This is a genomic window from Rhodoferax potami (assembly GCF_032193765.1).
In the GTDB taxonomy this organism is placed as follows: domain Bacteria; phylum Pseudomonadota; class Gammaproteobacteria; order Burkholderiales; family Burkholderiaceae_C; genus Allorhodoferax; species Allorhodoferax potami.
The window spans coordinates 2840556-2897534 of sequence record NZ_JAVBIJ010000001.1 but is presented as its reverse complement, the minus strand read 5'-3'; the positions used below and the strand labels follow the sequence as shown (position 1 = coordinate 2897534).

General features: G+C 56.6%; 52 protein-coding genes and 2 pseudogenes (2 of these 54 running past the window's edge). 38 read left to right on the top strand and 16 right to left on the bottom strand.

Features of this window, described 5'->3' with window-relative positions:
* The 10 genes from RAE21_RS13875 to RAE21_RS13830 form a co-directional block, all read left to right on the top strand.
* Window positions 1–251, top strand: partial view of a hypothetical protein gene (locus tag RAE21_RS13875; RefSeq protein ID WP_313881874.1) — the final stretch only. Its footprint begins 508 nt before the window's first position; only the last 251 of its 759 coding nucleotides appear in the window; its start codon lies off the left edge, out of view; its stop codon occupies window positions 249–251.
* Complete coding sequence (locus RAE21_RS13870) at window positions 248–988, top strand: 2OG-Fe(II) oxygenase family protein (RefSeq protein ID WP_313881873.1); 741 nt, start codon at window positions 248–250, stop codon at window positions 986–988. The genes RAE21_RS13875 and RAE21_RS13870 overlap by 4 nt, the downstream gene beginning before the upstream one ends.
* Window positions 985–1194, top strand: coding sequence for a hypothetical protein (locus tag RAE21_RS13865; RefSeq protein WP_313881872.1), 210 nt, complete (start codon window positions 985–987; stop codon window positions 1192–1194). Before RAE21_RS13870 ends, RAE21_RS13865 begins: the two co-directional genes overlap by 4 nt.
* On the top strand, window positions 1191–2612 hold the full coding sequence (locus tag RAE21_RS13860) for a radical SAM/SPASM domain-containing protein (protein WP_313881871.1): 1422 nt from the start codon (window positions 1191–1193) through the stop codon (window positions 2610–2612). The genes RAE21_RS13865 and RAE21_RS13860 overlap by 4 nt, the downstream gene beginning before the upstream one ends.
* Window positions 2605–3147 carry a DUF1833 family protein gene (locus RAE21_RS13855; protein WP_313881870.1) on the top strand — a complete coding sequence of 181 codons (543 nt, stop codon included), beginning with the start codon at window positions 2605–2607 and terminating at the stop codon, window positions 3145–3147. Before RAE21_RS13860 ends, RAE21_RS13855 begins: the two co-directional genes overlap by 8 nt.
* Window positions 3144–3566 (top strand): NlpC/P60 family protein, encoded by a 423-nt coding sequence (locus RAE21_RS13850; RefSeq protein ID WP_313881869.1) that lies wholly within the window; start codon window positions 3144–3146, stop codon window positions 3564–3566. Before RAE21_RS13855 ends, RAE21_RS13850 begins: the two co-directional genes overlap by 4 nt.
* Window positions 3563–5857: a host specificity factor TipJ family phage tail protein gene (locus RAE21_RS13845; RefSeq protein ID WP_313881868.1), complete on the top strand. Its 2295-nt coding sequence runs from the start codon at window positions 3563–3565 to the stop codon at window positions 5855–5857. The genes RAE21_RS13850 and RAE21_RS13845 overlap by 4 nt, the downstream gene beginning before the upstream one ends.
* Before the next feature lie 67 nt (window positions 5858–5924).
* Window positions 5925–6308: a hypothetical protein gene (locus RAE21_RS13840; protein WP_313881867.1), complete on the top strand. Its 384-nt coding sequence runs from the start codon at window positions 5925–5927 to the stop codon at window positions 6306–6308.
* Entirely contained in the window at window positions 6305–6769 is a 465-nt protein-coding gene (locus tag RAE21_RS13835; protein WP_313881866.1) for a glycoside hydrolase family 73 protein, read from the top strand. Before RAE21_RS13840 ends, RAE21_RS13835 begins: the two co-directional genes overlap by 4 nt.
* On the top strand, window positions 6766–7263 hold the full coding sequence (locus RAE21_RS13830) for a hypothetical protein (protein ID WP_313881865.1): 498 nt from the start codon (window positions 6766–6768) through the stop codon (window positions 7261–7263). The genes RAE21_RS13835 and RAE21_RS13830 overlap by 4 nt, the downstream gene beginning before the upstream one ends.
* A gap of 70 nt (window positions 7264–7333) precedes the next feature.
* Here RAE21_RS13830 and RAE21_RS13825 read toward each other — a convergent pair whose 3' ends face one another.
* The 11 genes from RAE21_RS13825 to RAE21_RS13775 are packed head-to-tail and all read right to left on the bottom strand — an operon-like array spanning window position 7334 to window position 24926.
* Complete coding sequence (locus tag RAE21_RS13825; protein ID WP_313881864.1) at window positions 7334–7921, bottom strand: hypothetical protein; 588 nt, start codon at window positions 7919–7921, stop codon at window positions 7334–7336.
* A gap of 23 nt (window positions 7922–7944) precedes the next feature.
* Complete coding sequence (locus RAE21_RS13820) at window positions 7945–8337, bottom strand: hypothetical protein (RefSeq protein ID WP_313881863.1); 393 nt, start codon at window positions 8335–8337, stop codon at window positions 7945–7947.
* A gap of 2 nt (window positions 8338–8339) precedes the next feature.
* On the bottom strand, window positions 8340–8690 hold the full coding sequence (locus RAE21_RS13815; RefSeq protein ID WP_313881862.1) for a hypothetical protein: 351 nt from the start codon (window positions 8688–8690) through the stop codon (window positions 8340–8342).
* Window positions 8683–9060, bottom strand: a complete 378-nt coding sequence (locus tag RAE21_RS13810; protein WP_313881861.1) for a hypothetical protein — start codon at window positions 9058–9060, stop codon at window positions 8683–8685. The genes RAE21_RS13815 and RAE21_RS13810 overlap by 8 nt, the downstream gene beginning before the upstream one ends.
* An 11-nt stretch (window positions 9061–9071) precedes the next feature.
* Window positions 9072–9950 carry a hypothetical protein gene (locus RAE21_RS13805; protein WP_313881860.1) on the bottom strand — a complete coding sequence of 293 codons (879 nt, stop codon included), beginning with the start codon at window positions 9948–9950 and terminating at the stop codon, window positions 9072–9074.
* A gap of 21 nt (window positions 9951–9971) precedes the next feature.
* Window positions 9972–13046: a type I restriction endonuclease subunit R gene (locus tag RAE21_RS13800; RefSeq protein ID WP_313881859.1), complete on the bottom strand. Its 3075-nt coding sequence runs from the start codon at window positions 13044–13046 to the stop codon at window positions 9972–9974.
* Window positions 13033–14397 carry a restriction endonuclease subunit S gene (locus RAE21_RS13795; protein WP_313881858.1) on the bottom strand — a complete coding sequence of 455 codons (1365 nt, stop codon included), beginning with the start codon at window positions 14395–14397 and terminating at the stop codon, window positions 13033–13035. The genes RAE21_RS13800 and RAE21_RS13795 overlap by 14 nt, the downstream gene beginning before the upstream one ends.
* 35 nt (window positions 14398–14432) lie before the next feature.
* On the bottom strand, window positions 14433–16838 hold the full coding sequence (locus tag RAE21_RS13790; RefSeq protein WP_313881857.1) for a type I restriction-modification system subunit M: 2406 nt from the start codon (window positions 16836–16838) through the stop codon (window positions 14433–14435).
* Between the two features lie 11 nt (window positions 16839–16849).
* On the bottom strand, window positions 16850–18568 hold the full coding sequence (locus RAE21_RS13785; protein ID WP_313881856.1) for a DUF262 domain-containing protein: 1719 nt from the start codon (window positions 18566–18568) through the stop codon (window positions 16850–16852).
* A 32-nt stretch (window positions 18569–18600) separates the two neighbouring features.
* Window positions 18601–24036 carry a DUF4011 domain-containing protein gene (locus RAE21_RS13780; RefSeq protein ID WP_313881855.1) on the bottom strand — a complete coding sequence of 1812 codons (5436 nt, stop codon included), beginning with the start codon at window positions 24034–24036 and terminating at the stop codon, window positions 18601–18603.
* Entirely contained in the window at window positions 24033–24926 is an 894-nt protein-coding gene (locus tag RAE21_RS13775) for a helix-turn-helix transcriptional regulator (protein WP_313881854.1), read from the bottom strand. Before RAE21_RS13775 ends, RAE21_RS13780 begins: the two co-directional genes overlap by 4 nt.
* A gap of 126 nt (window positions 24927–25052) precedes the next feature.
* Between RAE21_RS13775 and RAE21_RS13770 the strand changes: the two genes are divergently transcribed.
* From RAE21_RS13770 to RAE21_RS13715, 12 genes and pseudogenes are all read left to right on the top strand, one after another.
* On the top strand, window positions 25053–25814 hold the full coding sequence (locus RAE21_RS13770; protein ID WP_313881853.1) for a hypothetical protein: 762 nt from the start codon (window positions 25053–25055) through the stop codon (window positions 25812–25814).
* A gap of 5 nt (window positions 25815–25819) precedes the next feature.
* Window positions 25820–26143 carry a DUF4236 domain-containing protein gene (locus RAE21_RS19355; protein WP_428984031.1) on the top strand — a complete coding sequence of 108 codons (324 nt, stop codon included), beginning with the start codon at window positions 25820–25822 and terminating at the stop codon, window positions 26141–26143.
* 3 nt (window positions 26144–26146) lie between these two features.
* Window positions 26147–26464, top strand: coding sequence for a hypothetical protein (locus tag RAE21_RS13765; protein ID WP_313881852.1), 318 nt, complete (start codon window positions 26147–26149; stop codon window positions 26462–26464).
* A 12-nt stretch (window positions 26465–26476) separates the two neighbouring features.
* Window positions 26477–27985, top strand: coding sequence for a hypothetical protein (locus tag RAE21_RS13760; protein WP_313881851.1), 1509 nt, complete (start codon window positions 26477–26479; stop codon window positions 27983–27985).
* A gap of 11 nt (window positions 27986–27996) precedes the next feature.
* On the top strand, window positions 27997–28926 hold the full coding sequence (locus RAE21_RS13755; protein ID WP_313881850.1) for a hypothetical protein: 930 nt from the start codon (window positions 27997–27999) through the stop codon (window positions 28924–28926).
* Between the two features lie 13 nt (window positions 28927–28939).
* Window positions 28940–31461, top strand: a pseudogene (locus RAE21_RS13745) (Hsp70 family protein).
* Window positions 31462–31468: 7 nt separating this feature from the next.
* On the top strand, window positions 31469–33226 hold the full coding sequence (locus RAE21_RS13740) for a protein kinase domain-containing protein (RefSeq protein ID WP_313881847.1): 1758 nt from the start codon (window positions 31469–31471) through the stop codon (window positions 33224–33226).
* Window positions 33227–33237: 11 nt separating this feature from the next.
* Window positions 33238–34800 carry an RNA polymerase sigma factor region1.1 domain-containing protein gene (locus RAE21_RS13735; RefSeq protein ID WP_313881846.1) on the top strand — a complete coding sequence of 521 codons (1563 nt, stop codon included), beginning with the start codon at window positions 33238–33240 and terminating at the stop codon, window positions 34798–34800.
* A 10-nt stretch (window positions 34801–34810) separates the two neighbouring features.
* On the top strand, window positions 34811–35302 hold the full coding sequence (locus tag RAE21_RS13730) for a hypothetical protein (RefSeq protein WP_313881845.1): 492 nt from the start codon (window positions 34811–34813) through the stop codon (window positions 35300–35302).
* Window positions 35299–35880 carry a hypothetical protein gene (locus RAE21_RS13725; protein WP_313881844.1) on the top strand — a complete coding sequence of 194 codons (582 nt, stop codon included), beginning with the start codon at window positions 35299–35301 and terminating at the stop codon, window positions 35878–35880. Before RAE21_RS13730 ends, RAE21_RS13725 begins: the two co-directional genes overlap by 4 nt.
* 9 nt (window positions 35881–35889) lie before the next feature.
* Complete coding sequence (locus RAE21_RS13720; RefSeq protein WP_313881843.1) at window positions 35890–36405, top strand: thermonuclease family protein; 516 nt, start codon at window positions 35890–35892, stop codon at window positions 36403–36405.
* Entirely contained in the window at window positions 36402–36611 is a 210-nt protein-coding gene (locus RAE21_RS13715) for a hypothetical protein (protein ID WP_313881841.1), read from the top strand. The genes RAE21_RS13720 and RAE21_RS13715 overlap by 4 nt, the downstream gene beginning before the upstream one ends.
* An 85-nt stretch (window positions 36612–36696) precedes the next feature.
* Here RAE21_RS13715 and istB read toward each other — a convergent pair whose 3' ends face one another.
* The 3 genes from istB to RAE21_RS13700 form a co-directional block, all read right to left on the bottom strand.
* Window positions 36697–37524 carry an IS21-like element helper ATPase IstB gene (gene istB, locus RAE21_RS13710; protein WP_313879687.1) on the bottom strand — a complete coding sequence of 276 codons (828 nt, stop codon included), beginning with the start codon at window positions 37522–37524 and terminating at the stop codon, window positions 36697–36699.
* The gene (gene istA, locus RAE21_RS13705) at window positions 37521–38594 is read right to left on the bottom strand and encodes an IS21 family transposase (RefSeq protein WP_428984048.1); all 1074 of its coding nucleotides are present in this window, start codon (window positions 38592–38594) and stop codon (window positions 37521–37523) included. Before istA ends, istB begins: the two co-directional genes overlap by 4 nt.
* A 652-nt stretch (window positions 38595–39246) precedes the next feature.
* Window positions 39247–40224: a sodium-dependent bicarbonate transport family permease gene (locus tag RAE21_RS13700; protein ID WP_313881840.1), complete on the bottom strand. Its 978-nt coding sequence runs from the start codon at window positions 40222–40224 to the stop codon at window positions 39247–39249.
* Window positions 40225–40315: 91 nt separating this feature from the next.
* Here RAE21_RS13700 and RAE21_RS13695 point away from each other — a divergent pair, with 91 nt between their 5' ends.
* The 10 genes from RAE21_RS13695 (at window position 40316) to RAE21_RS13650 (ending at window position 49944) form a co-directional block, all read left to right on the top strand.
* Entirely contained in the window at window positions 40316–41209 is an 894-nt protein-coding gene (locus RAE21_RS13695; protein ID WP_313881839.1) for a LysR family transcriptional regulator, read from the top strand.
* Between the two features lie 48 nt (window positions 41210–41257).
* Window positions 41258–42106 (top strand): ParB N-terminal domain-containing protein, encoded by an 849-nt coding sequence (locus tag RAE21_RS13690; RefSeq protein ID WP_313881838.1) that lies wholly within the window; start codon window positions 41258–41260, stop codon window positions 42104–42106.
* Between the two features lie 154 nt (window positions 42107–42260).
* Complete coding sequence (locus RAE21_RS13685) at window positions 42261–43433, top strand: ABC transporter substrate-binding protein (RefSeq protein ID WP_313874957.1); 1173 nt, start codon at window positions 42261–42263, stop codon at window positions 43431–43433.
* Between the two features lie 137 nt (window positions 43434–43570).
* Window positions 43571–44446 carry a branched-chain amino acid ABC transporter permease gene (locus RAE21_RS13680; protein ID WP_313881837.1) on the top strand — a complete coding sequence of 292 codons (876 nt, stop codon included), beginning with the start codon at window positions 43571–43573 and terminating at the stop codon, window positions 44444–44446.
* Window positions 44443–45450 (top strand): branched-chain amino acid ABC transporter permease, encoded by a 1008-nt coding sequence (locus tag RAE21_RS13675; RefSeq protein ID WP_313881836.1) that lies wholly within the window; start codon window positions 44443–44445, stop codon window positions 45448–45450. The genes RAE21_RS13680 and RAE21_RS13675 overlap by 4 nt, the downstream gene beginning before the upstream one ends.
* Entirely contained in the window at window positions 45447–46238 is a 792-nt protein-coding gene (locus RAE21_RS13670) for an ABC transporter ATP-binding protein (RefSeq protein ID WP_313881835.1), read from the top strand. Before RAE21_RS13675 ends, RAE21_RS13670 begins: the two co-directional genes overlap by 4 nt.
* Window positions 46235–46960 (top strand): ABC transporter ATP-binding protein, encoded by a 726-nt coding sequence (locus tag RAE21_RS13665; RefSeq protein ID WP_313881834.1) that lies wholly within the window; start codon window positions 46235–46237, stop codon window positions 46958–46960. The genes RAE21_RS13670 and RAE21_RS13665 overlap by 4 nt, the downstream gene beginning before the upstream one ends.
* 83 nt (window positions 46961–47043) lie before the next feature.
* Entirely contained in the window at window positions 47044–48021 is a 978-nt protein-coding gene (locus tag RAE21_RS13660) for a tripartite tricarboxylate transporter substrate binding protein (RefSeq protein WP_313881832.1), read from the top strand.
* Window positions 48022–48102: 81 nt separating this feature from the next.
* Window positions 48103–48987: a DUF1932 domain-containing protein gene (locus RAE21_RS13655; protein WP_313881831.1), complete on the top strand. Its 885-nt coding sequence runs from the start codon at window positions 48103–48105 to the stop codon at window positions 48985–48987.
* A 9-nt stretch (window positions 48988–48996) separates the two neighbouring features.
* A complete protein-coding gene (locus RAE21_RS13650) occupies window positions 48997–49944 on the top strand; it encodes an AEC family transporter (RefSeq protein WP_313881830.1) in 948 nt (315 codons plus the stop codon).
* 157 nt (window positions 49945–50101) lie between these two features.
* On the opposite strand, the gene RAE21_RS13645 is transcribed toward RAE21_RS13650, so the two are convergent.
* Both RAE21_RS13645 and RAE21_RS13640 read right to left on the bottom strand, forming a co-directional pair.
* Window positions 50102–51100 (bottom strand): Bug family tripartite tricarboxylate transporter substrate binding protein, encoded by a 999-nt coding sequence (locus tag RAE21_RS13645; RefSeq protein ID WP_313881829.1) that lies wholly within the window; start codon window positions 51098–51100, stop codon window positions 50102–50104.
* A gap of 102 nt (window positions 51101–51202) precedes the next feature.
* On the bottom strand, window positions 51203–52117 hold the full coding sequence (locus RAE21_RS13640) for a LysR family transcriptional regulator (protein ID WP_313881828.1): 915 nt from the start codon (window positions 52115–52117) through the stop codon (window positions 51203–51205).
* 202 nt (window positions 52118–52319) lie between these two features.
* Here RAE21_RS13640 and RAE21_RS13635 point away from each other — a divergent pair.
* The 6 genes and pseudogenes from RAE21_RS13635 to RAE21_RS13610 all read left to right on the top strand — a co-directional run.
* Window positions 52320–52978: pseudogene (locus RAE21_RS13635) on the top strand (substrate-binding domain-containing protein).
* A gap of 33 nt (window positions 52979–53011) precedes the next feature.
* Window positions 53012–54040 carry an amidohydrolase family protein gene (locus RAE21_RS13630; RefSeq protein WP_313881827.1) on the top strand — a complete coding sequence of 343 codons (1029 nt, stop codon included), beginning with the start codon at window positions 53012–53014 and terminating at the stop codon, window positions 54038–54040.
* 319 nt (window positions 54041–54359) lie between these two features.
* The gene (gene ligK, locus RAE21_RS13625) at window positions 54360–55043 is read left to right on the top strand and encodes a 4-carboxy-4-hydroxy-2-oxoadipate aldolase/oxaloacetate decarboxylase (protein ID WP_313881826.1); all 684 of its coding nucleotides are present in this window, start codon (window positions 54360–54362) and stop codon (window positions 55041–55043) included.
* A gap of 9 nt (window positions 55044–55052) precedes the next feature.
* Window positions 55053–55979: an amidohydrolase family protein gene (locus RAE21_RS13620; protein ID WP_313881825.1), complete on the top strand. Its 927-nt coding sequence runs from the start codon at window positions 55053–55055 to the stop codon at window positions 55977–55979.
* Window positions 55980–56083: 104 nt separating this feature from the next.
* Window positions 56084–56533 (top strand): protocatechuate 4,5-dioxygenase subunit alpha, encoded by a 450-nt coding sequence (ligA, locus tag RAE21_RS13615; protein ID WP_313881824.1) that lies wholly within the window; start codon window positions 56084–56086, stop codon window positions 56531–56533.
* A 5-nt stretch (window positions 56534–56538) separates the two neighbouring features.
* Window positions 56539–56979 carry the 5' end (the start) of a class III extradiol dioxygenase subunit beta gene (locus RAE21_RS13610; protein ID WP_313881823.1) on the top strand. The gene runs 453 nt beyond the window's last position, so the window shows 441 of its 894 coding nt (coding positions 1–441); it begins with the start codon at window positions 56539–56541; its stop codon lies off the right edge, out of view.

Sequence of the window (56979 nt, the reverse complement as noted above, 5' to 3'; positions counted from 1 at the left end):
GTGTGGTTCTGTCTATTGATGGGCAGGATAACCTGAGCTTCAACCCGGGTGAGTGCCTGTGGATGAACTGTTCGGGCTACGAGCACACCTTGGTCAATCGGCATTCTTGGTTGGGAAGTCGTTGCAGCGTGCATTTCAGCGTCTGGCCATGGATCGAGTTCGACCATCCAACAAGGACGTATAGACCGAACCGCTTTTACGGCTGCAAGCACCCGATTCAGATGATTTTTGATGGAGATTTGACCCGATGACGCCAAGCAATTCATGTCAGCTGCTGAGCCTCTGGCCCAGTCATGTGCTGATCGATCAACTCTCAGAGTTGGATGACGTGCGGGAGACTCTGGCGCAGGAGGCTGCAACCTTCTACGAGCGCCACACCCAAACGTCAGCCAAGATGGCGCATCGAGCCGACACCGTGTCCATGATGCGTGAGCAACCCAGCCAGACGCTGTTGCGTTTGCTGGACGCCATCGAACTGAGGGTGGCCGCCTATGTGCGGCAAGCGTACCCATCGCTCGATCCTTGCGAGTTGTCCATCACCTACAACACGTTCGTGAATCGCCAGCGTGGACTGGGCAAGTGGGCCATCCCGCACCGGCATGTTGGCAATCAACTGGTGGCCACCTATTACCCCCGAGTCCATCTCGGGGCCAACGAAGGGCGAGATGCCGTTGGCTTGCCCGGGGCACTGTGTTTTCACGATCCCAGACCGGTGCAGGCCAACTGGATGCTCCGACATGAAAACAAGCTCTTCGCACAAACGCCCCTCCAAGGGGCGTTGTTCATTTTTCCGGGCTATCTGGAGCACTCCACGTTTCCGCTGTTCGACCCGCAGAGCGACAAGGTCGCCATCGTCACCAATGTGCGCTTCACGCACCGTGATGACCGGGGTGGTGACCAGACCTGGTCAGCCGAACAAATCCGTGCGCACGCCAAAGCCCAGATCCAGTACCCGCACCCAAACAATCCCATGGAGCCCATTCAATGAGTCTCGATCTTTCAGTCCGTCAGGGCTATGCCGTCGAAGTGGTCCAGGTCGATGAATCGAACCTGGTGATGACCGTCCTGGTCGCCAATCCCGACGGCAAGGCTTCTGGCCGTCACATCTTCAACCTCAAGACGCTACCCGGTGCCGATTTGGCCAAGGTGTGTCGCGAGGCCTATCCCATCGCGTTTGAGGACCTCATTCCATGAAATTCACCCTCACCCTCAATGGCCAGCATGGCTTTGTGCGACAGGCGCTCTACGACCCGGAGGATTCCAGTTTGGTCTGGGCTGACAACGAAGAGCGTTTGCCGCTGCCGCAGGCATTTCCAAAGCAAGAGGACATGCAGTGGCCACCGTTTTGGCATCTGCATCACCCCAGCAACCCGGCTGGCAAATCCAAAGCCATCAGGCACCTCAAGCTGCAATTGGGGCTCAAGTGCAACTACGCCTGCCAGTATTGCTCTCAGGCGCACCAGCCTCATGACATTGATGGACACCCGGACGACGTCGCCCCATTCATGCAGCAACTCGAAGGCTGGTTTGCTGGTGGCGACGATGGCCAGGGTGCTGGCGTCAAGATTGAATTTTGGGGCGGTGAGCCCTTTGTGTATTGGAAGCTCCTCAAACCGCTGGGCGAAGCGGTCAAGGCGCGCTACCCGAATGCGCAGTTGTCCATCGTCACCAATGGCTCCCTCTTTGATGACGAAAAGCTCGCCTGGGTCGAGGCGCTCGATGTGGGCATCGGTCTGTCGCATGACGGTCCTGCACAGTCTTACCGTGGTCCTGATCCACTAAACGACCTCGAGGGCCTGGCCCAGATTAAACGCTGGGTGTCTCGGCGCATGTCGATTGACCGCATGAGTTTCAACACGGTCTTGCATCGTCACAACCAATCGCTCAAGGCGGTGCGCCTGTACTTTGCTGAAAAGCTGGATCTTCCCGTGCAGGCCGTGGTGCTTGCGACTGAGGAAGTTATGCTTCCCTACGACCAGAGCGGACTGTCATTGGCGCTCCATGGGAATGATCACGCCCGCTATTTGCACCAGATGTTCTGGGAGCTGGTCACGGGCTCAGGGATGGCCGTTGGAACCATGCGCGACAAAGTGGATGAATTCATGCGCTCCCAAGCGCAGTCACGTCCATTGGCAGCATTGGGTCAAAAGTGCGGAATGGATCGCGATGACTCGATCGCAGTGGACATGAAAGGCAATGTGATGACTTGCCAGAACATGAGTGCCTCCACGAACCACAAGATCGGTCACGTCGATCAGTTTGAAGACATCAGCCTCAATACGGCTTACCACTTCAGCACGCGAAGTGAATGTCCGCGTTGCCCCGTGGCGCAGCTTTGCAAAGGCGCATGCCTGTTCCTGGAGGATGGTTACTGGGAGGCAGCGTGCGACAACTCTTTTAGTCACAACCTGGCTGTTCTGGCGGCGGCACTCTACTACCAGACACAGGGATTGATCCTCACGCGCATAGAAGGTGACGCCATCCGCCGTGACGCTGTCACTGTGATGGATGTCATTCATCTCGGCTTTGTGGAAAGCCATGGTGACATGAGCACGGTTGCACCGTCAGAGCGATCCATCAAACCATTTCCTGTTCGGGTGACGCATGCCTGATGCAGCACTTTCTGAGGCACTTCGGGAAGCCTATGCAAGCGCTCCGAGCAATGTGGTCATCCTGCATACCCTGGAGATCCGGCACCAGGACTTCAGAGATGAAGCAGGCAACACGACGGCGATCCGTGTGGTGCGTGATCAGCAAGACTTGCTGGCAAGGCTTGAGGCGTCAGCGCCAATCAATGCGGGGCAGCAGGTCCAGTTCGTGGCCATGGGCTTTGAGCTGGATTTGCCACCGGTGGATATCGCGCCGGTTCCCGAAATTGCGATCACCCTGGACAACGTCACCAGGGAGATCGTGAAGCACTTGGACGAGGCATCGGTTTCGGAGTCACCCATTGAGGTGACCTATCGCCCGTACCTCTCCAACGATTTGAGTGGTCCGCAGATGGATCCACCGATCACGCTCATCATCACCGAAGTGGAGGCTGACGTGCAGCGGGTCACGGCCAAGGCGAGGATGGCGGACATTGGCAACAAGACCTTTCCGTCACGCCTGTACACCGCAACCGAGTTTCCAGGGTTAGCCCGATGACAGATGAAGATTCACCGAGTTGGGCGATCCAGTACATCGGTCGCCCGTGGATTGCAGGAGAGAGAGGCCCCGAGTCATTTGACTGCTGGGGCCTTTTTCTTTGGGTCCAGAAGACCCACTTCGGTCGTGACTTGCCGGTGATCCCGGTGGACGCGCTGAATCTGCGAACGGTCCTTCATACGTTCAAAAACCACCCGGAAAGAAAGCGTTGGGCGGCGGTCGATTTGCCCAAGCAGGGCGATGCGGTGTTGATGCGTCAGTCACGACACCCCGTGCATGTTGGCGTTTGGGTTGATGCGGACGGCGGTGGAGTGTTGCACTGCGCCCAACAGATCGGGGTGGTGTTTCAGCAATTGAGCTCTCTGGCCAGTCACGGCTGGCAGGTGGAGGGGTATTACCGATGGAAGGAATTGCCATGACAAGCGCTTGCATGTCAGGCCTGCCCAGTCCTGGACTGGTTATCTGGATGCGAAATCCATTCGAGCCCAGTGACCGGCAGGTGAGCCATGTGTTTGGCTCGCCCACGATCGCACAGTGGATGAATCGTGATGGCATTGAGTTCGAGCAGCCTACCCTGATCCTGAAAAATGGTCAGCCGGTGCTGATGGCGCACAGGGCAGTGACACCGATCGATGCGGGTGATGTTGTGGCGTTGGTCACTCTGCCGCAAGGAGGTGGAGGTGGCGGCAAGAACCCGCTGCGAACCGTGCTCATGATCGCCGTTCTGGTCGTCGCCAATGCATATGGCGGCGCACTGGCTGCCTCAATGGGGTATTCGGGAACTCTGGCCACAGCAGTGGCATCCACTGCGATCGCAGTCACGGGCTCGGTGCTCGTGAATGCGCTGGTGCCATTGCCCAATCAGTCTTTGCCCTCGGCATCGGCTAACACGACATCCCCCAGCCCGACCTACTCCTTGCAGGCGCGCGGCAACTATGGACGTCTGTCGCAACCAGTCCCCGTGATTTATGGCCATCATTTGGTGTACCCGGATCTGGCCACCATGCCCTATACCGAGTACGAAAACAACGAGGAATATCTGCATCAGTTGCACGTCATTGGCGTGGGTCAGTTTCAGTTTGAGGAGCTGTCGATTGATGACAGCCCGATCAGCTCGTTTGCCGAGGTGCAGGCGCAGGTTATTGAGCCTGGCGGACAGAACACCTTGTTCAACCCCGATGTGGTCACGGCCCCAGAGGTGTCCGGTCAGGAATTGATTGCTGTCAGCGACTCCGGTGCCATCGTTGGTCCCTTCGCCCTGAATCCCGTGGGTACACAGATCAATCAGATCGGTGTCGATGTAGTGATGCTGCGCGGACTGTATTACGCCAATGACAGCGGTGCATTGGAGAGCCGGTCGGTGCAATGGCGCGTAGAAGTGCGAAGCATTAATGACGATGGCGATGCCACCTCAGGCTGGCTCCATGTGGCTGACGAAACCTACTCAGCCGCCACGAATACCGCGCAACGCTTGTCGTTCAAGTATTCGGTGTCGCCTGGGCGTTATGAGATTCGCCTGCAGCGCCTGGATGCGCGGGACACCAGCAACCGAGCTGGTCACGAGCTGCGTTGGGGTCAGGCCAAGGGCTATTTGGCGGGATCGAGTCTGCCCACGGACCTGACCTACTTGGCACTCAGGATGCGCGCGACCGACAACTTGTCGCAGCGCTCATCCCGACTGGTCAACTGTCTGGTGACGCGCAAGCTCTCCATCTGGAATCCGAACACTGGATGGTCTGCACTGCAACCCACTCGCTCGATTGCGTGGGCCTTCGCGGACGCGGTCAAGTCCAGCTATGGCGCAGGATTGCCAGACCGGCAATTGGACCTGGCGGCCTTGGCACGGTTGGATGCGGTGTGGTCGGCACGTGGGGATACCTTCAATGCCGTGTTCGATCAAAACCAGACGGTGTGGGACGCCTTGGGGCAGATTGCCCGGACGGGGCGTGCTGTGCCGTTCTTGCAGGGCGGGATTGTTCGCATCGTTCGTGATGAACCCAAGACCATCCCGGTGGCGCTTTTTTCTGCACGAAACATCGTGCGCAACAGCTTGAAGATTCAGTACCTGATGCCAGGCGATGCCACGGCGGATGCGGTCACGATCGAATACGTCAATCCCAAGAGCTGGAAGCCTGACGAGTTCACGGTAGCCTTGCCCGGATCGCAAGCAGCCAAGCCTGCGCGTGTGAGGTTATTTGGCTGCACCGATAAGGCGCAAGGCGTTCGTGAGGGGAAATACATCGCAGCGGCCAATCGGTATCGCCGAAGAATCGTCACCTTTCGCACTGAGCTGGAAGGTTTGATCCCGACCTATGGGGATCTGATTGCCCTGAGCCATGACATTCCCCGTTGGGGTGTGAGTGGTGAGGTCTTGAGCTGGGACAGCCAGTCGAGAACAGTGCGGTGCTCTGAGCCGCTGGGTTGGCAGTCAGGAGCCGTTCACTATCTCGTTCTACGAAAGCCAGATGGCTCGGTCTCCGATGCCATCGAGGTCACGCCGGGCGCAACTGCCACCCACGCCGTCCTGAAAACTCTGCCTGGCTTTGAGCCACAGGTCGGTGCTGACCGAGAGCGAACGCACTTTGCTTTTGGTGTGGGCCAGTCCTGGTCCCAGCTGGCGCGCGTCATGAGCGTCAAGCCCAGGGCTGAGCAAGTCGAGCTGACTTGCGTGGCCGAGAACGCGTTGGTGCATACCGCTGATCAATCCTGATCTGAACCTGATTTTTGTAACTACCCGCCGAGGAGCAATCCCGGCGGGTTTCTTTTTGGAGAAATGAATGCCAGAACCGACAAGTAGTGGGGTTGCCGGAGCAGCGGTGGCCTACAAGGCGCTGGGAGGGACAGCAGCTGCTGTCGCGAGTGGGGCCACTTTGGCAGCCGTGGTGGTCATGCTGATGACGCCACCTCGGAATAAGCGGGAGTGGGCCGTCGGCTTGATCAGCACGGTTGTGTCCAGCATCGGCGGCGGTGCAGTCACCGTCGAGCACTTTGATTTGCATCACTGGGCGTTTTCAACCATGGGACTGTGTGCCATGGGTGGATTGATCTTTGCCTGTGGTCTGCCGGGGTGGGCGATGGTGCGCTGGACCTTTGCTTTCATCGACAAGCGTCGGGATGACTCGCTAGATGCGGTGGCCAAGGATGTAAAGGAGCTGCTATGAAGCCGATTGAATTCATCTCAATGATCGGATCTTCTGCACAGGCCACCGCCAAGCGCACGGGCGTCTTCGCCAGCATCACGATCGCTCAGGCTGCATTGGAGTCCGGCTGGGGTGAGTCGGGCCTGGCCAAGGTGGGCAAGAACCTCTTTGGCATCAAGGCCGACAGCCGCTGGCGAGGGGAGACTTTGATCCTGCAGACCAAGGAATTCATTCGTGGCCAGTGGGTTGTGGTGCCTGCCAAGTGGCGCAAGTACGCCAGCTGGCAGGAAAGCATCGATGACCATGCAGCTTTTCTGAAGCAAAACCCACGCTATCAGCCGTGCTTCCAATGCCTCAAAGCAGAGGCATTTGCACAGGCACTAGCCAAGGCCGGGTATGCCACTGATCCAGGCTATGCCGACAAGGTGATCAGCCTCATGAATCAGCACAAGCTGCAAGCTCTGGACGAAAGCGCGCCATGAACTGGTTCACTAGATTCATCTTCGCCAACTGGAATTACCTGATGGGCGGCCTCGTACTGCTGATGGTTCTCATCTGCGGAGTCCAAATCGGAGAGACACGCGTTCATCGTGAATGGAATGCCGAAAAGTTGCGAGCGGCGCTGGTCGTGGCCAAGCAAGAGCAACGCGCTGCTGATTTGCAGCAATCTCAAAGTCAAATCAATCAGGAAATTTCAAATGAATACGCGAAAAACTCGAGGCTGCTGGGCAGTCGCTTGCCTGGTATTCGCCCTGTCGGGGTGTGCAGCAGCACCCCAATCAGTGCCGGGAGTGTGCCCACCGTTTCCGAAGCTCCCGCAGGAGCTGCAAGCATCTCCGCCGACCCTCTATCTCTTACCGCTGGAGATGCGGGAGCGGTGAGTTGCGATCAGTTGAGCAAGGACGCTGCACAAACCACCCTGATGCTGATTGAGTTACAGCGGTGGTACCAAAAACAATCAGCAATTGAACCTTAAATAGAAGCCCGGCTTGTCTTAGGACAGGTCGGGCTTTTTTGCGTTTTCAGGCTTGGATCGATGCATGAATCTAGGTAATGAATTCCATGCGGTAAAACAAATTCTTTGACTTGCATTGTGGGCAGAAGATTGCTTTCTCACGATCGAATTTTCCACCACAGTCGCATATCAAGCTCTCTTTGTATTCATTGGCTTTACCACGTCCTCCCCCAGTAAGTGAGGTGATTTTTCCGCAAGATTGACACTGAAATCCTGAATGACTACTGTCGATTCCGTGAATAAATGAAGTCACCTTCTCGCTGTGTTGGCAATCTTGGCAATGAATTGATCCACAACCACCCATACGTTGGAACCAGAGACCAACCGACTTTTCAATGCGATCTCTTTCGATCTCGCTTTGCAATCTTCGTTCCTTGATAACACCCCATATCAGTATTGACCACAACAGAATCATTCCGAGCGTCAACAATATGCGTAAAAGCAGAATTTTCTTTTTAGAGGGAAGCTGTTGATCATTGGCTGCATACAAAAGCGGGTTGCTAACTCTCTTGATCTCATCGGAAATGACTTTGCCTGCTGGCCCAACAGTTGCCAGCAATACTCCAATTGCCAGATAGCTGGCAATTGAAATTCGAATGAAATCAATACTTTCTGTCATGAGTGTTTTATCAATCGGCTTGATTAATTCTTCTTCGAGAGATCGTTTCCAGCTTCATCCAGACTATCCAGAAAGCTTTTAAGTTTCCCTCGGTTGGCGCTTCTCGGGAGTCCGAGCGTGATTCGTTCTAAGCGGAAATCTGGGTCTCTGCGATTGGTTTCAGCTCGTTCACGGGATAGCTTGAAACGGGTGGACAAATCAGGATCTGAAAAGAACGCAATGCATTCACCTTGGCGTGCAAAAGCATCTAGCTCATCCTGGGTAATACAGAGGTGAACCGGTTTGTCGCAGGTTGAGCAATGCTTAATGCCTGCTTTGTCTGTCTCCGTGAGTTCGAACCAATTTCTCGGGCATTCGAACTCCATCTCGCAGTTGAGAAATTGATGTGGAGGCGTGCTTGGTGCAGGCGTCGACATGATTAAAGGCTCTTTCTGGATTTGTGAGAAACGTTCCCACTTCCGCGTTGCATGACGATGCTCCCTGTATAGATGGCATCAGCCTCGAAATATCGAGTTTGAGTCACACTGACGGAGTCATCATTGCCAATTGCAAGAAAGTAGTTACCTGGACAGAGGTTTCCGAAATTGACGGCACCGCCGTTACTTTTTCTGGATTGGACAACGCGTGAATTTCCCGGGCTGCCAGATCGCAGCTCCACAAGAACACCTTCTCCAAACGTTTGAAGCGTGATGTTGTACTCCGTGTTGCATGCCGCTGCACTTCCAGCCGTACCAAGTAAGAGCAGTGCAGAGATCAGATACTTATTCATGGCCATCCTCCAGGTTGTCGTCGAAATGTTTGGACTTGATCGATTGCAAAAAGGTGATCAGATCCTCTAAATCTGCCGCAGCAAACATTCCTGCCTGCGACAACTCGATGGCGGATTCGCCGATGTTTAGCATGTTCTCTTGAAGAATTTTTACGGCAAGCTCTTCAACAATGTCCCGTCCATCCAGCTTCATCGAGGAAATCCATTCGCCGCGCATGTATGCCGACTGGTTGATGTTTCCGATCAAGTCTTCGACGGTATGGAGATCGTCGCGGTATTCGCCGGGTTTGTTCTCGAAGGTCGAGACTTCGCCGTCGTCTAGGCCGCCAGCTTTCTCTGAGCGTCGAGTGCCATTGATGGTGAGAACCATTGTGTGATTGATCATCTCGACTCCTCGGATGCAACGTCTTTGATTTCATAGATGTCTTCAAACCAGACGGTGGGCTTCCAATAATCCCTGTCGGTTGGCTTGCTCCCGACTTTGTTCCAAACGGTTGTTCGAACATGCTTGCCCTTGAGAGCGGTTGCCTTGGCGAGCGTTTTGGGGATGTCCCACTTTTTGAGCAGCTTGAGTCCGTTGCTGAGCTCAATTTGCGTGTATTGGGTCGGGCCTCGTTGTCGATCTATCGTGACGACTCTTGCGTCTTCGAGAATCGCCCCATCGGTCACATCAATTACCTGGTTCTCGTAGTTGACCTTGGACATCTCCTGATCCTGGACGGCCTCTTTGGCTTCGAGTTCAGAGATGCGGGCAAGGAGCACTTTTCTGTCTTCGTTGGCCTCCTCGAGTGCAGAGACGAGGCCTTCAACTTCGCCCTTGTTCAAAAGATCGGAGAGGTCTTGCTGGTTGCGGAGTTGGCCACTCTTGTAAAGAGGGTGAAGGACATCCCGGATGAATTCCGGGGTGATCCGCGAGTCACCTGATTGGCGAGCGTCGGAGAGCGCCTTGGTCAGATTGGCTTCTGTGCGGATATCTGATTCAACAGGGAGAACGGTGAAAACAGGTGGAAGCTTCTGAGAGTCCTGGCTGTCTTTGACGACCAATCGCCACCGCCCCAGGTCCTTCCTGACAGGGTAGAGGGTGACAAGATTCGCGATGACGTGATATCGCTTGTCAGTCAGTTCGCGTCGGTTTTGTTGATCGGTCCCAGTTTCGTCATAGACCAGATTCTCAAGAAAGACTTTTCGATCCGAGAGAACAGCACCAATCCGCAGCGGGATCGTGTCGAGGATTGCGTGAGTGGTTAGGTGTGCTCTCATGTTTCTCTCATTCCTTTGCTCTTAATTTCTTGCCGACATTCCTTGTTGAAGGGAAGTCGAAGAATTCATCCCTGGGTAATAAGTCGAGTCGAAAACCATATCGGTTAGCCATCGCTTGAAATTGGGGTTGTCGCTGAATTGTTTGAACAGTTCAGTGTGGTCGGACAAGAGTTCCAAAACGACCCGGTTGAGCGCCTTGTCGTGCTCAAGCTTTGCGTTCTGCTTATCGGAGTTCGCCAGAGCGTTCTGGTACGCCTTGTCTTGAGCAACACGCGCGGGGATTTCTTCGGCGATGACCCTGCGAATCTTGTCCTCGTCCTTCCAGTCGATGTTGCCGAACAGATCGTTGAAAGTCTTGACAATCGCAGAGAGCCTATCGACTTCTGCCTCGCCTTTGCCACCTCCTGCGCCTGGTGGAACTGGTTCGACAGTGGCATCGGTGTCGTCCATTGCCATCTTCAGCGCCGCTTTGGCCTCAACCCGGTAGCTGTCCATGTCGATGGTTTCCAGCACCCCCTTGGAGAGGTCTTCCTCCTTGGGCGCGGGCAACTTGGGGATGAGGAAGTTCAGGAAGATCGACAGCTTCTCCCAAGTCGGGTGACCGTAGCTCAGGATCGCAGCGAGGAAACCGTAGCTGCGCACGAAGGCCTTCGCCTTCCCCTTGAACTTGACCTGATCGTCCTCGCCGAGCTTGTCTGTGTATTCGACCACGCACGCATCGAGGATCGGATCAAGTTTGTCCCGGTCAGCGCCGTTCAAGTACAGCGCCACCAAGTCTTCTACCTGCTGCCAGCTGTAAACCTGCTGCCCGTCGAGTTCGGCCTTCAGGTCATGCAGCTTGTTGGCGTCGGTTTCGCCGGTCTGTATGGTGGCGCGGTAGTAGTCCTGGAACGCCGCCTTCACCGCCTCGGCGTTGTCGGCGAAGTCGAGCACGAAGGTGTCGTACTTCTGTGGATGCGCCCGGTTCAGGCGAGACAGGGTCTGCACCGCCAGGACGCCCGCCAGCGGCTTATCCACATACATCGTGTGCAGCAATGGTTCATCAAAGCCGGTGACGAACTTGTTGGCGACGATCAGGAATCGATACGGATCTTGCTTGAGGTTGGCAGGAATGTCTTTGCTTGGAAACCCGTTGAGATCGGCTTCGGTCTTCTTCTGGCCACCAATCTCGAAGTCGCCCGAGTACGCCACGATGGCTTTGTAAGGGCTCTTGATCTGCGTGAGGTAGTCCGACACCTCACGGAAGTAATCAATGGCCCGCGCGATACCGCTGCACACGATCATCGCTCGCGCCTTGCCACCGATCTTCTGTTTGCCCGCCACCTGCGCGATGAAGTGATCGACCATGATCTCGGCCTTGCGGCGGATGGCCTTGTCGTGCGATTCGACGTAGTGTCGAATCTTCTTCAGAGCCTTCACCTTGTCGAATTCCGGGTCGTCCGCCACCGTCTTGGCCACTTGGTAGAAGCTGTCGTAGGTGGTGTAGTTCTCCACTACGTCGAGGATGAACTTCTCCTGGATGGCCTGCTTGGTGGTGTAGGTCAGTTCTTCGGGCGAGCGGAACTGCACCTTGTCGCCGACTAGGGTCTTCTCGCCGAACAACTCCAGCGTCTTGTTCTTGGGCGTGGCAGTGAACGCAAAGTAGCTGGCGTTGGCCAGAAGCTTGCGCGAGGCGATACGCTTCTCGATCTCCGCGTTGACAGCGTCCTGCGTGCTGTCCTCTTCGAACTCCTCCTCCGTCGCCTTGCCGCCCAGGGCTTCGTGCATCCGCGCAGTGGTCTTGCCCCCTTGACTGGAATGCGCCTCGTCTATCAACAGCGCGAACTTCCTGTCGCTTAGGTCACCCAGCTCATCGAGGATGAACGGAAATTTCTGCACCGTGGTGACGATGATTTTCTTGCCACGGCGCAAGTACTCACGCAGTTCCTGCGCATTGTCGGAGTGGCCGAAGATTGCCGCCACGTGGTCGTAACCCTTGATGGTTCGGGCAATCTGTGTGTCCAGCGCGCGCCGGTCGGTAATGACGATGATGGAGTCGAACTGTGCCGTCATCGGGTCGTCCTTGCGGCGCAGCTCCACCAATTGGTGCGCTAGCCAGGCAATCGTGTTGCTCTTTCCGCTGCCTGCGGAATGCTGGATCAGATAGCGCTTGCCCACCCCATCGGTATGGGCGCGGCTCAGCAGCGCACGCACCGTGCGCAACTGATGGAAGCGCGGGAAGATCTGCTTGCGCTTCTTGCGCTTCTTTCCGCTGGCGTCTGCTTCTTCCTCCTCAACCACCTGCGCATAACTCTCGATGATGTTGGCCAGCGACTCGCGGGTCAGCACCTGCTTCCACAGGTAATCGGTCTTCAAACCATCCGGGTTGGGTGGATTGCCCGCGCCGCTGTTCCAGCCCTGGTTGAATGGAAGAAACCACGAGGCTTTGCCCTTAAGCTCGGTGCAGAACGCGGCCTCCGTGTCATCTATGGCGATGTGCGCCACGCAACGCCCTAACTGGAACAGCAGCTCCTGTGGGCTGCGCGTGGTTTGATACTGGACGATGGCGTTGGCCAGGGTCTGCTTTGTTAACGAGTTCTTCAACTCGAACGTCAGCACCGGTAGCCCATTTATGAAGATCGCCAAGTCCAGCTCGTTGCCGGAATCGTTGCTATAGCGAACCTGCCGGGTGACGCTGAAGATGTTCTTGCCGAAAGCGTCAGCTGCGGCGGCGTTGCCAGGCGTGGGCAGTAGCTTGTATAGATCGACGTGTACTGGCCCGTGGCTCACGCCCTTGCGCAGCACGTCCACGACGCCGCGCTTGGTGATCTCGCCTTGCAGCCGGTGCAGGAACTGGGTGCGCTTGATACCGTCCGCTGCCAGTTCCAGCGTATCCACCGCCTTAGGCTGGCTGGCCTGCAAGAAGGCCAGCAACTGCGCCACATCCAACGCCACGTCGCGGTTGTAGTCGGTTGGCTTGCCCTGCACGTATCCGTTGTGGGTTGCGGCGAAGTCCGTGGGAGCAAGCTCATGGCTGTACTCAGGCTGCGGCACGCCGGTCAAGCCGCGCACCACGCGCGCCTCGAACCAGCGCTCACTTGTGTCAGTCTTCGCCATCGCCATCCTCCTCATCGGTCACAGCTTCTGAGTTGTCGTCGAGCGCAGCCAGCGCCGCGTCGTCCACCATGTCCTCCGGTCCGGGCTGCCAGCCGCGCACGTCTACTTGACCAGTGACCACATCGGCAATTAGGCGATCGCGGTATTCCCTGATCAGCTTGATTTCGTCTTCGTTGCGGGCAATGGCGTCGTCAAATATCCGGCATTCGCACTTGATCCAATCGCAAATGAGTCTCTGCTCCTCCAATGTTGGAAGAAAAACCGGAAGCGCCTTGACCTTGGCAGCATTCAAATTTGCTTGAGTGCTTGTGCTCGCAAGATTCCTGATGTGACGCTCCAAGCTACGAAGCCAAAAAAACAGGAATTCGGGTAACAGCACGTCGCACTTCGGCTCAAGTCCGAGGATCGCTTGATTTATTGCAGCGTCTATCTCAAGAACTGCAGCTTTGCCGATGCTGGCATACATCGTGTAGAGCACTGCTCCAGCAGGGACAACGGTCAATCGCTTCGACAGTAACCCGGCTTGAGTCAGTCGCTTGGTCGAGGTAACAACGCGATCTGCCCTTGTCACATCCCCGATCAATAGCCACGGTGTTCCATCGCTGCTGTCAGACCAAAAGCTATCAACTCCGGTGTCTGGCGTGCCGCCTGCGTGAATCCGGGAAACGCAATACTTCAAGCGAGACGTATCCCAATGCTCCGGCATCTCGCCTAGCCATTCAATGCCGGATGGCTTGAGTGGGACGGTAGGATCGAGGCCGCGCGTGACCCCGTGGTCGATGATGCGCAGCTTCTGTTCGGTCAAGAGCTCGATGAGTTCGCGTTTGGCCTTGATGAAGCGGGCGATGTGTGCGTCCTGCGCGCGAAGGTAGGCGACGATCTGGTCTTGCTCATGGCGCGGAGGGACAGGAATTGGAATTTGTCCAAACTGGTCGAAATATAACCGGAGGCGCATGTCCATTATGCCCCTCGACCTTATTTTGAACTGCTGGAGATATTTCTTTGTTCTGAATAGAAAATGATAATAGTCTGTGTTGCACGACTTGATTGGTCTCAAAATATCATAGGCGGGACTCGTAACGCCTTGATAGTGAGAGGCGCCAATCGCTCCCATCCAAGCGAGGAGCTTGTTGCAAATTATGTCTCCCTCCTTTACTACCCAATATCCATCGGTTGTAGAGGCTTTGTTGCCGCGTTGTTCAAGGCTTTTTCTCGGTCTTACGCCAATATGGGTGTAAACAGATAGCAACTCCATCTGGTTATTTGCCGGGGCCTTTTCAATGACCAGGCGGAACATTTGTTTGGTACGCAGAATAGCCCACGAATCAGGTAAATGTTCAAACCATTTCAAATCAGTTCGTCTGTAATCTGGGTAGGGGCAAAACATTATTTTTCTACCCCCACGATCTTGTGCAACAAACCTTCGCTTTGCTGCTCCAGCGCGAGGATGTCGGCGCGAATTTCGGCCAGTGTCCGCAACGGCACTGGCTTGTAGAAGTAGCGTGCGAACGAAATCTCGTAGCCGATCTGGGTCTTGTCCGCTGTGATCCAGGCGTCCGGAGCGTGAGGTATCACCTCGCGTGCGAAGAAGGCGTCGATGCCACCCGGTTCCTTCAACGGCACCAGCTCGGTGTCGCGCAGCTCGCTGTCGGGTTCGTACTCGACCATGAAGCGATCTTTGCCCACGGGCTCAAGGTACGCGCCATCGAAGCCGGGTTCGAAGTGTTCCCCTGCCTTGAGCTTGCTGCGTTTGGCAATAACCGGCGGGGCGGCTTCGTCGCGCCAGCTCACCGCCTTGTAGATGGCCTTCTTGTCGGACGCACCGAGCTTGTCACCCTGCGCCTTGATCGCCGCATCGAAGAGCGTGCGGAACTCGTTGTGGTTGTCGAACACGGCGCTGCCCAGAGCCTTTTGCGTCCGTTGCGCCACCTCCATCAGCCCCTTGTCGCGCAGCCATGTCGATGCGTCTAGCAGCTTCTTGCGCCGCTTGGCGGGCACGGCCTTACGGGCAGCGGGGGCTTCGCCGTCATCGCCGCTGTCGCTGTCTTCTCTGTTTTCGTCTTCGTTTTCGTCCTCGTCGTCGCCTTTCAGCCACGCCTCGATGATCGGCCTGCGCTTGGCAAACTCGCTGTAGAGCGCCTCGCCGTGAGTGGCGTAGATCTCTGCGCGCAGTGCCTCATCGCCGGAGGCAAAACGCAGGGACTCGATGCGTTCGTCAGATAGTTGGCTTTTCAGGCGCAGCGGACGCTCGACGGTGATCTTCCAGTAGCCGAAATCCTGGGTGTCGAACCATTTGCTGTGTTCGGTTTCTTTGGCAGATTCCTGCGCATCACCAAGGTAAAGGTCGATGATGTGTTGGATATCGGTACCCGAGAGTTCGCAGTTTTTCTTGCCGAGGTTGCGACGCAAAGGCTGGAACCACTGCGATGCGTCGATCAACTGCACCTTGCCGCGACGCGCTTGGGCCTTCTTGTTGGCCAGTACCCAGATGTAGGTGGCGATGCCAGTGTTATAGAAAATGTTGAGCGGCAGGGCGATGATGGCTTCGAGCCAGTCGTTTTCCAGCACCCAGCGGCGGATGTTGCTTTCGCCCTGGCCCGCGTCGCCGGTGAACAGTGCCGAGCCGTTATGAACTAGCGCGATGCGGCTGCCCAACTGCGTGGTGTGCTTCATTTTTTGCAGCTTGTTCACCAGGAACATAAGCTGCCCGTCGCTGGACCGGGTGATGAGCTTGAACTCGGCATCGCCATCGTGGCTGACGATGAAGCGCGAGTCGTTGAATTCCTTCTTTCCGCCCATGCGATCCAGATCGGTCTTCCAACTCTTGCCGTAGGGAGGGTTGGAGATCATGAAATCGAATTCGCGACTGCGGAACTGGTCGGCGGACAAGGTTGATTTATCTGCGCCGCCGACGATGTTCTCGGCTTCCGCGCCTTCGCCCTTCAAGAGAAGGTCGGCCTTGCAGATGGCGTACGTTTCGTCGCTGATCTCCTGACCGAACAGGTGGATAGACACTTCCTTGCCGTGCTGCTCTGCCAACTCGTGCAGCGCTTCCTCGGCCACGGTTAGCATGCCGCCGGTGCCGCATGAGCCGTCATAGAGCGAGTAGGTGCTGGACTCAATCCTGTCGGCCACTGGCAGGAACAGCAGTTTGGCCATGAGCTGCACCACGTCGCGTGGGGTGAAATGCTCACCAGCCTCTTCGTTGTTTTCCTCATTGAAGCGGCGGATCAGCTCCTCGAAAACCGTGCCCATGCCGTGGTTGTCCAGAGCGGGCAGCTTGATACGACCGTCGACATCTTTCACTGGGATCGGCGCGAGATTGACCTCAGGGTCGAGGAAGTCGTCGATCATGTAGCCAAGGACGTGCGAATCCACCAGCTTCTGGATCTGGTTGCGGAAGTTGAACTTGGTGAGGATTTCCTGAACGTTGGGCGAGAACCCGTCCAGATACGCAATGAAGTCATCACGCAGGCGCTGACCTGCCGCACTGGCTTTAAGCTTGGCCAGAGTGAACTCCGAGACGTTGTAGAAGGCTTGGCCTGCCGCCATACGCAGAGCGCCGTCCTGCTCAGCCACCTTGTGGGTGTCCAGGAACTTCTTGCGCTCCAGAACCGTGTCCTTGGTCGCTTCGAGGACGGCGTCGAGCCGCCGCAGCACGGTGAAGGGCAGAATCACGTCGCGGTACTTACCGCGCACATAGACGTCGCGCAGGCGGTCGTCAGCAATATTCCAGATGAAGTCGGAGATCCACTTGATCTGGCTTTGGTCATGTTGTTGTTTTTTTTGCATTGATATATTCCTCAGCTCGTTGTCTTGCCTGTGGAGACAGCGAGATTCCAATGGTCTTTGAGGACGTCCACAAGGCGTTTCTGGCGCTGAGCCAGAAGCGTGGGTGTCCACTCGTTTTCTGCTCTGACTTCCTGAGTCAACACGAAGGGCGACGCCTTGCCTTTGCCCTTGAAGTAGGCATCCTTCTTCTTAGCAAAGTCGTAGTTGCTCGCAGACGAGTTCTTGTTTCTGTCCAGCGGAACCAGATTGGCTAAACGGTGCGTCCAGCCATCGCGTTCGTCTTCTTCCGGGAACCACTTGATCCAGTCCGAACTGTCAGGCGGTGTTTGCGGCAGGACGTGCTCCAGCGAAACGGCATCTTGCAGCTGTACTCCGGGTGCGCGAACCAGGGATTCAAGGCGCAAGACGAGCGCCATTCGTGCCTTGGGCAGATCGTCGTAAACGTCGCCATCGAGTGCGGTGACGAACTTGCGCTTTTGCGTGTCAGTGAGATCCAGCGTGGTTAGCGCGGCCAGATCCCCCTTGAAGGATTCCGGCTCAATTTCTTTGGTGAGCGCAGCGTAAGTTTCAATTCTTTCGTTGATGCCAACTTTGGTGACCAGCAGGAAGTAGGTCAAGCGTTCCAGTGACTGAAAGAATTCGGCTAGCAGCTTGGGCTGCTGTCGGAAGCGCTTGAAATAAACAAGTGCTGGGGGCACCCAGTCCTTGAAGTCCACGCGATTGAGCCAAGACAAATGTTCGTTGATGGTCTCGGCGTGCTCGGTGGCCTCGAAGTCGGCATCGCGCACGAAGTCCCACACTTCGGCATAGGGTTTTATGACCTTGTCGACGAGATCGATGGGTGCCTTGTATTCGGTGACGTGCTCCTGGAACTCCTTGACCAGGATGTATTTCTGCTTCTTCTTGGCGTAGATGCTGCGGATGTGGCCAAACAAGTCCCCGAAAGCGTCGCGACCCAGCGAATTTTCAATCCGACTCCACTCTTTTGCGTAGGCACGACTTTTGACGTCGCCAGCCGTGGTACGGATCAGGCCAAGCACCTGCGCCTTAATGATGTCAATAGGCGCGAGGTCGAGCCCCCGGTTGTTGAGTACAGAGAAGATTCGGTATGCTGCTTCAAGGTCTGGCGTGGAGATGACAACCAGCGAGCAATCGTTTGCGAGGAACTTCCACAGAGCAATCAGTTCGGCAGGCGGCAGCGCCTTTGCCTTTTCGAACAGCAGAGTGGCGTTTTCGCGGTAACGCAGACGGCTGTCTTTCAGCTTGTCGGTACTGGCGACCAACTGTGCGATGCCACCAGGCTCCTGGATATTGGTGCGAAAGAAGTCTGCATCTTCCTCGCGGGCGGTCAGGCGGTACTCGTTTTTCTCGCCAAGACTTATCTTGCCCTTCTTATAGAGAAAGTCGGTGATGTCGTCTGCTGCATCCGGCATCACGGTGCGCAAAACGGCGAACAACATCGTGAGCGTAGACAGACGCTGCTGGCCGTCGACTACTGATGACTTCGGGTCCCGGTCGTTCTTGATCAAAACGATGCTGCCCAGGAAGTATTGGCTGCTGGCCCCCGACATGCGCGCATCCTGCATCGCCGAGTACAAATCATCAAATAGCTCTGTGGCCTGCTCGGTTGTCCAGGCGTAGGGGCGCTGGTAGTCAGGGATCTCGAACTGGTAGCTTCCTTCGAAGATCTCTCGTATCAGTTTGTCGTGGGCTTCAAGTGTCTTAGCCATTAGCTTTATCTCTTTATGTATGCTGGAAGGATTCAATTAATTTTGGGTAACGTTTCCGATCGAACAATTTCAACGATCTGAAAAGTCTTGGATGCGCTACCAGCAAGATGAAGAGCTACCTCGTCACCAACAACTGCCCCCAGAAGTGCTTGAGCTAGTGGTCGGCTTTCATTGACGATGCCGTTGGAGAAATCGTCCTTCCCGTTGGTGATCTGAACCGTCAACACATCGTTCGGCTTGGACAGATCCACGTAGCGAACCACATCCCCAACGTCGACCTCTAAATCATCCTCGGTGTCGATCAGAACGGAGTTGACTGCTGCTCGCTCGATTTCGGCTTGTGCGGCGTTCTCAACCGGTTCAATTACCTCAATCACGCGTGAGATCGTCTGTCCTGCACCTTGCCCCTCTTCGATCCAGGCTTCACCTGATGCGTGCTCAGGCTTCCAGCTCTCGCGCAGATCCTCAAGGAAGCTGATGACCTTCTCGGTTTCCTGTCGTGGCGTGCGGAACCAGTCCGTTGACCAGATACGCCAAATGCGACCCCGCCAACCCAGCGACTCGAGGATTTCTTGACGTATGCGATCACGGTCGCGAACAGACAGGGCCGAGTGGTAGGTTGCGCCGTCGCATTCGATCGCTGCCAGATACGAGCCTGGTGCGTCTGGGTGTTTGACGGCAATGTCAATGCGGTATCCCGCCACGCCCAGTTGAGGGGTGACTTCATAGCCACGCATCTTGAGCATGTCCATGACGGAGATTTCGAAATCACTGTCTGGCTCGCGGTCTGTCTCCTCAATGGTCGGCAGAGAACCAGTGCGGGCGTACTCGAGGTAGTTGCGCAGGGCCTTGGTGCCGTCCGGAGTAGTGCCATCCATCACGATGTCTTCAGGACGCAGGGACGTGTACAGGGCGATGGACTTCTTGGCGCGGGTGAACAGCACGTTCAATCGACGCCAGCCGCCTTGACGACTGATGGGGCCAAAGTTCTGACGGACAGCGCTGGATCCTGGTGGTTTACCGAAGGTCGTGGAGATGATGATGGCGTCGCGTTCATCACCTTGGACGTTTTCAAGGTTCTTGATGAACAAGGGCTGACCTTCTGTCGCCCAATGATCTCGGTAGGAATCAGCACCACGAACCGACTTCAGACGCTCTTCTAGCAGCTCAGCGATCAAGTCTCGCTGCTTGATGTTGAGAGTGACGATGCCAAGAGACTCGTTGGGGCGAGTAGCAATGTGCTCAACGACTGCGTCCACAACCCGCTTGGCTTCGCGCAGATTGGTCTGGTTTTCGTAGATGGCATTGGCTAGGTAAACGGCACGCACCCCGAGCTTTCCGCCCTGTCCATACGGCGAGGGGAAGATCACCAGGTTGCCACGGTAGAAGCTGTGGTTTGAAAAGGCGATCAGCGAATGGTGCTGCGAACGGTAATGCCAGCGCAGGGAGCGAGTAGGCCTGAAGTGCGATGAGCAGACATCCAGGATGCTCTCAGCATCAGTTGTGGTGAAGTGATCGTCACTACCGTCACCGTCCTGAGTCATCCGAGAGAAGAACGACGTCGGGGGCAGCTGTTTGGGATCACCAACCACCACCAATTGGCCACCACGCGCAACTGAGCCGATCGCCTCCTCGGGCTTCAACTGGGATGCTTCGTCCATGATGACGAGGTCAAACTTGATGACCCCTGGAGCCAGGTATTGCGCTACAGCTTGCGGTCCCATCATGAAGCAGGGCTTGAGCGCCTGAATCGACCCACCAGCGCGGGTGAGGATCTTCCTAACAGGCATGCGCGGGCGTTGCTGTGGCATGAGGTAGTTCAGGAGAACCATCTCAGTGCGATCGTCAACGCGTGCACCGTTTCTGCCGGGAGGCGGAGAGGCCTTGCGAGTGCATTCGTAGGCGATTGCCTTGCCACGCAGAGCAATGATCTCCTTGTCCAGTCGTTTGAACTCGTCGCGGATCTGGTTGTGTTTGAGGCCCGTGAAGCGCCCAAGCTGGGGGATGTTGCGGAAGGCCTCCCGAGTGATTGTGCTGTAGGTGCAGTAGGCGTAGGCGTCGGACAACTCGTCTGGTTTGATGCGCTTTCTCTCAAGGAGCTCCACGAACTCAGACAAGGTCAGCTCGTTGGCCTCCTTGCGTCGGGTCAGGTACAACGACCAAGGAATCAGAAGGTCCCTGTCCTCGACAGCCTTTTGAACTGCGCCATGCAAGGCGCTGACAAACAGCTCCAAGTCCTCGTCTGCAGGTGCGCCAGTCCATGTGTCCAGCTCGAACTTCCCGAACTGGGACAGAGCATTGCTCAAGCCCTCAATCTGCTTCAATCCCGTGTGGACAGATTCCAGAGCAGCAACAAGAGTTCTACAGGCTTCAATCGGATGCCCGGTGCGCAGCTTGTATTTGACCTGTGGCGACAAATTGAGACCGTCGATGCTTTGACCGAAGGACAGCGCCTCGATGGCGGTCGAACAGTCCGTGTCCACCCCCAGGTAGAGATCGCCGAGGAGCGATTTGACGCGGACATTGGCTTGAATCTGTGACTTCAATGACGAGCGCTCCAAGGCCGCGTCACATCCGGTGATCACTTGGCTGAATGTTGCTTGGCTGCGCGCCTCCAACTCAAGCCATTCGAATCGGTCTTCGAGGGCTTCTGTGAATTCACCGGTCTTCTCCAACACCTTGTCGAGGAGATTGCTGCCACTGAATTCAGAGAGGCGTTTGAGCTTTGCGTTGATGTCCTTGACGGCTGCGATTGCGGTCGTGATCTCCAACTTGACCGTCGAGAATTCGCGGCGCAGGGCGCGGGCTTGGTCAGCGGTGAAGCTAATGGGGTCGATCAGGACAGCTTGGATATCTTCTGAGGCGACTTTGATGCCACGATTCCACTTCGCCAGTGCAAGGTATCCCTCCAGAGGGGTGGGAGTGGCTGGCGTGGGGAAACCGAGGAACTGCGTCCAGGTCGGCGATGACTTCCACTGTTCTTTGAGGCCCAGCAGTTTGACGATTTGTTCGAGCTGCTCCAGCCGCTTGTGGCCAGGCATTTTGAGCTTGGTGCGTTGGAGTGCCTTGTGCAGCCCGACCGCTTTGCGCCAGCGACCTTGGAAGATGCGGTACCACGCATCGCCTTCTCGCAGGGTCAGGATGGCTTGCTTGATATCTCCTTCATGTGGCAAGGTGTCCACATAGAGAGAGTCCCCGAGTTCTTTCTCAAGACCGGTCCACTCTCCTTGAAGAGCATGCAACTGATCAAGGGCCTGGACTGCGCCATCGCGAGTCAGGCCAGGGGTCTGGAGATGGAAGTGTTCCTCTGGGGCATCCAGCACGAGATCGGTAAAGCCGAGCAACTGCTCTAGCTTTTGCGTCGATCCGTTGTAAGGGATCTTCTTCTCGCCCAGGAACATCACCAAGTTGGCGTTGGCCGTCGAAAGTTTGCCCGACGTCTCAACCAGTTGTTGATGCAGGATGCGAATCTCGTTGAGCGTGCCCAGATCTACGCCCAAGCTGCCCGCGATTCGCTGCAAGCCCTTGAGGTCATCTGTCCCAGACTTAGTGACGCTGGATTCAAGCTTCAGAGCTGTTTTGACGGCCCCTTCGAGGCTGTGGAACTGTTCGACTTGTTTGGCGAAGGCGTCCAGTGCTTGAGCGGCTTTGGCCCCTGTCTCGTCATCCTCAAAGAATCCTGGGATGAGGTGCAGTGGCAGTTGCTGATTGGCGGTCTCAAGCAGGTTCTTCAGTACGGCCAATTGCTCACCGCTGAACTCCAGTGAGAGGTTGTGGACGCGGCCTCCGAGCACCTGCGAGTAGTGCTTCGAAGCATCTACCAAGGCCTGGCCCCACTCATCAGCTGCTTCAAATAGTTGGGTGAGTTTGACCTCATCGCCGGGGATGAGGCGCTCAGGGTAGAAGCCCCAGAAGGTGCAGCTTGCGTCAAAGCCTCCGACCGACTTGTATTGGGAGCCAAGGTAACCCAGGCAGTCCATGCGTCGACCGAACTCGAATTCAGAAATTTGAGTTGCGTCGCCGATGCTGATCTGGCTGAGCATGCTCTCTTCGTTGCTCAAACCTTGACGGTGCTTCTCGGCCCGCCACATGATCTGATGCAGCGTCAAACCAAACGCGTTGTGCGCGATGGAGTTGATCAGGTCTGTGTAGGCTTTGAGATCCTGGCGGTGCGCTTCCAACTGCTGCTGCAGGCGAGGAAGGTCATTGGGATGGTTGGGCCTGAAGGTGGTGCGCTTGGCTATTTCCTCCAGGACCCGCTTCTTGTTAGTCTTGTTACTGTGCAGCTCAAGAACAAACGGATCGAGGCCAGCCAGTGACAGGCGGTTCTTCACGACTTCAAGAGCTGCCAGCTTCTCAGCGACAAACAACACCTTCTTGCCTTCAGCCAGGCATGCCGCAATCAAGTTCGTGATGGTCTGAGACTTGCCCGTGCCCGGCGGTCCTTCGATCACCAGATTCTTCTTGAGTGACAAGACATCGATGAGGGCGCTGTGCTGAGAGCTGTCAGCGTCGTAGACCAGTGGGATGCTGGCCCCTGGGCCTTCTTCCACCAGATGTTCTTCGGCCAGGCTCAGGCCCGCTCCTCCGTCATCAGCTCTGCCCTCGAACACCTCACGAACGATTGGGTGATCAATGAGGGAGTTCTCATCTCCGTTTGAAGGCCATTTGGTTGGATCTAAATCTCGAACCAGCAGCATGTTGCTGAAGCTGAGCAAGCACAAAGAGACTCGATGCTTGAGTGCGAAGCCGGGTTGCTTTTTGATGATCGCTTGAATCTCGGCAAAGTAACCGTTGACGTCGATCTGTTCTTCACCAAGTTCAGGCAAGACCAGCCCGAAGTCGTTGCGCAGCTTCTCTCGCAGTGAGAGGTTTTCTGAGATGTCGTCGCCCGTGTACTGGAGGGAGAACTGCTGGATTCCCGCGACCTCCTTCTTTTGCAGCGACACAGGTACGCTAATCAACGGGGCGGTGAAGGTCTTGTCGCTATCTCGCTGGTCGGGAAACTCCAAGAACCCGAGCACCAGGAACAGCATGTTCGCGCCGGTCTCCTCAATCGCCAGCGTGGCCTCGCGCTCGATCTTGCGGCAGTGCTTGGCCAAGTCGTCCGGGTACATCAGTGCGCGAACATTGGACTCGTCCGATTCTTCCCCTGCACCTGAAATGTCATACCCCGTGGAGACGCCCACGGATTTGGCCCAGTCTCGGGGTTCAGGCCGCTGCAGGCGTCCATTGCGCTCGACCCAGTCTCTTCGGGCCGGTTCAGGTAGTCCTAGGACGCTGATGTTGGCTTTGTTGTTCGCCTCAACCAGTTTTTGATAGATGGCGGCAGGATGGCCCTCGACAAACTGCAGTGATTTGCCTGCGGTGTGCTTGAAGTTGATGAGGCGGTTTCGCCCTGTCAGATCGAGCAGTTTCAGGCGTAACTGCTCGAGAGCGGAGGTGAGTGGAGATGCACTGTCGCTCATGCCTGTCCTTTTGTTCTTTTGTAGCCCGGGGCTAAGTCAGCGCTCTCGGCGTTGGCCAGAGATTCGATATTTTGGAGCGCGAGGTGGTACTCCTCAGGATTAAGGGAGCTGTCTGCGGAGCAGTCGACTCCCCAGCGCCTCAACATGTATCCGGCAACAGCTGCTCGACAAGATACTTCGATGCGGCGTCCCTTCATTCGGTAATCGGCTTCGATGGCCGCCTGATGGGTGATCTTGGGATGAGGGATCAGGGACAGATGGACAACCTGCGACCACTGGTCATCGGCGGCGGCACCTTCACGGTCAGCGATGTCTTCATCAAGTGCGTGTGCGAACTGGATTCGGTTGATCACAAAGTCAGAGAACCTGTTGTTCTCACGATCGAAGGCTCGGACATGCCACCTCTTGCCGTTATCGACCAGTGCATGAGGTGCGATTTGTCGGGCTTTGTATCCGCTGGACAGGGATAGGTACTTAATCTCTAGGACTTTGCGTCGGTAAATAGCCCTGGTTACCTGTGCCAACATTTCCGCATCGGGAATGCAAAGAGTATTTACTGACTCAGTCGGCAGTCCAGGCGGATTAGGTAAGCCATCGCCCAAGCCTGACTTAAGCCACCAAAGGACGTTTTCCGTTGACAGCTCAAATATTCGCTTGAATTTGTCAGATGGCTGATAAGTTCGTGCCCGATAGTCGTAGTCCAGATTCTTTGGGGCTAACTGCTTGTAAAGCGAAAGGTCACGACTTGCCTGAACCGACGCAACAGAAAACCTTTGAGCTACATCTTGGCGTTGCAACTCGCCGAGAAAGTACAGCCTCGCCTCAATGAAGGCGAGCCGCTCCACTTGGGAACGGGGCGCTTGGGCCAGCTCTTTCTCGATTCGGGTCATGTTTTGAGCATGTTTCTAAAAAATATTGTCATTGGCACGATACCACTGTATCGTAATGATAACAACTCTGATACCATCTTATAAGATTAAAAAGAGTTTCTTTGTCAAATGATTTGAGGAGTACCGATGCATGACATCCCCATGTCCGAAGTGACACCAGAGTTTGCCCGCTGCTGGCAAGCCGCTGGTATGCACATCGAGCGCGCGGCGGGTGGTCAGCTCAACGCTTGGTTGAGGGCGCATTTGAACCCTCCCTTCCTCGAACATTTGTCGTTTCGACTGGGAAACCAGCTGTTCTTCTTGAGGGTCGAGGACGCAGAGGGTCAGATAGACGGGCCTGGCAGTCTGCAGGGTCTACTGAGCGTTGCCGACGGGTGCAAAGGACACGCCTGCCTAATGCCTATGCGCAAGCATGGTGGCAAGTGGGAGGCCGCCCTCCCTGGTTGGGGCTTGCAAGACGCGAGAACCAAGAAGCTCATCGATCCACCGGCTGAAATCAGCGACCAGAAGATCGAGATGACAGACTGGGAGTTGCAGGACTTTGCAGTCCAGGTAGTCCGTGAGCAAATCGAAAAAGAAGGTCATGAGCTGATGTCATGGCAGGCGAACCCGGGCGTGGATCCCTCGCTTTGGTTTGTTGGCAACGATGGCCCGGAGTGGGTCATTGTGAGAACCGCACGCTATCCCCAGAAAGACGCCGAGCTGCCGGGCAACTGGCGCACTGTCGCTGATAGCTGCTCGCATATGAGTAAGCGGGGCAACTTCGCCTCCGTCTCTGTGGCTTGCATGCAGACCATCTCCGAAGGCGGCAAACTTTATCGAGGCTATCCGCTGGTGACGAACTATGCGGGGCTGCAGCCCATACACAAGATGGGGCGCGCAGCGTAAAGACGATGGGATTTCGATTTCAAAAGCGAATCAGCTTGCTTCCCGGGATTCGGCTCAATTTGAGCAAGTCCGGGGCAAGCGTCACCGTCGGCAAGAACGGCCTGTCTGTGAATCTCGGTAAGGATGGAGCAACTGGCAACGTTGGCATACCCGGAACGGGGCTCTCTTACCGACAAAAGATCACGGGCAATCAAACACCCGTCTCCGAGCAAGTTGCGACCCAGCCCGAATCGATCATCCAAGCCGACGCAAGTGGGGCGAGGATTTGGAAGTGGCTGTTCTTTGCAGCTGTCGTGGTGATTGTTGTTTTGCTGGCTGCGAGGGGATAGAAGATGACTCAAGCGGTATGTTTCAAGTGCGGCGAGATGAAGCATGGAGCCTTCACTGACTGTCCTCATTGCGGGGGAAGACCAGTCACCGATGATGAATTGGTTCTCTCGTTGGCAATGACCGATCACTACTTTGACCTGGCTACCATGAAGCAAATGGGAGCTTCGGTCGCAGAGGGTAAGCCTCCGCACCTAGATGAGAAATCTCGACAAGACCTGTTGAAGCAACTGGAAAACGTCAGGAAAACACCTGTTGGGCGGTTGCTGGGCGGTGGAGCACCAGCTCCCGAGAAGAAAAAAAGCAAGTGGTGGCCGTTTTAAGAGGGTTGATGCGTGGAGCTCGTTTTAAATAATCCGTTCCGAGTGTTGGGTTTGCCTGCAACAGCAAGCACGCGGGACATCACCAAACGAATTTCAGATCTAGAGACATTTGCCGAACTGGGTAAGGCGAAGACGTATCCGCACGATTTCCCAGGTCTTGGCGCACTCGATCGAAGCATTGAAGCGATCAAGGACGCAGCCAGAAAAATCGAACAGACCGAGGGGCGACTCTTCCACTCCTTCTTCTGGTTCCGTGCGGGTGACAGCGTTGACGAGCTGGCACTTGAAAGCCTGGCAGCTGGCAACGTCGATGAGGCAGTTGAACTGTGGGACAAGCAGCTTGGCAAGAAAGGCACCAAGAAATACACATGGCGACTCAATCGCGGCGTACTTCGTCTTGTTAGAGCCAACGGTGGGACGCTGGACAAAGACGAAATGGATGAAGCCTTGGAAGACTTGGGCTTCGTCATTGATGATGATCTAGATGAATCAATCCAGGACGTCCTGTCGGGCAATGAGTCTGGTCTGGACCGAGAGAGTCTCTGGAGGCGTGTTGTCGACGAGGTGGTTGGTCTGGTGCAGTCTTCTGCAGGCACCCCCTACGGGAATAATGCATTAAAAATTGTTGAATCTTTCTGGTCGTTCCCCTCCGAGGCGCGCGACTACGTCTCATCCAAGATCGTCAACCCATTGATTGAAGAGGTTAAAGACGCGATCAAGGTAAGTGAGGAACTTCGTGCCGATGAGGACCTCGAGGCACTCAAAGCCAAGAACCAGCTGGGCAAGGTTGAAAAGATCATCAAAGATCTCAAGGAAGTCTTGGGTGAAGAAGACATTCGCTTCCAAACAATCGCGAATGCTTATGCCGACGAGGTGTGCGCATGCGCAGTCAAGGCACTCAACAAATTCAAAGACCCGAAGTTAGCCATGTCCCTCATTCAATGGGCGGACAGTCTTCCCTCGTTCTCTCGTGTGAAGTCTCGCATTGAAGAGAACCTCGAAATTATTCAGGGCTGGGTTGAGGAAGACGAAGAAGACGAGCTCTTTGGGGAGCTTGTCAAGAAGCTCAAGGTGGACGTGTACACCATGACCCAGGCCAGCAACATGTTGGAAGACATGAAGCGTGAGCTGACGAAGATCAAGGCAAAGGTCGGCTCAACGGACAAGCGATACATCACGATTTCGTCCGCATGTGCGCACCGAATCCTTGGCTTCCTGATTGATACGGTCAACGAGGCGCAAGACTCGTTCAGCTCAAGGAAAAATCTGACGGATCTTCAGTCGACTATTGGACAGGCGACCGGACTGACCAGGAAGCTCCTGCTTTTAGATCTTGATGGAGAAACTCGAGTTCGAGTGAACAAAAACCTTGAAACGATCGAAGGCATTAATACCAGCGTGACCGCCGCTGTAACAGTGAGAGCAAATCGCGCATCTAGTTCAGGCAACATCTTCGAGCAGATCCCGGTCTGGGTGTGGATCGTCGGAGTCATCTTTCTGTTGTCCATGTGCAGCGGATAAAAAGGAGCGATATGAATAAAAAAATGACCATAGCCCTGGTGCTTGCCGCTGCAAGTAGCTTGATTTGGGCCGATGAGACAACTGACCAGCTAAAAGCTCAAATTCAAAAGGTTGAGAAGCGTGTTGACGGTCTCGAAAAAGGTTCGAAGCAAACTCAAGATGCAACGATCGAACTCAAGAAGCAACTGGGCGATCTCGCGGCAAGCGGCAAGGTACAGCAGCAAAAGCTGACAGAGATGAGTTCAAAGATTGCAGCGCTTGAGGGCAAGCAGACAGCGTTGGGTGGATCGTTGGATCAGTTGAGTCGGGACACCGAGCAAAAGACCCAGACCATCGACGAAACCATAACGACGCGTTCGAAGTGGTATGGCGCTGCCATTGCTTTCCTTTTGCTATTGCTAGGCGGGTGCTACTGGTATCTCCGTCGTCGGAATGACGCTAGCGAACAATCGTTGTCCGCTCAAGTAAAGAGTGCCATGGATACCGTTCGCTCTACGGAAGAAAAGATCGCAAAGTCCGACACTGCCCTGGCGGACTCGTTGTTTGAAATCCTGAACAAGTTGAAGGTGCAGGAGATGAGCGCGGTGGCCAATGGCCAGGCCAAACCAGCAGAGGCAGATCATCACTTGCCTTTGAAGCTTGCCGATGAAATTCATCGGATGCGAAAACGTCTCGCTTCACTGCCCGAAGACACCAAGGGACTGACGCCGTTGCAGAAGTCTTTGGAGCGTCTGGAGTCTGAACTAGCGGAGCAAGGCTACGAGATCGTTGACCATACAGGCATGGCCTACACGGAGAACCTGTCCGTGAAGGCGCGCTTTGTGCCGAGTGATGACTTGGGGCCAGATCAAAAAATTATCAGCAAAGTGGTCGTTCCCCAAGTGAATTACAAGGGCGTGATGATCAGGATGGCCGACATTGAAGTAAGCATTGGATCTTGAGTAAGGAATTGAAATGAGACAGAAGATTGATTACGGCATTGACCTTGGAACTACCAATTCGGCTATCGCTCGAATGGAAGCCGGTGAAGCCCTCATTCAGAAGAGCGACGACAACCAAATGGACACAACGCCATCCTGCGTTTCGTTCAACAAGAAAAAAACGATGTTTGTCGGGCAGAACGCCAAAAATGCAATTGAGCAAGAGGCTATGTCGGCATTTCGCTCGCGCCGGCAGGCTCCGAGCAATGGTTATTTAGAGTTCAAGAGGACAATGGGTACGGACCATAAATATGAGTCTGCTTTCATGGAGCGTACTTATACGTCAGAGGATCTGTCTGCGGAAGTCTTGAAAAAGTTGAAGGGCTATTTCCGTGATGAGGAGATTGGTTCGGTCGTGATTACGGTTCCAGCCATGTTTAAGCAGAACCAAATTGACGCGACACAACGCGCTGCAGAGTTGGCTGGCTTCAAATATTGCGAGCTTCTTCAGGAGCCAATCGCAGCTTCCATTGCATATGGAATCAAGGCCAGTGCCAATAGCGGTCATTGGCTGGTTTTTGACTTTGGAGGTGGAACCTTCGATGCGGCACTGATGCACGTAGACGATGGGATCATGAAGGTTGTCGATACAGAAGGTGACAACCACCTTGGGGGAAAAACATCGATGTAGCGATCGTAGACCAGCTGTTTATTCCTGAGATCGCTAAGCAGTGCGAGATTGATGGAATTTTAGAGAACGATCTGAGCAAAAAACTGCTGCAGAACGCCCTCAAGCGCTATGCCGAGCAGGCCAAGATCGCACTTTCGTCCAAGAGCTCGTGGAACGATTTACTGGAGGATTTTGGACCGGACGATGATGGCGAGGAGATGCAATTCGATCTCACTGTTTCGTTAGAACAATACGAAAAATTCTGCGGTCCACTTTTTCAAAAAGCAATCGATATCTGCAAACAGCTGCTGGAGCGGAATAAATTAAGCGGGAGCGATTTGAGCTCGATCGTATTGGTCGGCGGACCGACCTTTTCGCAGACTCTGCGTCGAATGTTGAAGGAACAGATCTCCAGTCGAATCGATACGACAGTTGACCCCATGACGGCTGTCGCAAAGGGAGCGGCTCTTTTTGCTTCGACAAAGAACATCCCGAGCGATCTGCAAAAACGCGACACTAGTAAAGCGCAGCTCACGCTGAAGTACCCCGAAACGACCGTTGAAACCCACGAGAACCTTGGAATCCGGGTTGATCGAAACAAATCGACAGCCAACCTGCCGTCCTCCTTCTCCTTTGAGATCATTCGTGCTGACCGTGGTTGGTCTAGCGGCAAGGTGGAGATGGATGGTGATACTGAGATCGTTGAGGTCGTTCTCAATGATGGAAAGGCCAATCAGTTCGACATCAAACTCTTTGGCCCTGATGGCTCGATCATCCCGTGTGAGCCAAGCTCAATCACCATCATCCACGGTCTGAAGATTGCCAACCCAACTTTGCCTTACTCCATCGGTCTCGAGGTGTACAACACCCTGGACGGCAAACAGGGTGTGTATGCATTCAAAGGTCTAGAGAAGAACAAGACTCTTCCCGCCAAAGGGAAAGGTTCTTACAAGACTGCGAAGGACATTCGGCCTGGAAATCGCTCTGACAAATTCACGGTCCAGTTCTATGAGTTCTCCTATGGCGATGAGGGCTCTCGGGCGATCTTGAATGATCTCTATGGTGGAGCAACTGTGACTGGCGAACAATTGCCAGCCATGCTCCCCGCGCAAAGCGAAGTTGAACTCACTCTGAGCATTGACGCATCTCGCCGTGCTTCGTTGTCTATTTACATCCCAACTCTGGATGAGACGATTGACTTGCAGTTTGAGAGTAGTACGCTGAAGTCGGAAGACGTGACTGACCTCTTGGGGGACGTCGAGCAAGCTCGGGAAGTTGCGGAAAAGCTGGAGTCAGGTGAGAAATCTGCCGATGTATCTGAGTTCAAGAACGAATTGAATGAAGTCGAACGGTTGCTCAACAACCGAGGCAACGATGTCGACGTCAAGGTGTTGGCGCGACAAAAGCTGCAAAAGACATTCATCGCCTTGGACAAGATCGAGTCCACCAACAGGTGGCCGGAGTTGGAAGCCGATTTGGACTCAGCAATGGAGTACCTGCTGGTCAACGATCAACGCTACGGCAACGAAAAATCTCAGCAGCTTGTTGCGGACTATCAAAAACGTGTCCGTCACGCCAAATCCGAGAAAAACTACAACGCTGGAAAGCAGCTTCTCGACGAGATTCACGCTTTCTCGTTTGCCTTGATTGGGCAAGACATTGGTTTGTGGATGAGCTGGATCAAGGAGTACGACCAAGACTTCGAGACCACTGAATGGACTGATAAGCGTGAAGCACGTCGCGTACTCAACGACGCAAAGACAATGATCGCAACTAACCCTTCGAAGTCGAAAGTAGAAGAAGCGGTTCGAACCCTTTGGTCTTTGATGCCCAAAGAGAAGCGAGAAGCTGCTCAGCGTGCAAGTGATGACATCTTGCGCCAATGAGGCTTAAATGAAAAAGCGCGGCACCCTCGCCAGAGGACAAGTCATGAACGGAACATACGAAGTCCTCTTCTACATTGGCGAAGGGGCTTTTGGGGAGGTGTACCGCGTTCAACACAAATATCTGGGTGTTCAGGTCTTCAAGCTGTTCAAAGAGGACTTCGAGAAATCAGTCGATATCGAGGAAATATCTCGCGAGGCGAGAGTTCTTTCCAAGGTCACGCATCCCAATGTGGTTCGGGTCTTCGAGTGCAACTCGTTCCAGCTTGATGCTAAGACCAGGCACTACCTCACCATGGGCTTCGTGTCTGGTGAGACGCTTACGCAACTTCTGGCCCGGCGAATCAACCTGTCGCGCGCTGAGGCAGTCAACATCATGATTGACGTTCTCGAGGGGCTGAATCATGTCCACTCGATGGATCCTCCAATCATTCATCGAGACATCAACCCAGACAACATTCTGCTGTCTTATGACGGCGTGACTCCTCGTGGCTTGCTGTCAGATTTCGGTTTGGCCCAGCCTCTCGACACCGACGAGCACTTGCCTGGCGCTGCAGGTCGGTACCCCTACTTGGCCCCTGAATGTTTCTGGGGCACGTACATCCTCTCTAGCGATGTGTTTTCCGCAGGTGTGACCTTGTATCGCGCGGTCACAGGCATTCATCCATGGCAGTACGAAATCGAGTGGGGAGATACAGACCCTGAAGATGTCGTCACAGAAATATCTAGAGCTCGCAAACAGGCCCCTCGCGCTGCATCCTTCCATCTGGAAGAAGAAGATGATCGACTTGACGAAATATTGTTCAAAGCGATTGAGCGCGACTTAGAGAAACGATATCGCAACGCCGGGGAGTTCTTGGCAGCATTGAAGAATTGGCGCGATGGCGTTGTTGAAGATCTGCCTAAAAGATTGCGGGATACCTCAAGTTCGGAGCTCCCGAATAAGGACTACTCCGCGAAGAATCAAGGTAAAGGCTTCGATCTCATTGCAGGTATGCATGAGCTCAAAGAGACCTTGTACCAAGACATCATTCGACCTCTATCAGAGCCAGAACTCTACAAAGAGTACGGGGTTTCTCCGCCAAACGGCATGCTGCTCTATGGCCCTCCAGGATGCGGCAAGACGTACATCGCGCAGAAGCTTGCCGAGGAAATTGGATATCACTACATCGAAGTAAAGCCGTCTGACTTGGCCAGCACCTACATCCATGGGACGCAGGAAAAGATTGGCAAGATGTTCAAGGAGGCCGAAGAGAAGGCCCCGACGCTCATCTTCATCGATGAGGTGGATGCGGTCCTACCCAGCCGAGATGGCCGCATTGATCAGCATGTATCGTCCGAAGTGAATGAATTCCTTGCACAGATGACCAACTGTGCGGACAAGGGAATTTTCATCGTGGCTGCGACGAACCGCCCAGAAAACATCGATCCAGCCATCATGAGAACCGGTCGGATCGACAAGGTCGTATACCTTTCTCCGCCAGATGTTTTTGCTCGGCAGGAGATGTTGCGGCTCTATCTGAGAAACAGGCCTGTATCTGAAGATATTGACCTCACCAGTCTGGCGGGACTCATGGATGGGTATGTCTCAAGCGACATTAAATTCCTTGTCAATGAGGCTTCACGTCTAGCCCTCAAAGACCGAGTCAAGATATCGAACGCGCAGTTCGAGGCTGTTCTTAAGCAACACCAGCCCTCGATTTCACGTGAGCAGGTTCGCTCATACGAGAAGTTCCGAGACAAGCGCACCTTCTCACCAGAAGACTGAGGTGAGGCTGCATGGACTTGGTTCTGAGAAATCCTTTTCGTGTACTTGGACTTTCGGTCACAGCGACTAGTCGCGAAATCGCCAAACGTGTCTCAGACCTTGAGATGTTTGCCGAGCTCGGCAAAGAAAAAGCTTTTCCTCTTGACTTGATTGAACTCGGTGACATTGATCGTTCACTGGATGCAGTTAAGGATGCTGCCAGGCGAATCGAGTTGCCAGAGATGCGAGTTTTTCACTCATTCTTTTGGTTTCGCGGTGGTGATGCGGTCGATGATTTGGCTTTGGAATGTCTGTCCAACTTCGAGTTGAGCGAAGCAGAAAACATTTGGAGCAAGCAAATTGAAAAGTCCGAAGAGTTCGGCAGGCTGACATGGCGAATTAATCGAGCCGTTTATTGCCTATGGATGTCAGATGACCTTGGGACAGGTACCGCCCACTTCGAGCAAGCCTTAGAGGATATGGGTGTCGTAACTGATGACCTCTATGAAGAGGCAATCGCTGGCGTACCTGGCGCAGATCAAGTTTCAGTGGATCGAGTTAGAGAGCTAGTTGCTGATTCGCTAGTGAGTCATGCAGTCAAATCCGCTGCTCAAGTCTACGGACCAAATGCAATTCAGCTCATAGAACATTGCTGGTCCTTCCATACAGACACGCTGGACTACATCAAAGGGCGAGTTACCAAGCCGTTGATGAACACACTCCAGGACGCGATTGAAAAAAGTAAGGCGCAGCGAGAAAAAGGAACCTCTGTAGACGACTTGCGCCGCAAGAACGGACTCTCAAAAGTTGAACACATCGTATATGAGCTACGAGATTCACTAGGAGAGAGCAATCCGACTTTTCAAGCGATGGCAAATGGTTTTGCCAAAGAGGTTGTTTTGTGTTCAATAGACGCGATCAGGGAGCATGAGGCGGTTCCAACAGCGATCGTCTTGGCTGAATGGTCGGCTGAGTTGCCATCCTATGGTCAAACGCGTGAATGGCTTCTCGAGCAACGACGCAGGACCTTCACTTGGGATCCAGACTATTGCAGTACAGACCCACATGATGATGACCTATCGGATATTGAGGCGGACCTTGAAAACCCGACTCCAGGCGATGAGGATGATTCCGAAGGCAAGCCTCTTCGGATGAAGATTAGTAAAGCGAAAGAGGGTGCATTGATGAAGGAGTTTGGGCTTGATGAGTCCATTCTTTCTGAAAGCGAATTCCGAAAGCGACGCGAAAAATTGAAAGCTCTAATCAAGAGCGGGAAAGAGCGCGGCTATGTCACTCTTCTTGAAATCATCGATGCGCTACCAACTGAGCTGCTGGAAATTGAAACTCTTGATGAAATTGAAAACATTTTGAAAGAAATGGGAATAGCAGTTTCTAGCAAGAGCGAGGAAGCTAAAAAGCAAGAGCAGGCAAAAGAACAAGAGCAGTCCAATTTAAAAATAACCACCCCGCGCAAGGTGCCGACAGGGATAACAACGTGTCCTAGGTGTAGCGAGAAATTTGAGCCTGATGAAGTGACTCAGTACACAGATTTTGGTGTACGTTGCCCTCATTGCAGTCAATCTATCGTGTTGTGAGGAGTATGAAATGACAGCTCAAATATCCGAGAAACTCCTTTTTGAAGGCGAGAAACATGCGATGTGCACTAACCCTCTGGGGGACTACTGTGCGCTGGGAGGAGAGCTGCCGAATTTCGCATCCAATTGCACGGCTTTGTGGCGAGGCTACGTAGGAACGTGGGAAATCATGAACGACCGGTTGTACTTGGTTGAGCTTCGTGGAGAGCTCGAGTCAGGTGAGGACGCCAACTTAGAGACTGCGTTCCCTGGCTATGGCGATCGAGTCTTCGCCCATTGGTATTCAGGGACCATTCGCTTGCCTCAAGGAAAGATGCTTGAGTACGTTCATATGGGGTATGGGAGCACCTATGAACGTGATCTTTTGCTGGAGTTTAAAAAGGGCGTTCTGACTTCCCGACTAGTCAAGGTGAACGGCGTTTCTAGGGACGAGAATGCGAGTGAGGGGTACGGCATCGGCGCAATGACCGTTTTCCCACGAGAAAAGGGAGATCAACCGTGATCTATCTTTATTTGTACCTTGCCATTGGGGCCGTGGTTCTTGTGGTTATGTACGTCACGCATAAGCTCAGCTCCAAGTCCGAATCTGAGGGTCTCAAAGACATTCTGGATGCTATGAATCCAGAGCGAAAAAAGCTCTCTTATCGAGTCATCAACAACTGCCTCGTACCTGTTTTGGCCTCTGTGATCGCGATTCTTTTTTGGCCTGCTGTCTTGTATATGAAGATTAAAGATATGCGAGATAGAGGCCCCGGTGGCAAATTTGAAGAGAAGGTGTTCGGGGTACGCAAGGCTGACCTACTAGCCAAGCGAACGATTCAGCAAATTGAATCGGATGAAGTCATTGAAGACCCGCTAGGTGCTGTTCCTGCGCTTCCATTTGGGCATCTAAATAAATGTTGGAAGAATTTATTGGCGCAGATGATGGACGGCGATGAGTTGTGGTCATTCAAATCTAAATGGGATGGCAACTGGGGACGGACAGAAATTCGGTCAGGTTATGTGCTCGTTCGAGAGGGTTCTCCTGAGGCTTTCATCTTGACCGCCAGGACTCCGGTCGAGAAAGATGACGGAGGATAGACCTTGAGGATGGGTAGCCAGTCAATTCGAACTCTTCTGTGTGCAATCGCACTTTTCGGGATTTCTGTGCCTGCTGCAGCAGCAGAGCTAGAGGGGCGCGTGGTTGGCGTATCTGATGGAGACACTATCACCGTTTTGGTTGGAGAGCACGATAGTGTGAAGGTTCGACTAACTGGCATTGACGCTCCGGAGAAGGCGCAGCCGTTTGGATCAGTCTCAAAGAAGAATTTGTCCGACCATGTTTACGAAAAAAAAGTAACTGTTGAATGGGAAAAGAGAGACCGATACGGTCGAGTTCTTGGTCGAGTGTTGGTCAATGGAACCGATGTGTGCTTGGAGCAGATTCGTGCAGGACTGGCGTGGCATTACAAGCAGTACGCCAAGGATCAACCGGCAAGTTTGAGGGTGGCATATGAAGAGGCCGAGCAGCTTGCCCGTCAAAGTAAAACAGGATTGTGGCGCGAGCCAAATCCAATACCACCCTGGGAGTTCCGGCATCCAGATCGAGCAAGGGGAGAAAAATGAAAGCGTTTGTTATCGTCGTCATTGTTTCCGCAATCATTGGCGGGTTTGTTGGCGGGGAGCTAACTGATCGGACGTTCCTGCTTACAGGTGCAGTTATCGGGGCGCTTGGAGTCGGGGGCACTATCTTTGGACTGGGTTGGTTCTTTACTGTCAAACGCAGTTTCGATTTGATACAGCTGTCGAACGCAAACGCGGCGTGGATTTGATACACCGTTGTGTGGGGCGATTGTCTGTTTTGTCTTTGCTTGTCTTTCAAGCAGTCAGTGGCTCGCCACTGACTGCTTGGCGCCCTTAGGCTGCCTGTTCCTCCTGTGTATCAAGGTGACTGCGTTTTCGTTTGAGTAGGGTATTGCTGCTGGCGGCAATCACACCGGCACGCCGCTTATCTTTCAGGCGATAGGAGTCTCCTGAAATCGGGACCACATGGGCGTGGTGGAGCAGTCGGTCAAGTAGCGCCGCTGTCAGCGTGGCATCGTCTGCAAACGTCTGGTCCCATTGCCCAAACGGCAGATTGGAGGTCAGGATGAGACTTCCCACTTCATAGCGTTTGGCAATGACTTGGAACAGAAGATTCGCCTGTTCCCGATTCATGGGAAGGTACCCGACCTCGTCAATGATCAACAGCCGGTAGGGACGCACGATGCGTTTGATAGCCTCTTCCAGGGTGTTCTGCCGTAGTGCCGTGCTCAGTGTCATCAGCAGATCTGCCGCCGTGATGAAACGCGTCTTGATTCCAGCCTGGGTTGCCCTGTAGCCCAAGGCGATGGCCAAGTGGGTTTTGCCCACCCCACTGGCGCCCAGCAAGACCACGTTCTCGCTGCGCTCCACGAAGGCCAGACTGCCAAGCTCCTGTACCAGGGGTTTGGGCACGCCGCTGGCAAACTGGAAGTCAAACTCATCAAGCGTCTTGATGGCGGGGAAGCCCGCTATGCGCGTGAGCATGGCGCGTGTTCTCTCCACTCTGGCTAGAGCCTCGCCACGCAAGGCTTGCTCCAGGAACTCCAGGTACCCCAGCTCTTTCTTGGCCGCCATTTGCCCCAAGTGGGCAAGCTGATCGGGTAAGTTGAGCAGGCGCAGCTGATCACACAGTTCACGCAGTCTTTCCATTTGCAGGCTCATGGTCGTCCTCCTGCTGAGGCTTGGTTGTGCACCAGCGTGTCATACATCGCCAGAGGATGCTGCAGGCCTCGCCATGCCGCGGCTGGAATTGGCCGGACTGCTGCGCCGCTACCGGTGACTTTTTGCAATTGACGCACTGTTCGCCCACTGTAGGCGCTGGGGATGGCCAGCAGATGTGTGCGCTCCTGTTGCAAAGCCAGTGCCGGCACACACCCAGTGGTTCCGTGGATCCGCACATTGGCAACGTCACGCAGCCAGGTGCGCATTTCCCGATTGGCTGTGTCCGCGTCCACCACCAAGCATTGCTGCTTCATACTCGCCACCAATGGCACCCAGAAGCTGCGCCGGATGTAGCCATTCATGCGTTCGACTTTGCCCTTGGTCTTGGCCCGATAGGGCTTGCACACCCGCGGCACAAAGCCATGGTGGTGCGCAAAGTCAGCAAAGGCACCCTGGAACTGGTGCAGGTTCTTGCCGTAGGCGTCACGCTTGAGGATGACGGTCTTCATGTTGTCGTACAGCACTTCACGGGTGACTCCACCAAAGCTCTCGAACGCCCTGACATGGCACGCCAGTAGTGTCTCCAGCTTCATGTCTGTGACAAACTCCGCGAAGGTCGCCCGGCTGTGGCCAAGCGTTGCCACAAACGCCGCCAACATGCCGTCTTTATGCCCAGACTTGCGGAACTCGATCCAGTCCATCTGCATTTGCTCACCGGGCTGGGTCTCGAACCGCACAACCGGATCCGGGCGCGCCTGTGGACGCAACTCCTTGAGGTACTCCTGCAGGATGCGCACGGAGCCCGTATACCCCTGTGCGGCAATCTCACGCTGCAGCACCGTTGCGGGAATCCAATCAGGCTTGGCCGCCTGAATACGTCCAGCCAAGTAGTCCTTGAATGGATCGAGCTTGCTTTTACGTTCCGGCAGTTTCTTCATGGCCGGCGGACCGCCCTCCAAATACTTACGCACCGTGTTGACTGCCATTCCAGTTTGCGCCGATATCTCGCGCAAGCTCAGCCTGTGCTTCCTTAAAACCTTGAGTTCCATGTACTCCTCGTTCGTAATCATTGCCAGTCCCATCCATGGTTCGGATGGCTTGGCACGTTAGTCGAGGTGTATCAATTCCTCACCGCGTTTGCGTGTCATTTTCATACTGCGCGTGACATTCGTTATCCCAACCTGCTTCAAGTAGTACGTGCGAACGCTTTCTGATGGCGTTGCGTGAACGATTTCTGGACGAACTGCCCCAAGACCGGGTCTCTTGGTATCCGAGTTCTAAGCCTCTGAGCGAGCATGCCGATAGCCTGTTTACCGCGGTGCCGGCCTGTACGCCTGGAACAGACCATTGGTCCGCCTTTGTTACACGGGACCTAGCCGCTGTTTTTGGCGATGAGCCTTGGGTCGATGTCCCCCCGGTACGCGACCAACAAGCCGAAATTCTTTCCCGGCTGTCGCCCATGACTCGGGCGCAGATGGACTTCGTGCTTGAGCAGCTGGACGCTACGAACTCCTTAAGTCGAAAAGATGCGGCACCCTATATGGCAGAGCGTTCTGACGGGTCAGACCGCCGAAACGGAGTAGGCCCACTTACAGAAAGGCTAGGACCTGCCGAATTCCTGTGGGCTGCCATGAACGATACGTCGCTCCCTATGGGCGAACGCATTGAAGCTGCAAAAGCGCTGCTGCCTTATCCTGAGAGCCATTGGAAGCGGGGCTAGGTTTACGCGCCAGCGACTCGGAAGGCTACGTAAACGTACAGCGGGATTCCGATCACGAGGTTGAGCGGCAGCGTAATCCCCAATGACATGCCTAGGTACAAGGCTGAATTTGCTTCTGGCATGGAATGTTTAAGTACCGCAGGCACGGCAATATAAGACGCACTCGCCGCCAGCACCATCAAAAGGGCCAAATCTCCGGCCTTGATTCCCAAACCATACCCCAGCACTAGCGCCAACGCGGCATGGACCAGCGGTGCGCTCAGGGCGTATACGTAGATCCACGGCGTCTGCCCCCTCAATTTGGGCAAGTTCTTGGCCGCGCTAACGCCCATGTCCAGCAAGAAAAACGCGAGCATTCCCTTGAATAGATTTCCGGTAAAGGGCTCCATGGCCAGCTTGCCTTCTTGACCTGTCAACAATCCAATCGCGATTGAGCCCAGAAGCAGAAATTGTGCGCCGTCCGTTAACGACTCATGAAGTACCCCTTTGAAGCCCATAGGTGCGACTTGTTGAGGCCCAGGCTGGACGGCAAGCTTGCTCCGCATCTTGCTTGCCAGTGCAATCGCAAAAATGATCGCAGGGGACTCCATCAGCGCCATCGCGGCAGCCATATGGCCACCAAAAGCAAGGTTGCGACCCTCCAGATACTGGATCGCGGTAATGAAGGTCACCGCACTGACTGAGCCGTAGGTGGCAGCTACGGCAGCCGCATCAAACGGCGCTATGAGCCTACGCATTAGCAAGAAGCTCAGTGCCGGAATGATCACCGCCAAGAGCAGGGCCAACCCCAGCGCCAACCCCACCTCGCTGCCAAAACCCGACTGAGAAAGTGCAAACCCACCCTTCAAGCCGAGTGCCATCAGCAAATAGAGCGCAAGGAAGCGGGACACTTGGGGAGGAATCTCAAGATTCGACTTCAGAAATCCAGCGGTCAAACCTAGCAAAAAAAACAAAATGGCCGGATCGAGTAAAGCTTGCATCGCACACCTACAGAAAGAGATCTACGATGGTACGAACAAGCATGCATAAGGCAAAATCAAAAATAATCGAAATGAGCATAGGTCAAAAACTATGAACATCACATTCCGCCAACTCAAGACCTTTCTAGCCCTGGCCGAGCACTGCAGCATCACCGAAGCCGCGCGGGCTATGCATGTCACCCAACCCACTGTTTCTATGCAACTCAAAGAGATGGCAGAGATTGTGGGTTTGCCGCTCTATGAAGTCACGGGCAAAAAGCTGCAGCTCACCGACGCTGGCCGTGAACTCGAAAACACGGCCAAGAACCTTCTGGACGAGTGGGATCGCTTCAAACAAGCCATCGCTGCCCAGAAGGGTCTCACGGCAGGTCGATTACGCCTCTCCGTTGTCAGCACTGCCAAGTATTTCACTCCACGCTTGTTAGGCGATTTCTGCCGTATGCACCCTGATGTTGAGATCTCGCTCGAGGTACTCAACCGCGATGGCGTGGTGCAGCGCCTGCGCGACAACGTGGACGACCTCTACATCATGTCCAAACCCCCGGTTGATATTGATGCGGTGATCCATGCCTTCCTGCCCAACCCCTTGGTGCTCATTGCGCCCGTAGGCCATGCCTTGGCAGGACGAACGCATGTCATGCTGGCAGACCTCCACGCAGAGCGCTTTGTTCTGCGGGAAAAAGGCTCAGGAACGCGGCTCACCACCGATGCCCACTTTGCGAAGCACCACTTTGTGCCACGGCTACGTCTTGAAATGGGCAGTAACGAGGCGCTCAAACAGGCCGTTGCCGGCGGTCTAGGCTTGTCGGTGGTGTCACAGCATGCGCTAGGCCCTGACCTTGCAGGCCAAGGCCTCACCGTGCTGGGGGTGGAGGGGTTTCCCGTGGAGTCCAACTGGTACACCGTGCACCTCCGGGGCAAGCGACTCTCCCCGTTGGCTACGGCCTTCATGCAATACCTCGACCACTTCGCAGCCAAGGCCTAAGGAGCTCCAGCACCTACAATCCAGCCCTTTTGCGTAGGCACACCCGGTATGGACATCATCGTCAACGAAGAACTCAAAGCCTATATTGACCCTCTTACCCCCGAGGAGCATGCCGCTTTGGAGCGCAGCATTCTGTCAGAGGGGTGCCGCGATGCCCTCGTCCTGTGGGGCGATGTGCTGGTCGACGGACATAACCGCTACGGCATCTGCCAAAAACACGGCTTGCCCTACCAAACAGTGCAGAGCAGTCTGTTCAAGTCCATGGACGATGTGCACCTGTGGATGATTGACCAGCACCTCGGACGCCGCAGCGTTTCGGACTTTCAGCGCGGTGTCCTTGCCCTGCGTAAGCGGGAAATCCTCGCCGCCCGCCGACAGGCCGCGCTTGCCGACAAGCCCGGCGCAGGTGCCGAAGAGGCTGCCAATGCCACCGACGAAGCTGCTTCCACGACGCCTTCCGCGGCTGCCGGTGAGGAGGGCGCTTTCAAGAGCCGTGAAGATCTAGCCAAAGCGGCTCGCCTCAGCAGCAGCCAAGTGGTCATGATCGAAAAAATCCAAAAACAAGCTGCACCAGAATTGGTGGCAGCTGTGAAGTCTGGTGTGATCTCCATTAATGCAGCAGCCGCAGTCGCCAGCTTGCCCGAACAAGAGCAAGTCGCAGCGGCCAGCGCGGGAAAAGACGAGCTGAAACAAGCCGCCAAGCGGGTGCGTGACGCCAAGCGGGTCGCCCGCGAGGCCATGGCGGCCCACCAGCCTTCGGCAGCCGTGGCTGTCGATACCGCCTCTGGGGAAGCGCCTGTCGAGTGGACCCTAGAGGCCTTGCGGGAGCGCGTTACCCAGTTAGAGGCCGAAAACGCCCATCTCCGTCGGCAACTGGCGGAAGTCAAACCGTTCTGAGGCGGCTTATACAAACGGTTTGTTAAAAGCGAAACAACGGGCCGGATATTGCAAAATGGAATAACTAAGAGTGCGTATCCGCAGTTGCAATGGGGGCTGTAAAGGGCGATAGTCGCACGCAGTGTGATTCAAAAAACCGTTCAGGAGACAACACATGAACAAACGCCACTTCCTCCGCGCAACCGCATTGGCCTCGTTGGCAATCGCCGGTTCCACTGTCTTTGCACAAGACAATGTTTTCAAAATCGGCTTGATCCTGCCCATGACCGGGCAGCAGGCCACCACCGGCCGCCAGATTGAAGCAGCGGCCAAGTTGTACATGGCCCAAAACGGAGACACCGTTGCGGGCAAAAAAATCCAGCTCATCATCAAGGACGACACCAGCATTCCTGATGTGACCAAGCGCATGGCGCAAGAGCTCATCGTAAACAACAAGGTAAACGTGCTCGCCGGCTTCGGCATCACGCCCTCTGCCTTGGCAACCGCGCCCTTGGCTACCCAGTCCAAAACCCCCCAGGTGGTGATGGCCGCTGCCACCTCGAGCATCACCGAGGCCTCGCCCTACATCGTGCGCACCAGCTTCACACTGCCTCAGGCATCGGTCTCGATTGCAGACTGGGCGCCCAAGAACGGCATCAAGAAGGTCGTGACCCTGGTGTCTGATTACGGCCCGGGCCTCGACGCAGAAAAGTTCTTCAAAGAACGCCTGGTATTCAACGGCGGTACCGTGGTGGACACGTTGCGCGTACCCATGCGCAACCCTGATTTCGCGCCCTTCCTTCAAAAGGTGCGTGACCTGAAGCCCGATGCGCTCTTTGTCTTCGTGCCATCCGGCGCCGGCGCAGCGGTGATGAAGCAGTTCCTCGAGCGCGGCATGGACAAAGCCGGCATCAAGCTCATCGGCACCGGTGACATCACGGATGATGATCAGTTGAACGACATGGGCGACGGCGCTCTGGGCGTGGTGACCTCCCACCACTACTCTGCCGCGCACCCGTCTGCCGTTAACAAGAAGTTTGTTGATGCGTTCCAAAAGGCCAATAACAACCTGCGCCCCAACTTCATGGCCGTGGGTGGTTACGACGGCATGCGCGTGATTTATGAGGCGCTCAAGGCCACCAAGGGTCAGGGCGGTGGCGATGCTTTGTTGGCTGCCATGAAGGGTCAGATTTTCGAGAGCCCACGCGGCCCGATTTTCATCGACGCTCAGACCCGCGATATCGTGCAGAACATCTATTTGCGCAAAGTGGAGAGGAAAGACGGCCAGCTCTACAACGTGGAGTTTGATGTCATCAAAGACGTCAAAGACCCGGGTAAAGCCCGTTAACCGACTCCCCTGATCGCTGACCATGCGTTAAGCAGTGGGCGGCAGTCTGCAGGCACAAAAAGCGATGGCAACGCCCTCGCTTTTTTGTTGCCCGAACTCGGCCGCTCGCCAGCAAGATTGACCCGGAAACTACTTTTATGTTGACCATACTTTTCGACGGCATTGCCTACGGCATGTTGTTGTTCATCCTCGCGGTCGGCCTCGCCGTCACCATGGGGCTGATGAACTTCGTGAACCTCGCGCACGGCGCCTTTGCCATGGTGGGCGGTTACGTCACCGTGCTGCTGATGCAGCGCCTCGATGTTCCCTTTTTGCTGTGCCTGCCGATTGCGTTTGTCACCTCGGCATTGCTGGGCGCCGTTCTGGAGAGAACGCTGTATCGCCCGCTGTACAATCGCCCGCACCTGGACCAGGTGATGTTCTCCATCGGCTTGACCTTCATGGCGGTGGCCGCGGTGGACTACTTTGTGGGCTCCACCCAGCAGATCATGCAGCTGCCTGAATGGCTCAAAGGACGCACCGAAATCGGTGAGGGTGCCTGGATGCTGGGCATGGGCCACTACCGCCTGTTCATCATTGCCGTGTGTGCTGCACTGACCATTGCCCTGCAGCACATCCTGACCAAAACCCGCTTTGGCAGCCGCCTGCGAGCATCGGTGGACGACCAGCGGGTGGCCGCCGGTTTGGGCATCAATGTGAATGTGGTGTTTCTGGCTACCTTTGCAGTGGGCTCCGGACTTGCCGGTCTGGGCGGTGCGCTGGGCGCCGACGTGCTCGGCATGGACCCCACCTTCCCGCTCAAGTTCATGATTTACTTCTTGATCGTGGTGGCCGTGGGCGGTACCTCCAGCATCACCGGGCCACTCTTGGCAGCATTGCTCTTGGGCATTGCTGACGTCGCAGGCAAGTACTACATCCCCAAACTCGGCGCCTTCATTGTGTACAGCCTGATGATCATCATCCTGGTCTGGCGCCCGCAAGGCCTCTTTGTGCGCAAAGGCGGCAAGGCATGAACACCCCGGACTTTTCCTCCATGAACAACACCAATATCCTGATGCGTGCCGGCCGCTGGCGCTGGTGGGAGCTGCTACTCTGGGCGGTGGCCCTGTCACTGCCCTGGGTCATGAACACCCACGCGCTCATCATCAACGAGATTGCCATCGTTGCCCTGTTTGCCCTGTCCCTGGACATCATCCTCGGGTACACCGGCATCGTGTCGCTGGGCCATGCGGCCTTCTTCGGCATGGGCGCCTATACCGCGGCCTTGTTTTCCAAGCACATCAACCCCGACCCCTTGTTCGGCCTGGCCGTGGCCATGGTCGTATCCACGGTGCTGGGTGCCATTTGCAGTGTGACCGTGCAGCGTGGTACCGACCTGACCCGCCTCATGGTGACCATGGGCGTGGGCCTGATCCTGATGGAACTCGCCAACAAGCTCGACTGGCTCACCGGCGGTGCCGACGGCCTGCAGGGCGTGATGATGGGCCCTTTGCTCGGCCGCTTCGAGTTCGACCTGTACGGCAGTACGGCGGCCACCTATTCCATCGTGGTGCTGTTCATCATGTTTGTGCTCGCACGCCGCTTTGTGAACTCGCCTTTCGGCAGCACGCTTAAGGCCATTCACGACAACCGCTTGCGCGCCATGGCCATCGGCATTCCAGTGGCCAGCCGTATTGCAGTGGCTTACACCGTGGCCGCAGGTGCTGCCGGCATGGCCGGGGCACTGCTGGCGCAGACCACCGGCTTTGCTTCGCTGGACGTGTTTGAGTTCCACCGCTCAGCAGACTTGGTGTTGCTGCTGGTCATCGGCGGCGTGGGCTGGTTGTATGGCGGCGTCATCGGTGCCATCGTGTTCAAGGTGTTGCAAGACGCTATATCGAGCATCACCCCCCAGTACTGGACCTTCTGGATCGGCCTCTTCCTCGTGGTGCTCATGCTGGTGGGCCGCGAGCGTGTGGTGCGCCCCTGGACCTGGTTCGGCACATCGTCCTCCAAGAAGAAGGAAGGTGCTGCATGAGCGCCACCTCTACTCCCATGAATTCCAACACCGTACTCAGCGCGCAAGGGCTGGTGATGAAGTTTGGCGGCATCACTGCCACCAACAACGTCACGCTCAACCTGCAAAAAGGTGCGCGCCATGCACTCATCGGTCCCAACGGCGCCGGCAAAACCACACTGATCAACCTGTTGACCGGCGTGCTCCAGCCCACGGAAGGCCGCATCGTGCTCGAGGGTGAGGACATCACGCATTTGGCACCGCACCAGCGCGTGCGTCGTGGCATGGTGCGCACTTTCCAGATCAACCAGCTGTTTGACAGCATGAGCCCGATGCAAACCCTGGCCATGGTGGTCAGCCAGCACAAGGGCCTGGGCGGCAAGTGGTGGCAACCGTTGGGGGCAGACCGCAGCGTGGTAGAGCGGTGTGAGCAGTTGCTCGAGCAGTTCCACCTCAGCAGCGTCATGCACCAGGAAACCCGGGTGCTAGCTTATGGCAAGCGCCGCTTGCTGGAGATTGCGATTGCGCTGGCTTGCGAGCCCCGCGTGCTGTTGCTCGACGAACCGGTGGCCGGTGTGCCTGCCGGCGAGCGCGAAGAGTTGCTGCAAACCGTGGCAGCCCTGCCGGCGGATGTGTCCATCCTTTTGATTGAACATGACATGGATCTGGTCTTCAGCTTTGCAAACCGCATGACGGTGCTGGTCAACGGCACCATGCTCACCGAGGGCAACCCCGAAGAAATTGCCAATGACCCGCAGGTCAAGGCGGTGTACCTCGGCCACGCCGAAGGCGAAGGAGCCCACGCATGACCGAGCTGCTCAAAGTAGAAAACCTGTCTGCCGGTTACGGCGAGGCGGTGGTGTTGCACGGCGTGTCAGTGTCCATCAACGAAGGCGAAACGCTGGCGCTGCTGGGTCGCAATGGCACCGGCAAAACCACGTTCATGAACACCCTGGCCGGCGCCACCCGGCAGCACGGCGGCACCATGCGCTTAGGGGGCGCCGACTTGCACAAAATGCCCCAACACGAGCGGGCGGCCGCCGGTATCGGTTGGGTGCCGCAAGAGCGCAACATCTTCAAGTCGCTCACGGTGGATGAGAACCTCACCGCGGTGGCGCGCCCGGCCCGCGCCGGCCGCAAGGCCGCGATGTGGACCCCCGAGCGCGTGTACGAGCTATTTCCCCGTCTGGCCGAGCGCAAGACCAACTTGGGCACCCAGCTCTCCGGTGGCGAGCAGCAAATGCTGGCCGTGGGCCGCGCGCTGGTGCTCAACCCCACCTTGCTGCTGCTCGACGAGCCTTGTGAAGGCCTCGCGCCCATCATCGTGCAGGAGTTGTTGCGCGCCATTCGCCGCATCACCCGCGAAGAGGGCCTCTCTGCCATCATCGTGGAGCAGCACCCGCAAGCCATCCTGGCCATCAGCGACACCGCTGCGGTGCTGGACCGTGGCACCGTGGTGCACAGCGGCACCGCCCAGAGTTTGCGGGAGCAACCCGAGCTGTTGGATAAGTTGTTGGGTGTGGCCCGCTAAGGGTTGATTTGCTATTAAAAACAGAGCTACTTGCGCATGTTTCATCAGCGCCAGTGGCTCTTTTTACTTCAAAGGAGACAAGCATGAACCGTATCACACGCCGCAGCGCGCTGGCTGCTATCGCTACCTCTGCCTTGGCCGCAGCAGTGCCCGCCATGGCAGACACTTTCCCCAGTAAACCGATCCGCATCGTCGTGCCCTTTGGTGCCGGCGGTGTGGCTGACCTGACAGCCCGCACCGTGGCGCAAAAGCTCTCCGAGTCGTTGGGGCAGCCGGTCATCATCGACAACAAGCCGGGCGCCGGTGGTGTGGGGGCGGGTGAGGCGGTGGCCAAGGCGGAGCCGGATGGCCACACGCTGCTGCTCATGTCCAATGGCACGGCAGTGAGCGCTGGCCTGTTCAAAACACTGCCATTCGATGCCCAGCGCGACTTTGCGCCGGTGTCCACCTTGGGTTTCTTTGACCTCGCGGTGCTTGCGTCTGCCAACGCACCCTACAAAAATCTTGGCGAGCTCATGGCCTTTGCCAAGGCCAACCCCGGCAAGCTCAATGTGGGCACCATCAACATCGGCAGCACCCAGCACCTCGCGGCTGAGCTGTTCAAGTCGCGCACCGGGCTGGACTTTTTGATCGTGCCTTTCAACGGCACGCCCGCACTCACTACCGCCCTGCGTGGCGGGCAGGTGGATGTGGCCATCGAAATCCTCGGGCCGATGATGGGCCAAGTCAACTCCAAGGCGGTGCGCCCGCTGGCCATCCTGGGCGACGAGCGCGCAGCACAGGTGCCCGATGTGCCCACTGTCATGCAAAGCGGCGTGGCCAACTTCGATGTGTCGTCCTGGAACGCGCTGGCGGCTCCCGCCAAAACGCCCAAAGACGTGATCGCCCGCCTCAACAAAGAGGTGCAAGCCGCGTTGGCTCACCCCGATGTGAAGAAAAAGCTGTTTGAGCTCAATGTGTCTGCGCGTGGCTCTACCCCCGAAAAGTTGGGCGAGTTGCTGGGTAGCGAAATCAAGCGCTGGGGCGAAGTGATTACCAAGTCGGGTGTGCCGCGCTTGTAAGTTTTGCTATTATTTCAGGAGCTACTGGCGCATATTTCATGAGCGCTAGTAGCTCATTTCTTATAAATTCAGGGGCGGAAGATGAATCTGGCAACGGGCCGGCTCGGGCTGGTGGGGTACGGCGAAGTCGGGCGCATTTTCAGTGCCGGGTTGTTGCCGCACGTTCACAGCGTCAGTGCATGGGACATCAAGTTTCATGATGCTGCGGGTGCGGCTACCACGGGCGGCGTGCTGCAGGCGACCTCCGTGCAAGCGCTGTGCGATGCCAGCGATTGGGTCATCAGTGCGGTGACCGCGTCGAACACCCTTACGGTCGCGCAAGCGGCAGCCCCGCACCTGCGTGCGGGCATGGTGTTTCTGGACCTCAACTCTGCGTCACCCGGTACCAAGCAGCAAGCCGCTGCATTGGTGCAGGCCACCGGTGCGCACTATGTAGAGGCCGGCGTCATGACCTCGGTGCCGCCCTATGGCATCCGCGTGCCCATGTTGCTGGGCGGCTCGCAGGCCGCCATCTTGGCCGCCGCTTTGCAGGCGCTGGGCATGGATGCCAAGGCCGTGTCGGCCGACATCGGCGTGGCCTCGGCCATCAAAATGTGCCGCAGCGTCATGATCAAAGGGCTTGAGGCGCTGGTCATCGAGAGCTACACCACCGCCCGTGCCTACGGGGTGGAAGCGCATGTGTTGCCCACATTGGCCGAGACTTTCCCGAGCATCGATTGGGAGAAGCAGGGCGCCTACTTCTTCAGCCGCGTTGCCCAACACGGCCAGCGCCGCGCGGAAGAAATGCGCGAATCCGCCCGCACCGTCGCTGAGGTCGGCTTTGCGCCCACCATGGCCAGTGCGATTGCCGACAAACAGCAGTGGGTGGCTGACCAAGCCCGCGCGGGTACCTTTGCCGACATCGCCCCTAACGCCATTTGGCAGGACTACGCCGACGCACTCCTCGCCCGTCGCTCCACTCTCTGACAGGTTCTGATGCTTGATATTCTGGCCATCACCGGCCCCATTTACCTGTGCATTGCCATGGGTTACCTCTGCACCCGCATGGGGGTGTTCAGCAAACCTGATTTGCGTGTACTGGGCAAATTTGTACTCAACCTGGCCTTGCCTGCGCTCTTGTTCAATGCCATTGCCCAGCGCCCGCTGGCTGACGTGATGCACATGGACTACCTGCTCGCTTATGGCCTGGGCTCTGCGGTCATGATGCTGGCGGGCTACCTCTGGGCCCGTTATGTGAACCACAGCACCGGCAGCTACCGTGCCTTTTTCGCCATGGGCACCTCATGCTCCAACAGTGGCTACATGGGTTATCCGGTGGCGCAGCTGGTGCTGGGCAGCATTGCCCCGGTGGCGCTGGCGCTCAATATGGTGTTTGAAAACCTCATCAAGCTGCCTGTGCTTCTCACGCTGGCCGACAACGCCGATGCCGGCGGCCACCGCCGCTGGCGCACCGTGTTGCTGGATATTGCGCGGGGCTGGGTTCGCACCCCCATGCTGGTGGTGATTCCGCTGGCACTGCTGGTTTCGGTGATGGGCTGGGTGCTGCCCAGCCCGGTGGCACGCACCATTACCTTGTTCTCGCAAGTGACTACCGGCCTTGCGTTGTTCATCATCGGCGGAGCCCTGGTGGGATTGCAGCTCAAGGGCAAGCGCCGGCTGGTGGGTCAGATCACCATCGGCAAGCTGGTGTTGCACCCGCTGTGTGTGTTTCTTGCGTTCACCTTCGTGGTGCCGATTGCCGATCCGCAACTGCGCACCGCCGCCTTGCTCTACGCCGCCATGCCCATGCTGGGCATTTATCCCATCCTCGCGCTGAAGTATGGTCATGAAGAGGTGAGCGCCGCCACCTTGCTGGCTGCCACGGTAGGCTCGTTTTTCACATTGAATGTGCTTTTGTGGGTGTTGAAGCACTACCCGCTTTAGCCGTGGTGCCCGTGTGACGAAAGGCAGGTAGCCGACCACCATCGCAGTGGTGCAGGTACAGCCTTGGGATATCGTCTGGCGCTTCTGCTCGATGGATCTGCAGATGTGCAGCGTGTCGACATGACGCTGCTTCGCGATCCATAGCGAGCCTGCTTCATCAGTCCGCATTGACCCGCCCGCCGCTGATCACGGGTTTCCAGCGGGCGATTTCTGCGGCAATCAACTTTCCGAAATTGGCGGGTGTATCCGGCGTGGCGATGGCGCCCTCTGCGTTCAGCCGGCTTTTGAGTTCGGGCGAGTTCAGCGCTTGGTTGACCTGCGCGTTGAGCTTGGCCACCACATCGGCTGGAGTACCGGCAGGTGCCACTACGCCGTACCACTGGTCGGCCTCAAAGCCGGGGTAGCCGCTTTCTGCCACGGTGGGCAGGTCCGGCAGCACGTCCATGCGCTTGGGGCTGGAGACCGCGAGCGCGCGTAATTGCCCGTTTTTGATCTGGTTGATCATGGCCGGTGCGCCGGTAAACAGCACCTGGATTTGACCGCCCACCAGGTCGGTCACAGCGGGCGCGGTGCCGCGGTAGGGAATGTGCAGCAACGAGCTGCCGGTTTGCAGCTTGAAGTACTCGCTGGCCAGGTTGGCAGCGCTGCCGTTGCCACCGGAGCCGTAGTTCAGTTGGCCGGGTTTGGCTTTGGCCAGTGCCACCAGTTCTTTCACGTTTTTGGCCGGCACGCTGGGGTGCACTACCAACACGTTGGGCACGCGCGCCACCCAGGCTACCGGCGCGAAGCTCTTGATGGGGTCGTAAGGCAGGTTGGGGTAGAGCGAAGGGTTGACCGCCAGTGTGCCGATGTGGCCCATGAGCAGGGTGTAGCCGTCGGCCGGGGCTTTGGCCACCTTGTCAGCGCCAATGGAACCGCCTGCGCCGGGCACGTTCTCGATGACCACCGGTTGGCCCCAGGCTTCGTTGAGCTTCTGCCCGATGGCACGCGCCAGGATGTCGGTAGATCCGCCGGGGGTGAAGGGCACCACCAGTCGGATGGGCTTGGCGGGGTAGGTTGCGGCCGTCTGTGCCACCGCAGATTGTGAAAGAAAAAGGCCGCTAGCGCCCGCTAATACTGCGCAGGCAGCTATGAATTTGGTAGTGGCTTGGGGCATTTTTGTCTCCTCGTGAATCGTTATGGAGACAGTGTGCAGGCAGCATTAGGCGCAAAGCAAGCTGCGCATGGCATAGCAGCTATGCAAAAAGCGGTGCTGCGGTTAACGGTGAATCGCTTCCAGCACCACTTTGCTGACCACGTCCATCGCCTTGCGCTGCGTCTGGGTGGTGGGGCGGCGGGCGGACCACACCAGCATCAGCTGGCTCATAATGCGCGGGGTGTGGATGGACTGCACCGTGAAGGTCTCGGGGTTGTCGAAGTTGCTCAGTGTGTAGCTGGGCAACACTGCGTGGCCCATGCCTTCTTTCACCAGGTTCAGGATGGCGTTGAGCCCGTCCACCTCCAGCAGCACTTCAGGCCGGCGGCCCAGCGCCATCATTTCGCCTTCGAGAAGGATGCGGAATGCATTGGGCCGACTGGGCAGGATCAGCGGTAGCGCTGCTACTTCTTTGAGGCTGATGGCGGGCGCCGTTTTGCTTTTGCCTTTTTTACCGCCGTCGGGGTTGTGCGAGATGAGCGAGAGCTCGTCTTCATCCAGCGTGCTCATTTCCAGATCGGTGCTCTGGCCGGGGTTGTAGAGCACCGCCATGTCGAGGTTGCCCAAGCGCAGGCCTTCGTGCATTTGCACCGAAAAGCCTTCGGTGAGCGTCAGGTGGGCCTGGGGCAGGGCTTCGCGAAAGGCCTTCACCAGCGGAACGGTGATCAGCTTGGAGAGGCTGGGCGGCAGGCCGATGGACACCCTTCCGGCCAGCGCGCCGCGCGCCGCGCCCATCTCTTCGCGGGTGAGTTGCACCTGGTGCAGGATGCCGCGGCCGTGCTCCAGCAGCAGCTTGCCGGCTTCGGTGGGCACTGCGCCACGGCCGTTGCGGGTGAGCAGGTTCTGGCGCAGCTCCACCTCCAGCAGGCGGATCTGGCGGCTCAGCGCAGGCTGCGCCACGTCCAGCGAGATGGAGGCGCGGGTAAAGCTGCCCATTTCGGCCACGCGCACAAAGTATTCCAACTGTTTCAAGTCCATAGCAACAAATCCATAGCGGCTTTCGGGAGTGGGGGAGTTTCTTCTGAGAATAGCTGCGCGTCAATTATGCCGATATGTGATAGCTGCTAGTCGCCCCCTCGGCTTATCAAAGCCGGCGTGCCCGACCAGAATACCCAGCATGCAAATCTCTGCCTCGCCCTCCCACGCCCCTGCTGGATCGATCCTGAAAGCCATCTCCTCCATGGCCACGCGCCAGGTGTTGACTGAGCTGGCCGAGGCCTATGAATCCGCCACGGGCGTGCACCTCGCGCTGCAGTCCGTGGGCGGAGTAGACGCTGCCAAGCGGGTGCAAGCGGGCGAGGTTTTCGACATCGTGTTTCTCGCGTCGGACGCCATCGAGAAGCTATTGGCGGCAGGCTTTCTTGCGGCCGGTGGCCGGGTTGATTTGGTGCACTCCGGCGTCGCCGTCGCGGTGAAAGAGGGCGCTGCGACGCCCGACATCAGCTCGGAAGCAGCAGTGCGTACAGCCGTGTTGGCCGCACCGACTCTGAGCTACTCCACCGGCCCGAGTGGCGTGGCGCTGGCCAAACTGTTTGAGCGTTGGGGCATTGCCGACGAGATTCAAAGCCGCATCGTGCAAGCCCCCCCGGCGTGCCGGTGGGCACGCTGGTAGCGCAGGGCGAAGTGGCGCTGGGCTTTCAGCAGCTCAGCGAGTTGATTCACGTGCAAGGCATCCGCATCGTCGGGCCCTTGCCCGCTGGCATCCAAATCACCACCACCTTTTCTGCGGGCCTCGGCGCCCATAGCAGCCAAGCCGCCGCCGTGCGCGCGTTGCTGGACTACATGGCATCCCCCCAAGCCGCCGCCGCCAAGCTGCGCCAGGGCATGGAGCCCGCGTAAATACACACACTGACAACATCACCGGAGACTTCCATGATCATTGATTGCCACGGCCACTACACCACCGCCCCCAAGGCGCTGGAGAACTGGCGCAACGCCCAGATCGCCAACCTGTCCACGCCCGAACTGGGCCCCAAGGTGGCTGACCTGAAGATCAGCGATGACGAGCTGATCGAAACCATCGAATCCAACCAGCTTCGCCTGATGAAAGAGCGGGGCTCCGACCTCACCATCTTCAGCCCGCGCGCCAGCTTCATGGCCCACCACATTGGCGACTTCAACACCAGCGCCACCTGGGCGGCCATCTGCAACGAACTGTGCTTCCGCGTGAGCCAGCTTTTTCCTGACCACTTCATCCCCGCGGCCATGCTGCCCCAAAGCCCCGGCGTGGACTCTGCCACCTGCATCCCCGAGCTGGTGAAGTGCGTGGAGCAGTACGGCAATGTGGGCATCAACCTGAATCCCGACCCCAGCGGCGGCCACTGGACATCGCCCCCTTTGAGCGACAAGCACTGGTACCCCATTTACGAGAAGATGGTGGAGTACGACATCCCCGCGATGATCCACGTGTCCACCAGCTGCAACGCCTGCTTCCACACCACCGGCGCCCACTACCTGAACGCGGACACCACCGCCTTTATGCAGTGCCTGACCAGCGATTTGTTCAAGCAATTTCCCACGCTCAAGTTCCTGATTCCGCATGGCGGCGGCGCAGTGCCTTACCACTGGGGCCGTTTCCGCGGCTTAGCGCAGGAACTCAAGAAGCCCCTGTTGGAAGAGCACCTGCTCAACAACATTTACTTTGACACCTGCGTGTACCACCAGCCCGGTATTGATCTGCTCAACACCGTGATCCCGGTGAAGAACGTGTTGTTTGCGTCCGAAATGATTGGTGCGGTGCGCGGGATTGATCCGCAGACCGGCCACTACTACGACGACACCAAGCGCTACATCGAAGCGTCCAAGATCCTGAGTGCGGATGACCGGCACCAGATTTACGAAGGCAATGCGCGGCGCGTCTTTCCGCGCCTGGATGCGGTTTTGAAGGCCAAGGGGCAGTAACTTGGTTTTGCGTTTGGGTAGGGGCTCGGGGTGGCTATGCGTTTTGCTGCGTGTCCCCCGCCCGCTTTGCGGGCTCCTCCTTTACCTACGCAAAACGCATAACCACCCCAAGCCTTGCCAGCGTTTTTGGATAGGTGGCTGAATGAAGTCAATTTCGTTCGCAGCGGCAGAGCAGGGGTGAGTGCCGCAGCGAAGTCAAGGAGGAGCCCGCGCAGCGGGCGGGGGACATGAGCGGAGGTACTCACCCCTGCTCTGTCGCGGGCTCAGAGATAAGTGTGTTCAGCGAAAACAACGGCGAAAAATATTGAGGAGTATTGAAATGTATGAACTAGGCGTTTGCTACCGCAACATCACCCGCGCAGACCGCGCTGCCGCTGACGGTTTGGCCGCTCTGGGCTCTGCCACCGTGCACGAGGCCATGGGTCGCGTGGGCTTGCTCAAGCCCTATATGCGCCCCATCCAGAGCGGCGTGCAGGTGTCCGGCACCGCAGTGACCGTGCTGCTGCAACCCGGCGACAACTGGATGATGCATGTGGCCGCGGAGCAGATCCAGCCCGGCGACATCGTGGTGGCCACGGTCACGGCGGAGTGCACCGACGGTTTCTTCGGCGACTTGCTGGCAACCAGCTTCCAAGCCCGCGGCGCTCGCGCCCTCATCATCGAAGGCGGTGTGCGCGATGTGAAGGAGCTGCAGCGCATGGGCTTCCCCGTTTGGAGCAAAGCCATTAGCAGCAAGGGCACCATCAAGGCGACCTTGGGCTCGGTGAACATTCCCATTGTGTGTGCCGGCATGTTGGTGACCCCTGGTGACGTTATCGTGGCGGATGACGACGGCGTGGTGTGCGTGCCCGCAGCCAAAGCTGTTGCCACGCTGGCCGCTGCCCAGAAGCGTGAAAGCTTCGAAGGCGAAAAGCGCGAGAAGCTGGCCGCCGGCGTGCTGGGGCTGGACATGTACAAGATGCGCGAGCCCTTGGCTGCGCTGGGTTTGAAGTACATCGACTGAAAGCCCGCTATGACCAAACCTACTTCGGGTGACTTCACCAAAACTGCTGGCTGGATGGACTGGTACACCGGCCCATCTACGCCTACCTTCCAACTGCCTGCAGGCGCTGTCGATGCGCACTGCCACGTGTTCGGCCCCGGTGCCGAATTTCCCTATGCGCCTGAGCGCAAGTACACGCCGTGTGATGCCTCCAAACACCAGCTGTTCGCCTTGCGCGACCACCTGGGCTTTGAGAAGAACGTCATCGTGCAAGCCACCTGCCACGGTGCCGACAACCGCGCCATGGTGGACGCGCTGCTCGCCAGCAAGGGCAAAGCGCGCGGTGTGGCCACGGTCAAGCGCAGCGTCACCGATGAAGAAATCCAGGCCATGCACGACGCCGGTGTGCGCGGCGTGCGCTTCAACTTCGTCAAGCGCCTGGTGGACTTCACGCCCAAGGACGAGCTGATGGAAATTGCCGGCCGCATTGCGAAATGGGGCTGGCACGTGGTGATCTACTTTGAGGCGGTGGACCTGCCCGAGCTGTGGGACTTTTTCACCGCACTGCCTACTACGGTGGTGGTGGACCACATGGGCCGGCCCGATGTGTCGCTGCCGGTAGACGGCCCGCAATTCGCCTTGTTTGAAAAGTTCATGCGAGAGCACAGCAATGTGTGGAGCAAAGTGAGCTGCCCCGAGCGCCTGAGCGTCAGCGGCCCCAAAGCCTTGAACGGCGAGCAACACGCTTACCGCGATGTGATTCCGTTTGCCAAGCGCATCGTGGAGCAATTCCCTGACCGCGTGTTGTGGGGTACCGACTGGCCGCACCCCAACCTGAAGGACCACATGCCCGATGACGGCCTGCTGGTGGACTTTATTCCCCATATCGCCACCACCCCAGAGCTGCAACGCAAGCTGCTGGTGGACAACCCCAACCGCCTCTATTGGAAGGACTGATGGCCCCCACGCTCTGCCGCTGCGCGGATCGCTGCCCCCGGAGGGGGCGCAAATCGCCTTGGGGCGGCCCTGCGGCGATTTCTATTGTTTTGAGAAAGTACTGAATGGCACTCGACAAACCCTACCAGGACATCCCCGGCACCATCATTTTTGATGCCGAGCAAAGCCGCAAAGGCTACTGGCTCAACCAGTTCTGCATGAGCCTGATGAAAGCCGACAACCGCGCGCGCTTCAAGGTCGACCAACGCGCCTACCTGAATGAATGGCCCATGAGCGAGGATCAACGCCAGGCTGTGATTGACATGGACCTGAACCGCGCTATGCAGCTAGGCGGCAACATTTACTTCCTGGCCAAGATCGGCGCCACCCATGGCCGCAGCTTTCAGCAGATGGCCGGCAGCATGACCGGCATGACCGAAGAAGAGTACCGCGCCATGATGTTGGCCGGTGGCCGCTCGGCCGAAGGCAATCGCTACATCGGTGAGGACGGCGACGCCCAAGCCCACCGCCAACCCCAAGGCCAACAACCCACCGTTGGTGGCAAGAAAGACTGAACCCCATGGCCAAAATTACCGCCTCTGTATTCACCTCCCACGTGCCGGCCATCGGCGCTGCCATAGACCTGGGCAAGACCCAGGAGGACTACTGGAAGCCGCTGTTTGCCGGCTACGACTTCTCCAAGCAATGGATGAAGGACAACAAGCCCGACGTGATCTTCTTGGTCTTCAACGACCACGCGACCGCCTTCAGCCTGGACATGATTCCCACCTTCGCCATTGGCACGGCGGCGGAGTACACCCCCGCCGACGAGGGCTTCGGCCCCCGCCCGGTGCCCAAGGTGCAAGGCCACCCTGACCTGGCTTCGCACATCGCGCACTCGGTGATCCAGCAGGACTTTGACCTCACCATCGTCAACAAGATGGATGTGGACCACGGCCTGACCGTGCCCCTGAGCCTGATGTGCGGTGAAAAAGACCCGGTCAAGGACAGCTGGCCCTGC

What these genes read in the sequence shown, in the direction of transcription:
- RAE21_RS13870 (WP_313881873.1), top strand. Translation starts at nt 248, where the DNA reads ATGACGCCAAGCAATTCATGTCAGCTGCTGAGCCTCTGGCCCAGTCAT.
- RAE21_RS13865 (WP_313881872.1), top strand. Translation starts at nt 985, where the DNA reads ATGAGTCTCGATCTTTCAGTCCGTCAGGGCTATGCCGTCGAAGTGGTC.
- RAE21_RS13860 (WP_313881871.1), top strand. Translation starts at nt 1,191, where the DNA reads ATGAAATTCACCCTCACCCTCAATGGCCAGCATGGCTTTGTGCGACAG.
- RAE21_RS13855 (WP_313881870.1), top strand. Translation starts at nt 2,605, where the DNA reads ATGCCTGATGCAGCACTTTCTGAGGCACTTCGGGAAGCCTATGCAAGC.
- RAE21_RS13850 (WP_313881869.1), top strand. Translation starts at nt 3,144, where the DNA reads ATGACAGATGAAGATTCACCGAGTTGGGCGATCCAGTACATCGGTCGC.
- RAE21_RS13845 (WP_313881868.1), top strand. Translation starts at nt 3,563, where the DNA reads ATGACAAGCGCTTGCATGTCAGGCCTGCCCAGTCCTGGACTGGTTATC.
- RAE21_RS13840 (WP_313881867.1), top strand. Translation starts at nt 5,925, where the DNA reads ATGCCAGAACCGACAAGTAGTGGGGTTGCCGGAGCAGCGGTGGCCTAC.
- RAE21_RS13835 (WP_313881866.1), top strand. Translation starts at nt 6,305, where the DNA reads ATGAAGCCGATTGAATTCATCTCAATGATCGGATCTTCTGCACAGGCC.
- RAE21_RS13830 (WP_313881865.1), top strand. Translation starts at nt 6,766, where the DNA reads ATGAACTGGTTCACTAGATTCATCTTCGCCAACTGGAATTACCTGATG.
- RAE21_RS13825 (WP_313881864.1), bottom strand. Translation starts at nt 7,921, where the DNA reads ATGACAGAAAGTATTGATTTCATTCGAATTTCAATTGCCAGCTATCTG.
- RAE21_RS13820 (WP_313881863.1), bottom strand. Translation starts at nt 8,337, where the DNA reads ATGTCGACGCCTGCACCAAGCACGCCTCCACATCAATTTCTCAACTGC.
- RAE21_RS13815 (WP_313881862.1), bottom strand. Translation starts at nt 8,690, where the DNA reads ATGAATAAGTATCTGATCTCTGCACTGCTCTTACTTGGTACGGCTGGA.
- RAE21_RS13810 (WP_313881861.1), bottom strand. Translation starts at nt 9,060, where the DNA reads ATGGTTCTCACCATCAATGGCACTCGACGCTCAGAGAAAGCTGGCGGC.
- RAE21_RS13805 (WP_313881860.1), bottom strand. Translation starts at nt 9,950, where the DNA reads ATGAGAGCACACCTAACCACTCACGCAATCCTCGACACGATCCCGCTG.
- RAE21_RS13800 (WP_313881859.1), bottom strand. Translation starts at nt 13,046, where the DNA reads ATGGCGAAGACTGACACAAGTGAGCGCTGGTTCGAGGCGCGCGTGGTG.
- RAE21_RS13790 (WP_313881857.1), bottom strand. Translation starts at nt 16,838, where the DNA reads ATGCAAAAAAAACAACAACATGACCAAAGCCAGATCAAGTGGATCTCC.
- RAE21_RS13785 (WP_313881856.1), bottom strand. Translation starts at nt 18,568, where the DNA reads ATGGCTAAGACACTTGAAGCCCACGACAAACTGATACGAGAGATCTTC.
- RAE21_RS13780 (WP_313881855.1), bottom strand. Translation starts at nt 24,036, where the DNA reads ATGAGCGACAGTGCATCTCCACTCACCTCCGCTCTCGAGCAGTTACGC.
- RAE21_RS13775 (WP_313881854.1), bottom strand. Translation starts at nt 24,926, where the DNA reads ATGACCCGAATCGAGAAAGAGCTGGCCCAAGCGCCCCGTTCCCAAGTG.
- RAE21_RS13770 (WP_313881853.1), top strand. Translation starts at nt 25,053, where the DNA reads ATGCATGACATCCCCATGTCCGAAGTGACACCAGAGTTTGCCCGCTGC.
- RAE21_RS19355 (WP_428984031.1), top strand. Translation starts at nt 25,820, where the DNA reads ATGGGATTTCGATTTCAAAAGCGAATCAGCTTGCTTCCCGGGATTCGG.
- RAE21_RS13765 (WP_313881852.1), top strand. Translation starts at nt 26,147, where the DNA reads ATGACTCAAGCGGTATGTTTCAAGTGCGGCGAGATGAAGCATGGAGCC.
- RAE21_RS13755 (WP_313881850.1), top strand. Translation starts at nt 27,997, where the DNA reads ATGAATAAAAAAATGACCATAGCCCTGGTGCTTGCCGCTGCAAGTAGC.
- RAE21_RS13740 (WP_313881847.1), top strand. Translation starts at nt 31,469, where the DNA reads ATGAAAAAGCGCGGCACCCTCGCCAGAGGACAAGTCATGAACGGAACA.
- RAE21_RS13735 (WP_313881846.1), top strand. Translation starts at nt 33,238, where the DNA reads ATGGACTTGGTTCTGAGAAATCCTTTTCGTGTACTTGGACTTTCGGTC.
- RAE21_RS13730 (WP_313881845.1), top strand. Translation starts at nt 34,811, where the DNA reads ATGACAGCTCAAATATCCGAGAAACTCCTTTTTGAAGGCGAGAAACAT.
- RAE21_RS13720 (WP_313881843.1), top strand. Translation starts at nt 35,890, where the DNA reads ATGGGTAGCCAGTCAATTCGAACTCTTCTGTGTGCAATCGCACTTTTC.
- RAE21_RS13715 (WP_313881841.1), top strand. Translation starts at nt 36,402, where the DNA reads ATGAAAGCGTTTGTTATCGTCGTCATTGTTTCCGCAATCATTGGCGGG.
- istB (WP_313879687.1), bottom strand. Translation starts at nt 37,524, where the DNA reads ATGAGCCTGCAAATGGAAAGACTGCGTGAACTGTGTGATCAGCTGCGC.
- istA (WP_428984048.1), bottom strand. Translation starts at nt 38,594, where the DNA reads ATGATTACGAACGAGGAGTACATGGAACTCAAGGTTTTAAGGAAGCAC.
- RAE21_RS13700 (WP_313881840.1), bottom strand. Translation starts at nt 40,224, where the DNA reads ATGCAAGCTTTACTCGATCCGGCCATTTTGTTTTTTTTGCTAGGTTTG.
- RAE21_RS13695 (WP_313881839.1), top strand. Translation starts at nt 40,316, where the DNA reads ATGAACATCACATTCCGCCAACTCAAGACCTTTCTAGCCCTGGCCGAG.
- RAE21_RS13690 (WP_313881838.1), top strand. Translation starts at nt 41,258, where the DNA reads ATGGACATCATCGTCAACGAAGAACTCAAAGCCTATATTGACCCTCTT.
- RAE21_RS13685 (WP_313874957.1), top strand. Translation starts at nt 42,261, where the DNA reads ATGAACAAACGCCACTTCCTCCGCGCAACCGCATTGGCCTCGTTGGCA.
- RAE21_RS13680 (WP_313881837.1), top strand. Translation starts at nt 43,571, where the DNA reads ATGTTGACCATACTTTTCGACGGCATTGCCTACGGCATGTTGTTGTTC.
- RAE21_RS13675 (WP_313881836.1), top strand. Translation starts at nt 44,443, where the DNA reads ATGAACACCCCGGACTTTTCCTCCATGAACAACACCAATATCCTGATG.
- RAE21_RS13670 (WP_313881835.1), top strand. Translation starts at nt 45,447, where the DNA reads ATGAGCGCCACCTCTACTCCCATGAATTCCAACACCGTACTCAGCGCG.
- RAE21_RS13665 (WP_313881834.1), top strand. Translation starts at nt 46,235, where the DNA reads ATGACCGAGCTGCTCAAAGTAGAAAACCTGTCTGCCGGTTACGGCGAG.
- RAE21_RS13660 (WP_313881832.1), top strand. Translation starts at nt 47,044, where the DNA reads ATGAACCGTATCACACGCCGCAGCGCGCTGGCTGCTATCGCTACCTCT.
- RAE21_RS13655 (WP_313881831.1), top strand. Translation starts at nt 48,103, where the DNA reads ATGAATCTGGCAACGGGCCGGCTCGGGCTGGTGGGGTACGGCGAAGTC.
- RAE21_RS13650 (WP_313881830.1), top strand. Translation starts at nt 48,997, where the DNA reads ATGCTTGATATTCTGGCCATCACCGGCCCCATTTACCTGTGCATTGCC.
- RAE21_RS13645 (WP_313881829.1), bottom strand. Translation starts at nt 51,100, where the DNA reads ATGCCCCAAGCCACTACCAAATTCATAGCTGCCTGCGCAGTATTAGCG.
- RAE21_RS13640 (WP_313881828.1), bottom strand. Translation starts at nt 52,117, where the DNA reads ATGGACTTGAAACAGTTGGAATACTTTGTGCGCGTGGCCGAAATGGGC.
- RAE21_RS13630 (WP_313881827.1), top strand. Translation starts at nt 53,012, where the DNA reads ATGATCATTGATTGCCACGGCCACTACACCACCGCCCCCAAGGCGCTG.
- ligK (WP_313881826.1), top strand. Translation starts at nt 54,360, where the DNA reads ATGTATGAACTAGGCGTTTGCTACCGCAACATCACCCGCGCAGACCGC.
- RAE21_RS13620 (WP_313881825.1), top strand. Translation starts at nt 55,053, where the DNA reads ATGACCAAACCTACTTCGGGTGACTTCACCAAAACTGCTGGCTGGATG.
- ligA (WP_313881824.1), top strand. Translation starts at nt 56,084, where the DNA reads ATGGCACTCGACAAACCCTACCAGGACATCCCCGGCACCATCATTTTT.